Raw genomic sequence first — 55,168 nt, 5'->3', positions numbered from 1 at the left:
TTGACCACCAGCTGCTTCTTGTCCATGTACGGCTTGAGCACGCTCATCGCGCCGTTGAAGAAGTACTTGGTGTTGTTGTCGTCGTTCGAGCCCGCGAACAGCTCGATGTTGAACGGGCCCTTCTTGCCGGCGTCCAGGCCGAGCTTGTGCGCGATGTAGGTGGCCTGGAGGACGCCGACCTTCTCGTTGTCGAAGGAGGCGTAGTAGTCGACGTTCGGGGTGCCGAGGATCAACCGGTCGTAGGCGATCACCGGGATGTTCGCCTGGTGCGCCTCCTGGAGCACGTTGTTCAGCGACTTGTTGTCGATCGCCGCGACGATCAGTCCCTTGACGCCCTGTGTGATCATGTTCTCGATCTGCGAGACCTGGGTGCTCGGGTCGTCCTCGCCGTAGACCAGCTTGGTCTTGTAGCCCATCGACTGCAGGTTCTTCACGACGTTGTTGCCGTCGTTGATCCAGCGTTCGGAGGACTTCGTCGGCATGGCGATGCCGATGGTGGCGCCCTTGACGTCACCGGTCTTCTCCTTGCTGCCGCCCGAGCCGCTCTGACCGCACGCGGTCAGGGTGAGGGCGAGCGAGGCGGTCGCGGATATCGCGGCGAGTGCGGCTCTGCGGTTGCGCATGGTGATCCGTCCTTGTTCTTCTCGGCGTTGAGATGTTCTTGCGGGGTCGGTGAAGCGCCCCGTAAGGGGCGCGGGGGCTGTATCGATGTGCGGCTACCGCCGCGTGGGCGCGCCCAGCCACGTGCGGCCTGCGGTTGCAGGCGGCCCGCAGTTCCCCTCGCTCATTCCGCGGAGCGCTCGGCGGGGAACCGGTTCAAAGACCCCGGCAGCCGCGAGCCGAGCGGCGCCATGTCGCCGTCCGCGCCGTGCCGGGCGAGCAGGTCCAGGGCGAGGCGGCCGCGCCGCACCCGCTCCCGGGCGGTGTCCAGGGTCACGTCCCTGAGGTGGGTGCCCCACGGGTAGATGCCGGGTGCCTTGGACAGGCCGAACTTCAGATAGAGCGGGGCGCCGCGCCGGATCAGCTCGGCGACCTCGTACATCCGCACATAGCCGCCGAGGTCGTCGGGGGCCTCGATGTACATGTCCATGGGCGCAGCCGATACCCGGCGGATCTCGGTGAGGTGATCCAGCGTCAGATCGCTGGGCACGTTGACGGAGTCGGCGCCGAGCCGCTCGAAGACGGCGTACGAGGCCGGGTTGACGGGGCCGATGAGCGCCGAGACCTTCAGCGTGGTGTCGGCCGGGATGATCCCGGCCGCACGGGCCCGGTGCAGGGTCCACAGCACGCCCTCGTCGGCGACCAGCAGGCACTTGACGCCCAGTTCGGTGGCTCGTACGGCGTCCTCGACGCAGCCGGCGACGGCGTCGTGGCCCCGTGCGCGCAGTCCGGCCCCCCGCGAGTCGGAGCGCACCGAGCCACCGATGTCCCAGGTGCCGCGCGGGCCGGTGAACAGGCAGAGTTCGATGTCGCGTGCGGCGGTGGCCTCGACCATCTCGGTGATCTCGGCGTCGGTGAGCATCCACACGCCGCTGCCCTGGCTGATCCGGTGGATCGGGACGTCGAGGCGCGAGGCCTCCTTCAGCACGACCGCCAGCGCTTCGGGACCCTCGCACGAGGGGATCTCGGTGCGCCAGCGGCCACCGCCCGGAAAGCTGTGCGCGGAGGCGTCGGCGGGGTCGAGGGCGGGCGCGCCCAGGCCGAGGGTGGTGAGCGCCTGCTCACCGGGTCGGCGGGCCGCCGTGGCGGAAGCGTCGGTCGTCACAAGCTGTCCTTCGTGTTCGGTATTTCGGACGAGGTTCGCGGCTCGGGGCGGAGAGCGGCCCGGGTGGTGCTGCGAAAAAGGCGGCCGTGGTGGTACGCCGGTCAGGGCGCCGTCAGGTCACGCCCTGACCGGCGTACGTCATCAGGGGCGGAGCAGCACCTTGCCCACCTTTGGATCACCCGCCCCCACCAGCTCGATGGCCTGCGGGAACTCGGTCAGCGGCAGCTCGTGCGTGACCAGCGGCAGCGGGTCCAGCAGCCCGGCGCCGAAGACCCGCACGGTGTGCGCCCAGGCGTCCGGCGGCGCCCCGAAGACGGTGTGCACCTCCAGCTGCCGTACGACGAGATCGGTCGGGTCGAGCCCGTCCGCGCCCGGCGCCGGGATCCCGGTCAGCACCAGCCGTCCGCCGCGCCGGAGCAGTGCGGCGGCGGTGCGCGCGGCGGAGGCCGAGCCGGCCGTCTCGATCACGACGTCGAAGTCGGCCGGGAGCTCCTGGTCCTTCAGCCGGAAGCCGGTCGCGCCGAACTGCCGCGACAGCGCCTCCCGGTCGTTCCTGGTGCCGACGACGAGCAGCTCCGCCGGCGAGACGGCCTTCAGGAACTGCACGGCGAACATCCCGAGCGTCCCCGTGCCGACCACCGCGACCCGCTCACCCGGCAGGGCGCGGGCCTTCAGCGCGGCGGCCGCGATGCAGGCGGCCGGCTCCAGCAGGGCGGCGGCGGTGAGGTCGGCGTCGTCCGGCAGGAGGTGCAGCAGCCGGGCCGGGAGGGTGAGCGTGCCGGCCATGGCGCCGGGCTGGGTGAACCCGGTCTCCTCGTAGCCGTCGGTGCACAGCGTGGTCTCACCGGCGTGGCAGCGGTCGCAGACCTGGCAGTTGCGGAAGCCCTCACCGACGACCTTGCGCCCGACGAGTCCCGTCGGCACCCCGGCGCCCACCGCGGAGACCGTGCCCGACCACTCGTGCCCGGGGACGAGCGGGTAACGGACGTACCCCTCGGGCCGGTTGCCCTGGTACACCTCGCGGTCGCTGCCGCAGATGCCGACCGCGTGCACGGCCACCAGCGCCTCGCCGGGACCGGGCTCGCGCGGCGTGTGCGGCACGAGCCGGTGCCGGCCCGGGGCCTCGACGACGACGGCGGTGCTCACTTGGTCCCCTTCGGCTTGCGCTGCTCCCAGCCCTCGGCCCACAGGTCGAACCGGGCCTGCTGCTGCGGGAACTCGGCGGCGGCGTCCACGTCCAGCTCCACGCCCAGACCGGGCGCGTCGGAGAGGTGGAAGTACCCGTCCACGACCTGCGGGGCCCCCTTGACCACCTTCTTGATCTCCGCGTCCGCGAAGTCGTTGAAGTGTTCGAGGATCTTGAAGTTCGGGGAGGTGAAGCCGACCTGGAGGGAGGCGGCGGTGAGCACTGAGCCGCCGACGTTGTGCGGCGCGACCAGCATGTAGTGCGTCTCGGCGGTGGCGGCGAGCTTGCGGGTCTCCCAGATGCCGCCGATGTGGCCGACATCGGGCTGGATGATGTCCACCGCCTGGCTGTCGAACAGCTCGCGGAACTCGATCCGGTCGTGGATCCGCTCACCGGTGGCGACCGGGATGTCCACCTTGGCCGCGACCTTCTCCAGCGCCTTCAGGTTCTCCGGCGGCACCGGCTCCTCCAGCCAGGCCGGCTTGAAGGGCGCCAGCTCCTTCGCCAGCCGGACGGCGGTGGCGGGGGAGAAGCGGCCGTGCATCTCCAGCATCAGCTCGGCGTCCGGCCCGATGGCGTCGCGCACGGCCTCGATGAGGGAGACGGCGTACAGCGTCTGCTGGTGATCCAGCTCGAAGTGCCCGGTGCCGAACGGGTCGATCTTCAGCGCCCGGTAACCGCGCTCCATGACCTGCTGGGCGGCCTTGTGGTACGCCTCGGGCGTCCGCTCGGTCGTGTACCACCCGTTGGCGTAGGCCTTCACCTTGTCGGTGACCTTGCCGCCGAGCAGCTGCCACACCGGCACGCCCAGCGCCTTGCCCTTGATGTCCCAGCAGGCCATCTCGACGACCGCGATGCCGGACATGACGATCTCACCCGCACGGCCGTAGTCGCCGTACTTCATCCGGCGGACGAGGTCCTCGACCGCGAACGGATCCGAGCCGAGAATGTGGTTGGCCTCGGCCTCGCGCAAATAGCCGATCAGCGCGTCGGTGTGACCGAGCATCCGGGTCTCGCCGACTCCCGTGATCCCCTCGTCGGTGTGCACCTGGACGTAGGTCAGGTTGCGCCACGGCGTGCCGACCACGTGTGTGCTGATTCCGGTGATGCGCACGGCAGTTGCCCCTCAGCTCTGTTCGAGATTTCGTCACACGTTCGAAATGCTGGCGTGACAGTAAGGACGGGGCGGTAGGGGTGTCAATGGGTCGAACAGGTAACGGTTTCGACAAGCCTTTCGAGAATTCTTTCGCTTTCCACGAAACCTTCACAGTGGTGCCTAGGAACGTGACCGATGGGGAATCTAGTCTTCCGGCGTCATGGACTACTGCCACCCGTGCCAACGGCACCTCAACGGCGCCCTGGCCTGCCCCGGGTGCGGAACTCCGGTGCCCGCCGCCGCGGAAGTATCGACCGCGTACGCGCGCGCGGGCACGGGTGGGACACCGGGGTACGGCGTCCCACCGCAGTACGCGGAGCAGTACGCCCAGCAGTACGAGTCCCAGCAGTACCGCATCCCCCAGCAGTACGAGCCGGCCGGTCCGGAGCAGGTGGCGTGGACGGAGCAACCGGAGCCGCGCGAGGACTGGGACCCCGGGTCCGGCACCGAGGCCGCGGCAGACGGCGATCCCGAGCCCGATTCCCCCAGCGATCCCGATCCCGGCCCCGACACCGACCAGGAGCCCGGTGGCCGGGCCGCCCGGCGCCGGGCGCGCGGCAGCACCACCGTGAGCCCCGCCGACGCCGACGCCAGCCGCCGCGACCGCAAGGCCGCCGCGCACCGGCGCCGGCGCCGCCGTACGGTGCTGATCACCGCGGGTTTCGTGCTGGCCGCGGGCAGCCTGGGCCTGGCCGAACTCGGCAAGGACGCGCCCTTCTCGCCGTTCTCCAGCGGGCAGCCGGACACCGCCGGGGACACCGCGGCCGACGGTGGCGCGTCCTCCGCGTCCCACGGCGCCACGGCCGACCCGGCCTCCGGCACCTCCGGTACGACCCCGGGCGCGGCCGGCTCCGCCTCCCCGGACGCCTCCGCATCCACCTCCAAGTCCCCGAAGGACAAGAACTCCAAGTCGCCCGACGCCAAGGACGCCGGCAAGGCGTCGCAGACCCCCACGGCGGGCTCCGGCACCACCCCCAAGGCCCCGGCGCCCACCGCCACCTCCCGGCCTGCCCCCACCCCCTCCAGCGCCCCGACGACCTCGGCTCCGTCCCCGGCGCCCTCGCCCACCAAGACCTGCAACCGCTTCCTGTGGTGGTGCACCTGACCCCGCCCGTGCGCCCGCGCGCCCCCCGCGCCATCACCTGAGCCCTGCCGTGCGCTGCGCGCCACCCCACGCCATCCGCCATCCGGGGCAGCGGTGACACCCATGGGCGTCCGCGGCGGTTGAGTCGAACAGGTACATCCCGCCGTACCGGTCTCGGGAACGCCCCGAACGGGAACGGGCGTTGTTGCCGAGAGGGAGCAGCGAGCAGCGGCTCAGGTTGAGGAGAGCGGATGACGCAGCAGATCACCGTCCAGGGCACCGTCGCCGAGGGTTTCGAGGCGGTGCGCGAGGAGTTCGCCGCGTTCGTCGCCGGGGAATGCGCGGACTACGAGGGCCAGTTGTGCGCGTATGTGCGGGGTCGGCGGGTCGTCGACCTGTGGGCGGGCGCGGAGGCGGACTCGCTGTACGGCGTGTTCTCGTCCACCAAGGGTGCCGCCCATCTGGTGGTCGCCCTCCTGGTGCAGGACGGCACGCTGGAGCTGGACCGCAAAGTGACCTACTACTGGCCCGAGTTCGCCGCCGAGGGCAAGGGCGCGGTGACCCTCAGGGACCTGCTCGCGCACCGGGCGGGTCTGGTCGGGATCGACGCCGGGTTCTCCGCCGAGGAGCTGGCCGACGACCGCGCGATGGCCGAACGGCTCGCCGACCAGAAGCCGTTCTGGCGCCCCGGGACGGCCTTCGGCTACCACGCGCTGGTGATCGGCGCGCTCACCGGAGAGGTGGTCCGCCGGGCCACGGGCCACACGCTCCAGGAGGTCTACGAGGAGCGGGTCCGCGCGCCGTACGGCACGGACTTCTTCCTGGGCCTGCCCGAGTCCGAGGAGCCCCGGTTCCGCTCGGTGCAGCCGATGCTCCCGACGCCCGAGCAGCAGGCCCTGCTGGACGCCCAGCCGACCGGCCCGCACACGCTGGCCTCGATCGCCTTCAACGCCCACGTCCCGGAGCCGGGCACCCTGGCCGACTACGCCAACTCCCGTCTCGTACGAGCCAAGGGACCGGCGTCGGCGGGCGGCGTCGCCTCCGCGCGCGGGCTCGCCACCATGTACGCGGCGGCGATCAGCGAGCTGGACGACCGTCCGCCGCTGCTCAAGCCCGACACGGTCGCCGAGGTGGGCCAGATCCACTCCGTGGGCTACGACCTGGTGGCCCGCGCCCACAAGTCGTACGGCCTCGGCTTCCAGGCCACCGCCGACATGTGGCACCCGGTCCTGGGCGCCGGCGCCTTCGGCCACAGCGGCGCAGGCGGCAGCCAGGCCTTCGCCGACCCGCGCAGCGGCCTGGCGTACGGCTACACACGCCGCCGGATGGCGTTCCCGGGAGGGGCGGCACCGGAGAACGACAGGTTGGTGGCAGCGGTACACCGGGCGGCGCTGGCGCGCGACTGACGGCCGCTTCCGGGGCGCAGTCGCAGAGGCGGACGCAGGGCAGGGGCAGGCCAGGACGAGGCCGCCCCGCGTAAAGGAACTACCGTCAGAGGTACGACCCGGACGGTCAGGTTACGCAAGAGCATGAGACTGGGGAGATGGTGAACCGATGACTTCGTTTCAGAAGTTCCTCGAGGCCGGGCCCCGTTGCCAGGGATATTTCCTGGATCGGCTCTCGCTGGAGCGCATCGACGACGTCGATGCGCTGGAGATGGGGCTGCGCTGGGGGCCGGAGAAGCCGGATATGACGCTCTCCTTTCGCGATGTCTACTTCTGCTCGGTCGAACGGCCTCCGGGCCCTGGTGCCGCACCACTGGACCGGGTGACGGCAGAATTGGTGGAGCCGAGTGATTCGCCTTGGCCTGAGGGACTGCCCCTTGAACTGACCCGTTCGTCGTCGTTGTCGGCATTGATCTGGTTCCGGGCGGAGGGGCCGGTTCAAGTCAGTGTGCTTGCGGCGATCGCCAGCGCATCGCTCGAGGTCATGTAAATGACGAACGCGGCAGCCGCACCCCACGTCCAAGGGTGCGGCTGCCGCTGTGAGCAACGACGCCGCTCAGGCCAGCGTCACGCTGATGTTCCCCCGCGTGGCCTTCGAGTACGGGCACACCTGGTGAGCCTTCTCCACCAGCTCCCGGGCCACCTCGGCGGACACGTTGGGAATGTTCGCCGAGATCTCGACGATGATCCCGAACCCGTTGTCGTTCTTGCCGATACCGACCTTCGCGGTGACGGTCGACCCGGAGACGTCGGCCCCCTCCTGCCGGGCGACAACCCCCAGCGCGCCCTGGAAGCAGGCGGAATATCCCGCGGCGAACAGCTGCTCCGGGTTCGTGCCGGCGCCGTTGCCGCCCATCTCCTTGGGCGGGTTGACGACGACGTCGAGTCGGCCGTCATCCGTGGCGACCCGGCCGTCCCGCCCGTTCTCGGCGGTGGCGACGGCGGTGTACAGGACGTCGGACTGCGTGATGGGCATGCGGTTGTCTCCTCCTCGGTCCGCCACGACTCGCGCCCACGATCGACGGCGGATTTCGGAAAGAAGTTACCGCATGCCGAAAACGCAGCAGAAGTCCTGGCCAGTCAGAGCTTGACGATCATCTTGCCGATGTTGTCGCCGCGCAGCACCCCGAGGAACGCCTCCAGGGTGTTCTCGATGCCCTCGACGACCGTCTCGCGGTACTTCAGTTCGCCCGAGGCGACCCACGGCCCGACCTTCTGGACGAACTCCGGCTGCAGGTCGTAGTGGTCGCCGACCAGGAAGCCCGCCATGCGGCCCCGGGTCTGGATCAGCCGGGCGAGGTTGCGCGGGCCGGGCGCGGGCTCGGTGTTGTTGTAGACGGAGATCATGCCGCAGATGGCGATCCGGCCACCCTGGCGGAGCGAGTCGATGGCCGCCTCCAGATGGTCCCCGCCGACGTTGTCGAAGTAGACGTCGATGCCGTCCGGCGCGGCCGCGCGCAGCTGCTCGCTCACGGAGCCGTTCTTGTAGTTGAACGCCGCGTCGAAGCCGTACTCCTCGACCAGCAGCTTGACCTTTTCGTCGGAGCCGGCCGAGCCGATGACCCGCGAGGCGCCGAGCAGCTTGGCGAGCTGGCCGACCTGGCTGCCGACGGCGCCCGCCGCGCCGGACACGAAGACGATGTCGCCCTCCTTGAAGGAGGCGGTGCGCAGCAGTCCGGCGTAGGCGGTGAGGCCGGTCATGCCGAGGACGCCGAGGTACGTCGAGAGGGGCGCGGCCGCGGGGTCGACCTTGACGGCGTTCTTCGCGTCCACGACGGCGTACTCGCGCCAGCCGAAGAAGTGCAGGACATGGTCGCCGGTCCCGATGCCCTCGGCGTTGGAGGCGATCACCTCGCCGACCGCGCCGCCCTGCATGACCTTGCCCAGCTCGTAGGGGGCGGCGTACGACTTCGCGGCACTCATGCGGCCGCGCATGTACGGGTCCACGGAGAGGTACTTGTTCCGCACCAGCACCTGGCCCTCGCCGGGGGTCGGGACGGGGGTCTCGACGAGGGCGAAGTCCTCGGGCTTCGGCCAGCCGACGGGACGGCTGAGCAGGTGCCACTCACGGTTGGTCATGACAGAGGGCCTTTCTCAAATACTTCAGAACCTGAAACAACCATGCTCCTGAATATTTCAGGATGTCAAGTAACGCGGTATCCTGGAGAGCATGTCCACCCCATCGAAGACCCGCCGCCCCGACGCCCTGACCATGGAGGTCGTCGAACTGATCGGTGACGTCGTCGCCCGCTTCTACGCGGACTACGAGAAGGCGGCGGGCGAGCACACCCTGACCGGACCGCAGGCCCGGCTGCTCAGCCTGCTCTCGCTGGAGCCGCTGCCCATGCGCAAGCTGGCGCAGAAGCTCAAGTGCGAGCCGTCCAACGTGACCGGGATAGTGGACCGCCTGGAGTCCCGGGGACTGGTCGAGCGCCGCCCGGACCCGGCCGACCGCCGCGTGAAGCTGGCCGCCGCCACGGACGAGGGCATGCGCATGGCCCAGGACCTGCGCGAAGGCCTCCGCTTCGCCCGCGAGCCCCTGGCCGGCCTGTCGGAGGAGGAGCGCCGCTCCCTGCGCGACCTGCTGCGCCGGATGCTGGACGCCTGAGAAGACCCGTGCCGGCCGGCGGGGAATCGGTAGAGTCTCCGCCATGCGCGATCTTGGGGTGGGGTTCGGTCATCTGCTGAAGGGCCAGCGCTGGATGAGCCGGCACGGCCGGAGTTACGGCTTCGGACTGCTGCCCGGGCTGATCGCCCTGGTGCTCTACGCCGGGGCGCTGGTCGCGCTCGCGGTGTGGGGCGAGGACGCGGTCACCTGGGCGACGCCGTTCGCGGACCACTGGTCCAGCCCCTGGCAGGGCCTGTTCCGCGGCTTCCTCACGGCCGTCCTCTTCGCCCTCGGGCTGCTGCTCGCCGTGCTGACGTTCACGGCCGTCACCCTGCTGATCGGCCAGCCCTTCTACGAGAACCTGTCGGAGCAGGTAGACGCCGAAGCCTCGCCCGACGGCACCGCCTTGCGGTCGGGCCTGCCGCTGTGGCGCGAGCTGTGGATCTCGGCCCGGGACAGCCTGCGCATCCTGGTGCGGGCCGCGCTGTGGGGCGTACTGCTCTTCGCCCTCGGCTTCCTGCCGGTCGTCGGGCAGACCGCCGTCCCCGTGCTCGGCTTCTTCGTCACCGGCTTCTTCCTCACCGAGGAACTCACCGCCGTAGCCCTCCAGCGCCGGGGCGTGGAACTGCGCGCCCGGCTCGCCCTGCTCCGCTCCCGCAAGACCCTGGTCTGGGGCTTCGGCACGCCCCTCGGCCTGGCCTTCCTGATCCCGTTCGTCGCGGTGTTCCTGATGCCGGGCGCGGTCGCGGGCGCCACGCTCCTCGCCCGCGAGCTGCTGGGCGAGGAGAACGCCGACGGCCTTGCCGACGAGCCCGAAGAGGAGAACGCCACCCCGTGACCCAGATACTCGCCGTCGCCGTCATCACGGTTCTCGCCGTGATCGCCCCCGGCGCCGACTTCGCCATGATCGTCCGCAACAGCTATCTGTACGGCCGCCGTACCGGTCTGCTCGCCGCCGCCGGCGTCGCCTCGGGTGTCCTGGTCCACGTCACCTACACCCTGCTCGGCGTCGGCCTGCTGATCGCCTCCTCCACCGCCCTGTTCACGGTGATCAAGCTGATCGGCGCGGCCTACCTCGTGTACGTCGGCGTCCGCACCTACCGCACCCGTGGCGAGCTGAAGATCGACCTGGCGGACCGCCGTGCGCTGACCCCGTTCGCCGCGCTGCGCACCGGCTTCCTCACCAACGTCCTCAACCCGAAGACGACCCTCTTCGTCGTCTCCACCTTCGCTCAGGTCGTCAGTCCCGACACCTCGCTGTACCAGCAGGTCGGCTATGGCCTGTTCATGTCGCTCGCCCACCTGCTGTGGTTCGGCGTGGTCGCCACGTTCTTCTCGCAGGCCAGGATGCGGGCCCTGATGCTGCGCGGCCAGAAGATCCTCAACAAGGTCATCGGCTCGGTCCTGGCCGGCCTCGGCGTCAGCCTCGCACTCGCGCCGTCGCACTGAACCCGCCCCTCCGGCTCAGCCGGGGATCCGCTCCGCCGCCTCCCGCAGTGCCGTGACGAAGGCCCGCGCCGCCGTCGTCAGCGTGCGTCCGCGGACCGTCGCCGCGTACACCGCGCGCGGCGGGGCGTCCTCGCCGTGCACCGGCAGCAGGGCGACATCCGGCCGTACGGACGCGGCGGCCAGCGCCGGGACCAGGGTCACCCCGAGGCCGGCGGCCACGTACCCCTGCTTGGCGGTCCACTCGCCGACGACGTGCGCGACCCGCGGCCGGAAGCCCAGCCGCACGGCCGCGTCGAGGAGGGTGCCCTCGGGCCGGGAACTGCCGGCGATCCAGTCGGCGTCGGCGAGCCGGGCCAGCCGCACCGGCCCGTCGGCCCGGGCGAGCGGATGGCCGGCGGGCACGGCGACATACAGGGTCTCGTCGAGGAGATGGTGCAGCTCGTACGCCTCCAGCGGGGCGCGGCCCGTCGTCGAGACCACGGCGAGGTCGAGACGGCCCGCCGTCAGCCGGTCCAGCAGGCCGGGGGAGAGGCCCTCCTCGCGCGAGACGCGGACCCGGGGGTGACGAGCGCGGAAGGCGGCCAGCGCGTGCGGGACGAGCGCCGCGTCGGCGGTGGCGAACGCGCCGAACCGCAGCCGCCCGCCCGCCGCCGCCCGCAGCTCGGCCAGGTCGCGGGCCGCGCCGCGCAGTGACTCGGACACGGCCTCGGCATACGGCACCAGCGTCCGGCCGGCCTCGGTGAGCCGAACGCCCCGCGGCAGCCGGTCGAAGAGCGGACCGCCGCCGAGGGCCGACTCCAGTGCGGAGATCTGCCGGGACACGGCGGACTGGGTCCAGCCCAGCGTTCGCGCGGCCACCGTGAAGGAGCCGTGCCGGGCCACCTCCAGGAACACCCGCAACCAGACGGTGGAAAGGTCGGGCGGCTCGGGGTGCTCGCGGCGCCGGTCATGCGAAGTGGACATGGCAGCGATGCTAGACATTCGCTTGTCGCATCGCACGGCCCGGTCCTAGCGTCGACGGCATGGAGAAGATCGCTTTTCTGGGGCTGGGGCACATGGGCGCCCCGATGGCCCGTCGGCTGCTCACGGTCGGTCATCCGCTCACCGTCTGGAACCGCACCCCGGCCCGCGCCGAGCCGCTCGTCGCCGAGGGGGCCGGGCGCGCCGGGTCACCGGCGGAGGCGGTGCGGGACGCCGACGTCGTGATCACCATGCTCGCCGGGCCGGACGCGCTCACCGCAGTGGCCGACGCCGTCGCGCCGCAGCTGCGGCCCGGTACGACGTGGGTCGAGATGTCCACCGTCGGGCCGGACGCCGTACGGGAACTGGCCGGCCGGCTGGGGGACGGGGTCACCCTCGTCGACGCGCCGGTCATGGGCAGCACGGACCGGGCCGCCGAGGGCACGCTCGGCATCCTCGCGGGCGGGGACACGGGCGCGGTGGAGCACGTCCTGTCTCTCTTGGGCACGGTCACCCGCACCGGCCCGCTCGGCTCCGGGGCGTCCCTCAAACTCGTCGTCAACACGGCGGTGATCGGCGGCGTCGCCCTGGTCGCCGAGGCGCTGCGGCTCGCCGCCGAGCTGGGCCTGGACGGCGACACGGCCCGTGCGGCGCTGAAGGCGGGCCCGCTCGGCGGCGCGGTCGACCGTGCCTTCGCCGACGGGGCGCTCTTCGCGACCGACCTCGCCGTGAAGGACCTGCGGATCGCCACGGGTGCCGCAGAACTGCCGGTGGCCGCAGCGGTGTCGGAGCAGTTCCGGCGAGCCGCGGCGGATCCCGCGCTGGCCCGCGCCGACATCGCCCGAGCCGCCGCCCACATCATCCGTACCGTCTGAAGGACTCCCCGTGCAGATCACCCTCAACAGCCCCGCCTCCGCACCGCAGCCCCTGAGCCCCTACTACTCCCAGGTGGCCCGCGTCGAACACGCCGACGGCAGCGCCCTGTTGTTCCTCTCGGGCCAGATCGCCGAGGGCGCCACCCTGGCTGAGCAGACCCGTGGCGTCTTCGAGACGATCGACGCCCTGCTCAAGGCGCACGGCGCGAGCCTCGCGGACGTCATCAACATCCGCACCTATCTGACCGACATCAGCAAGCTCGACGAATACGGCACCGTACGGCGGAAGTTCCTCACGGGGACCCCGCCGACGAGCATGACCTTCGAAGTGCCACGACTGTTCCGCCCGGAGGCGCAGGTAGAGGTGGAGGTCGTGGCGGCCGTACAACCCTCCTGAGAAGAACCGCAGGGGGTGCGTTCGGGGGTGAGGCCGTTCGGCAGGCGGTCGCCGTACTCGGTGCGCAGCACCGCCGCCGTGGCCATCGTCGCGGGCGCCCGCCCCTGGGGCGTCATGACCACCAACAACACGATCAACGGCAGGCTGCAACGTCTCCGACTGGATGGCCGCCCGGGACACCGTCGGCGCCATTGAAGGCGGCCTCGACGTGGCCATGCCCGGGCCGCGGACCGTCCACGGCGAGGCCCTCGCGCAGGCCCTCCGGGACGGCAAGGTCGCTGAGACCACCGTCGACGCAACCGTACGGCGCGTGCTGCGCCTCGCCGCCAGCGTCGGGATCCTGTCCGGTGTCGAGCCCGTCGTCACCGAACTGGCCCGCGAGATCGCCCGCCGCTCCTTCGTCCTGGTCCGCAACGAGAACGCGGCCCTGCCCCTGCAGCCGAACGGCACCGTGGCCGGGCTACCGGGCCTGGGAGCAGGCCGGCCGCACCCCCGCCCACCCCTTCGGCCACGGCCTCGGCCACACCGACTGGACCTACGACTCCCTGGACCTCGACGGCACCACCGCGCGCATCCGCCTCCGCAACACCGGTGGGCGGCCCGGCCGCGAGGTCGTCCAGGTCTACCTCTCCCGGCCGAGCCCGACCCCGGGCGCCCGGCCCGGCGAGAGCGTCGAGGTGACCGTCGCCCTGCCGCGCCGCGCCTTCGAGATCTGGGACGAGACGGCGAACGCGTGGGCGTTTGTGAAGGGTTCGTACGAGATCAGCGCCGGACGCTCGATCCCGGACCGCAGGCGCACCGCGCCGATTAACGTCTGATCCGGGACAAGTCCCCCATGAGCAGCCCCGGCCCGGGACCTGACCCCTGGGCCGGGGCTCGTCGCCTCCGGGCCCGCGAACACCGGAAGACACCGGGCACGGCACGGGGGAGAGACATCGTATATCCAGGCCGGCAGCCGGGGCCGTACGGGCAGCCGCCGCAGTACCAGCAGCCGTATCCGCCCCAGCAGTCCCCCCAGCTCCCCGCCCAGCACGTCGGTGAGGGCCGGATGCGGCTGGATCCGAACCTCACCCCCGCCCAGCGTGATCTGGCCTCACCGAAAAGCCCCTCGAATTCGTCGCGGCGCTCGCCGGGCCGGCCCTGCTGGGCTTCGGTGCGCTGATGCCGGCCAGACCTCACCGGTGAGGGCATCAAGGGCGGCGCCGTCGGGCCGGTGGTGGCCGGTGGCTGCACGCTGTTGATCTGCGGAGCCGCGACGTCCCTGCTGGGCAGGGCGGCCAGGCGGATGAGGGGCGAGACGCGCTAGCGGACCCCGAACCCGTACACCGTCTCCGAGCGGAACACCTCGCCCGGCCTGAGCACCGTGCTCGGGAACTCCGGGCGGTTCGGGGAGTCCGGGAAGTGCTGGGTCTCCAGGGCGATGCCGTCGCCCGGGGCGAAGGGTTCGCTCAGGTGGTCGGCGGTGTAGAGCTGGAGGCCCGGCTCGGTCGTCGCCACGGTCAGGGTGCGGCCGGACGCCGGGTCGTGGAGTTCGGCGACCTCTTCCGGGGCGGAGGTCACGCCCTTGTCCAGGACGAAGTTGTGGTCGTAACCCGAGCCGACCTTGCGGGAGGTGCGGAAGTCGAACCGGGATCCGGTGACGTCCTCCAGCGTGCCCGTCGGGATCAGGCCGGCGTCGACCGGGGTGAAACGGGAGGCGGCGAGCCGCAGTTCGTGCCCGCCCGCATGACCCGCTCCGGCCAGGTTGAAGTAGCTGTGGTTGGTGATGTTGATCATGGTCGGCGCGTCCGTGACCGCCTCGTAGGCGATCCGCAGCGCACCGGACGCGTCCAGGGTGTAGGTCGCCGACAGGTCCAGGCGGCCCGGGAAGCCCTCCTCGCCGTGCGGGCTCGTCCGGCTCAGCCGTACCCCGTGCTCGACGGGCTCCGCACCCCACACCCGCTTGTCGAAGCCGAGCACGCCACCGTGCAGGCAGTTCGGGCCGTCGTTCGGCTCCAGGGCGTAGACCGAGCCGTCCAGCGGGAAGCGGGCGTGCGCGATCCGGTTGGCGTACCGGCCGATCAGGGCGCCGAGGTACGGCTCCGGGTGGGTGAGATAGCCGTCCAGGTCCGGGAAGCCGAGCACCACGTCCGCCGTCCGGCCCTCCCGGTCCGGCACCTGGAGCGACCGCACGATCCCGCCGTACGTCAGGACCTCCACGCGTGTCCCGCCACGCTCCAGCGTCCAGCGGTGGACCTCCGTGCCGTCGGACAGTGTGCCGAAAAGTTCGCTCATGTGGAAAACAGTAGGCGAGGAGTGTTCTAGGCAACCGGATTGGCGGCGGTGATCGTCCGGTACGCGATCGACGCGAGCCGTGCCTGACCGTCCCTGCTGGGGTGGAACCAGTCCCAGTGGCTGAGCTGGTCGGTGCCGAAGCTGTAGTCGTAGACCGCGTTGTTGTCGAAGCGGCAGCGGCTGTCCCTGGCGCAGACGTCCTTCAGCACCTTGTTGTACTGCACCACCCGCTGCTGCACCCGGTCCCGGCGGAGCACGGCCGCGTTGGTCAGATCGTCCGCGTCGGACAGCATCGACGGGCAGATGCCGAGCTTCCACACCTCCTTGCCCAGCGGATTGGTCCGCCCCTGCGACCACAGCCGCTTCAGGTTCGGCACGCTCGCGACGTACACCTGGGTCTTCGGCGATGCCGCGCGCAGGGTGTGCAGCGCCTCCTCGAAGTCCGCGCGGAAGTCGGCCACCGAGGTCATCGCCCGCGCCGAGGACCGGCAGGCGTCGTTCGCGCCCACCATCACCGTCACCAGCTCCGGGCCGCGCGCCGCCGCCTGTGCCATCTGCTCGGGCAGGTCCGCCATCCGGGCGCCGGTCACCGCGTAGTTCCAGCTGCGCTCCGCCGCGCCCGTGACCCCGAGCAGCCGCACCGCCAGGCTGTCCACCTGCGCGTCGCTGCCGGTCGCCCAGGACACCTCGGGGCAGTCCGACAGCACCGTGCACGCGTCGAAGCCGCGGGTGATGGAGTCGCCGACCGCGGCGATCGAGCCGGGGCTGCGGTTCCACACCGGCGCGGGTCTGGCCGCGCGCGCCTTGGTGCCCTCCGACGCGGGCGCGCTCCCGCCCCCGGCGTCGCACCCGGCGACGCCCAGCACGGCGGCCGCCACGACCGCGAGAGCGGCGTGCCCACGGCTGCTCGGCTTCCGCATCCCCTGCTGATCCCCTCGTCGTCGAACCCGGTGCCCCCGGGTGTTCGTATGTGCTCCCTCTCATAACAACGCGCGAGGGTTCCCGACCGGGCGTCCTGGAACGGAGCACCCCCGTACAAGCGTCCCCCTGGGTGAATGGCGGGGGTTTCCTGACACCGGGACCGACGGTACGTCACACTCCTTGCACCGCCGCAGGGTAGCCTCGCCATCAACGCGGCCGTCGGGCCGCTGCCGCCAGCCAGTCCGCAAGATGTCCCGCTCTGCCCGGAGGTTCCGGTGACGACACGTGGAGTTCTGTACGTGCACTCCGCGCCGCGCGCGCTGTGCCCGCACGTCGAGTGGGCCGTCGCCGGGGTGCTCGGCACGCGCGTCAACCTCGACTGGATCCGGCAGCCCGCGGCCCCCGGCACCTGGCGCTCGGAGTTCTCCTGGCAGGGCGAGGCCGGTACGGCCTCCAAGCTGGCCTCCGCGCTGCGCGGCTGGCACCTGCTCCGCTTCGAGGTCACCGCCGAGCCCTGCCCGACCGCCGAGGGTGAGCGTTACAGCTGCACCCCCGACCTCGGCATCTTCCACGCCGTCACCGGCCTCCACGGCGACATCCTCATCCCCGAGGACCGCCTGCGTGCCGCCCTGACCCGCTCCCAGCGCGACGAGACGGACCTGGAAGCAGAGATCGCCAAGCTCCTGGGCAAGCCGTGGGACGACGAGCTGGAACCGTTCAGATACGCCGGCGAGGGCGCCCCGGTCCGCTGGCTGCACCAGGTGGTGTGAGTCTTCCTACCTCGATCTTTCCGTATCCGGGCATGAGAGGGGGCCCCTGCCGATCGGCAGGGGCCCCCTCTCGCGTACTCAGATCGTCCGGAACGCCAGAACCACGTTGTGCCCACCGAACCCGAACGAGTCGTTCAGCACGGCGATACGGCCCTCGGGCAGCGCACGCACCTCGTCGCGCACGACGTCCGCGTTCACCTCGGGGTCGAGCTCGCCGATGTTGATGGTCGGCGGAGCCGTGCGGTTGACCAGCGCCAGGATCGACGCCACGGTCTCGATGCCACCGGCGCCGCCCAGCAGGTGACCGGTCATCGACTTCGTCGCGGAGATCGCCATGTGGTCGACGTCGTCGCCGAACACCTTGCGCAGCGCCTTGATCTCGGCCACGTCACCCTGCGGCGTCGATGTGGCGTGCGCGTTCACGTGCACGACCTCGGCCGGCTTCAGATCCGTGGTGTCGAGCAGGTTCTGCAGCGCGTGCGCGATGCCGTTGCCCGACGGCTCCGGCTGGGTGATGTGGTGGCTGTCGGCGGAGATGCCCTGGCCGACCGCCTCGACGTAGATCCGGGCGCCGCGGGCCTTGGCGTGCTCCTCGGACTCCAGAACGATCACGCCGGCGCCCTCACCGAGCACGAAGCCGTCACGGCCGGCGTCGTAGGGACGGGAGGCGCCCTGCGGGTCGTCGTTGTTCTTGGACATCGCCATCATGTTGCCGAACGCGGCGATCGGCAGCGGGTGGATGGCGGCCTCGGTACCACCGGCCACGACCACGTCCGCACGCCCGGTGCGGATCATCTCGATCGCGTACCCGATGGCCTCCGCGCCCGAGGCGCAGGCCGAGACGGGGGTGTGCACACCGGCGCGGGCACCCAGCTCGATGCCGACGTTGGCCGCCGGGGAGTTGGGCATCAGCATCGGCACGGTGTGCGGGGAGACGCGGCGTACGCCCTTGTCCTTGAGGATGTCGTACTGGTCCAGAAGCGTCGTCACGCCGCCGATGCCGGAGGCGATGACCGCACCGAGACGGTCGGGGTTCACGGACGCGTCCTCACCGGCCCTGGCGGTGAAACCGGCGTCCTTCCAGGCCTCCTGAGCGGCGATCAGCGCGAACTGCGCCGAGCGGTCCAGCTTGCGGGCCTGCGGCCGGGGGATGATCTCGCCGGGCTCGACGGCGATCTGCGCGGCGATGCGGACCGGCAGGTCGGCCGCCCACTCCTGCTCCAGGAGGCTGACACCGGACTTGCCGGCGAGCAGGGCCTCCCAGAACGAAGCTGCGTCGCCACCCAGCGGTGTGGTTGCGCCGATACCGGTGACGACCACGGTGCGATTGGTCGGGCTCACGGGAATTCTTTCTCCAACGGATGCGGGATTCTACGGCGCCACCGCCGGGTGGCGGGGCCTTGCAGCCTGGGGCCTAAGAGGTGACTCAGCCCTGGTGCTTGAGGATGTAGTCGGTCGCGTCACCGACGGTCTTGAGGTTCTTGACGTCCTCGTCCGGGATCTTCACGTCGAAGCGCTCCTCGGCGGCGACGACGACCTCGACCATGGACAGCGAGTCGACGTCCAGGTCGTCGGTGAAGGACTTGTCCAGCTGGACGTCCTCGGTGGGGATCCCGGCGATCTCGTTCACGATCTCGGCGAGACCGGCGACGATCTCTTCCTGAGTGGCGGCCATGTCAGGCGCTCCTTCTTCGATGTTCCAGACGGTTTGTGGCAAATTCCTGCCGTGCCCGATCCCAAGATCCGGCACGGAGTGCCTAGGGGAGGGTAACGACCGTTGCGGCGTAGACGAGACCCGCCCCGAATCCGATGACGAGCGCGGTGTCGCCGCTCTTCGCCTCCCCGGTCGCCAGGAGCCGCTCCATCGCGAGCGGAATCGAGGCGGCCGAGGTGTTGCCGGTGGTGCGGATGTCACGGGCGACCGTGACGTGCTCCGGCAGTTTGAGGGTCTTCACCATCGAGTCGATGATCCGCACGTTGGCCTGGTGCGGGATGAAGACGTCCAGCTCCTCCGGGCTGATCCCGGCCGCGTCCAGCGCCTGCTGGGCGACCTTCGCCATCTCGTACACGGCCCAGCGGAACACCGCCTGGCCCTCCTGCGTGATGGCGGGGAACTTGATGTTGCCCTCGCTGTCGAGCGGCAGCGCGGAGACGTCGCCGAGCCGGTAGCGGTCCCAGGGGACGGTCTGCTTGATCGTCTCGGCCTTGTCGCCCTCGGAGCCCCACACGGTCGGGCCGATGGCCGGCTCCTGCGAGGGACCGACGACGACCGCCCCGGCGCCGTCGCCGAACAGGAAGGCCGTGGCCCGGTCCTCCAGGTCGGTCAGGTCGCTGAGCCGCTCCACGCCGATGACGAGCACGTACTCGGCGGAACCTTCCACCACCATGCCCTTGGCGAGGGTCAGGCCGTAGCCGAAGCCAGCGCAGCCGGCCGAGATGTCGAAGGCGGCGGCCTTGCCAGTGCCCAGCTTGTCGGCGATCTCGGTGGCCACGGCCGGGGTCTGGCTGAAGTGCGAGACCGTCGAGACGACCACGGCACCGATCCGCTCGGCGCCGATGCCGGCGTCCGCGATGGCCTTGCCGGCCGCCTCGATCGACATCGCGGCCACGGTCTCCTCGGGACCGGCCCAGTGCCGGGTCTCGATGCCGGAGCGCGAGCGGATCCACTCGTCGGACGAGTCGATCTTCTCCAGGATCACCTCGTTGGGCACCACCCGGGTCGGCCGGTAGCCGCCGACACCGAGGATGCGCGCATACGGGGCGCCCTTGCTGGGCTTGATCTTCGCCATGTACGGCTCCTTAGGCGCCGGCGTGCTCGGAGATGAGCGCGCGGGCCGCGTCGAGATCGTCGGGGGTCTTCAGGGCCAGCGTCGTGACGCCGGGCAGCGCCCGCTTGGCCAGGCCGGTCAGGGTGCCGCCCGGGCACACCTCGATGAGCGCGGTGACGCCCAGCTCCTTGAAGGTCTCCATGCACAGGTCCCAGCGCACGGGGTTGGCGACCTGGCCGACCAGCCGCTCCAGCACCTCGGCACCGGTCGCGACGGCACGGCCGTCCTTGTTGGAGATGTAACGGACCCTCGGGTCGCCCGGGTTCAGCTCCGCGGCGGCCTTGGCCAGCGTCTCGACGGCGGGAGCCATGTGGTGGGTGTGGAAGGCGCCGGCGACCTTCAGCGGGACGACCTTGCGGACGCCCTCGGGCTTGTCGTCGTTCAGCGCGGCCAACTGCTCCAGCGTGCCCGCGGCGACGATCTGGCCCGCGCCGTTGATGTTCGCCGGGGTCAGGCCCAGCTTCTCCAGGTGCGCGACGGAGGTCTCGGGGTCGCCGCCGAGCAGCGCCGACATGCCGGTCTCGGTGACCGCGGCGGCGTCGGCCATCGCCAGACCCCGCTTGCGGACCAGGCCCAGCGCGGCGGTGTCGTCCAGGACGCCCGCGAAGGCGGCGGCGGTGATCTCGCCCACGCTGTGACCGGCCACCGCGTCCGGGGCAGTGTCACCCAGTGCCGCGGCGGACAGGATCCCGGCGGCGACCAGCAGCGGCTGGGCCACCGCGGTGTCACGGATGGCGTCGGCGTCGGCCTGGGTGCCGTAGTGGACCAGGTCCAGTCCGATGGCGTCCGACCAGCCGGCGACACGGTCGGCGGCGCCGGGCAGTTCGAGCCAGGGAGTCAGGAAGCCGGGCGTCTGGGCGCCTTGGCCGGGAGCGACGAGTACGAGCACTCTCACACTCTCTCTTGGGGACGGCCACGGCCGCCCGTGGGGACAGGGACGAAGAACACGAAGGGCTTTTGTGGGCCCCCGACAAAACGCTATGCGGGGGTCTCGCCGTCGGCCAGACGCCCCAGGATGAGCGCGATCCGCAGCGTGAACGCGGATCTTACATCCGAAGGCGACCAACCGGTGACGTCTGTCACACGTCGGAGCCGGTAGCGCACGGTATTCGGGTGAACGAAGAGCATCCGGGCCGCGCCTTCCAGACTGCTCGCCTGCTCCAGATAGACACTCAGGGTTTCCAGCAGCGCCGAACCGGCTTCTTCGAGAGGTCTGTAGATCTCCTCCACCAACTGCTCGCGGGCGCTCGGATCGCCCGCGATCGCGCGCTCCGGCAGGAGATCGTCCGCCAGCACCGGCCGCGGCGCGTCCTGCCAGGCCGAACACGCCTTCAGGCCCGCGGCGGCGGCCTGCGCGGACCGGGTGGCGGCCAGCAGATCGGGCACGACGGGCCCCGCGACGACCGGCCCGGCGGCATAGGGCCCGATCAGCGACTTGGCGACGGCGAGCGGATTGGCGCTGCCGCCCGCGATGACGACGAGCCGGTCCCCGAGCACCCCGGTGAGCACCTGCAGCTTGGCGTGCCGAGCGGCCCGCCGGATCGCCTCGACGGTCAGTTCGCTGTCCCCGTCGGGCGCGGTCCCGAGCACGACGCACACATGCTCCGGCGAGTTCCAGCCGAGCGCGGCGGCCCGGCTGACGGCCCCTTCGTCCGCCTCCCCGCTGAGCACGGCGTTCACGACCAGCGACTCCAGCCGCGCGTCCCAGGCACCGCGTGCCTCGGCGGCCTGCGCGTACACCTGCGCGGTGGCGAAGGCGATCTCCCGGGCGTACACGAGGAGCGCCTCCCGCAGCACGCTCTCGTCACCGGGCGCGGCCACCTCGTCGATCGCCGACTCCATGACCTCGATGGTGGTCCGCACCATCTCCACGGTCTGCCGCAGCGTGATGGCCCGGGTCAGCTCGCGCGGCGCGGTGCCGAAGACATCGGTCGAGATCGCCTGCGGGGCGTCCGGGTGCCGGAACCACTCGGTGAAGGCCGCGATGCCCGCCTGGGCCACGAGCCCGATCCAGGAACGGTTCTCCGGGGGCATGGCCCGGTACCACGGCAGGGTCTCGTCCATCCGCGCGATGGCCTGCGCGGCGAGGGACCCGGACGACTTCTCCAGCCGCCTGAGGGTCGCGGAGTGCGGGTGGACGTCGCGTGCGTGGTGTTCGGCGTGGGGCTCGCTGCTGTGGGATTCGGGTTCGGGCACGGGACAAGACTGCCTTATCGGGACGGGACCGTGTGCCGCTGGGTCGCAGGTGAGGTCTACGGTGGTGCCCGTGATGGACGTACGGCGCGCCGGTGAGCGCTACCCCGGGGGCGAGCCCGAGGCCGGGATCGAGTCGTGGCACGCCTTCTCCTTCGGGCCGCACTACGACCCCGGCAACCTCCGCTTCGGTGCGGTCATCGCCTGCAACGAGGAGCGGCTGGCACCCGGTGCCGGCTTCGACGAACACCCGCACAGCCACACCGAGATCGTCACCTGGGTCGTCGAGGGCGAGCTGACCCACCGTGACTCCACCGGCCAGGAGACGAAGGTCCGCGCCGGTGACGTCCAGCACCTCAGCGCCGCGGCGGGCGTCCGCCACGTGGAGCGCAACGACGGGTCGTCGCCGCTCACCTTCGTCCAGATGTGGCTGGCGCCGCGGGACCCCGGCGGGGAGCCGTCGTACGAGATCATCCCGGGGATAGCCGACTCCACGCCGTACGCGGTGCCGGAGGCGGGGGCGATGCTGCACATACGGCGCCTGGCGGCGGGGGAGCGGACCGCGGTGCCGGACGCCGCGTTCGTGTACGTGCATGTGGTGCGCGGTGGGGTCCGGCTGGGGGCGGAACAACTGGGCGCGGGGGACTCCGCCCGGATCGCGGGGGCGGAGGGCCTGGAGGCGGTGGGGGTGACGGCGACCGAGCTGCTGATGTGGGAGATGGGCGGGTAGGGGGCGACCTCAGCCTCGCAGCTCCGCCAGCACCGCGTCCGTGAACACCGGCCACGCCTCGATCGCCCAGGGCCCGAACGCCCTGTCCGTCAGGGCGACCCCCGCAACTCCCGCATCGGGGTCGATCCACAGGAACGTACCCGACTGCCCGAAGTGCCCGAAGGTGCGCGGAGAGGACGAACTCCCCGTCCAGTGGGGCGACTTGGAGTCGCGGATCTCGAAGCCGAGCCCCCAGTCGTTCGGGTTCTGGAGGCCGTACCCGGGCAGCACGCCCTTCGTCCCCGGGTACTGCACGCTCATCGCCTCCGCGACCGTCCGCGGATCCAGCAGCCGCGGCGCCTGCACCTCCGCCGCGAACCGCAGCAGGTCGGCCACCGTGGACACCCCGTCCTTCGCGGGGGAGCCCTCCAGTGTGGTGGACGTCATGCCCAGCGGCTCCAGCACGGCCTGCCGCAGATACTCGGCGAACGGAATGTCCGTCGCCTTGGCGATGTGGTCCCCGAGTTGTTCGAAGCCGGCGTTGGAGTAGAGGCGGCGCTCACCGGGAGGCGCCATCGCCCTGTGCTCGTCGAAGGCCAGCCCGGAGGTGTGCGCGAGGAGGTGGCGGACGGTCGAGCCGGGCGGCCCGGCCGGCTCGTCCAGCTCGATCGCGCCCTCCTCGTAGGCGACCAGCGCCGCGTACGCGGCCAGCGGCTTGGTGACCGAGGCGAGCGGAAAGCGGTGCCCGACGGGACCGTGCGTCCCGAGGACGGTCCCGTCGGCTCGTACGACACCCGCCGCCGCGGTGGGGACGGGCCACTTCTCGATCGACGCGGGGCTGGTCAGGCTGTTCAACGACATGCTCCCGAGCCTATGCGGCTCACAGCAGCAGCCGCATCGACGGGTCGGGGTCCCGCTTGAAGCCGAGCGAGGCGTACAGCGGCTCGGCCTCCGAGGAGGCGTTCAGCAGCACATGACCCGCACCACGCTCCCGGAACCAGGCCAGCAGTTCCTCCATGGCCGCGCGCGCGTACCCCCGCCGCCGGGCGTCCGGGTCGGTCGCGACGCTGAAGACGTGTCCGACCCGCCCGTGCGGATTCCCGGCCTTCCCGATGCGGTACTCCAGCGTTCCCACCACCAGCGCGGCCAGCGCCCCCGGCCGGTCCGGATGGTCCACGACGAAGGCGGCGAAGTCACCGTCCGGCTCGGCCAGCCGCTTCTGCAGCGTCGGCAGCGACTCGGCATGCCAGTCCGTCGGTGCGCCGCCTCCCCCGCTCCACAGGGAGTCGATCATCACCTGGCGCAGACGCAGCACTTCCATGGCATCCTCGGGCAGGGCCCGGCGTACGAGACTCATGTGTCGCACGCTAGCCAGAAGCCCCGGCCCGCGTCCCCGGGTTTCTTACCGAATCCGCTTGCTTGGAGTGCACTCCAACCCCATAGCGTGGGGGCCATGACGGTGATGCAGACGACGCCCGCGGACACCGCGCGAACGACCCCCGCCGACATCTGCTCCGCCCCGCCCAGACGCCATCCACGCCCCGACGGCCAGGACCACTACACGATCAGCGAGGTCGTCGCGATCGCCGGCCTGACCGCGCACACCCTGCGCTGGTACGAGCGGATCGGCCTGATGCCGCACGTCGACCGCTCGCACACCGGTCAGCGGCGCTACAGCAACCGCGACCTGGACTGGCTGGACTTCGTGACCAAGCTGCGGCTGACCGGCATGCCGGTGGCGGACATGGTCCGGTACGCGGAACTGGTCCGGGAGGGCGAGAGCACCTACGGCGAACGGCGGGACCTGCTGGAGTCGACCCGCCAGGACGTGCTGAACAGGATCGCCGAACTGCGGGACACGCTCGCCGTGCTCGACCGCAAGATCAGCTTCTACGCGATGGAGGGGACAACGCGATGACCGACGCCAGGATTCCGACGGTACGGCTCGGCGAGAACGGACCGGAGGTGGGCATCCAGGGCCTCGGCTGCATGGGCATGAGCTTCGCGTACGGCCCCACGGACGCCGGCCAGGCGCGTGCCGCGCTGGAGCGGGCGCTGGAGCTGGGCGTGACGCTGTACGACACGGCGGACGCCTACGGCGCGGGGGAGAACGAGCGCTTCCTCTCCCCCTTCTTCACGGCGCACCGGGAGGAGGTGGTCATCGCCACCAAGTTCGCCCTGTCGATCCCGCAGGACGACCCGACCAAGCGGATCATCCGCAATGACGCGCCGTACATCCGCGAGGCCGTCGAGGCCAGCCTGAAGCGGCTCGACGTCGATGTGATCGACCTGTACTACATGCACCGCCGCGATGTGAACGTCCCCATCGAGGAGACCGTCGGCACGATGGCGGAGCTGGTCCGCGAGGGCAAGGTCAAGTACCTCGGGCTGAGCGAGGTCACCGCCGACGAGCTGCGCGCCGCGCACGCCGTGCACCCGATCGCGGCCGTGCAGTCGGAGTGGTCCCTGTTCAGCCGGGACATCGAGGCGAAGGTCGTACCGGCCGCGCGGGACCTGGGCGTGGCCCTGGTGCCGTACTCGCCGCTCGGCCGCGGCTTCCTCACCGGCTCCTTCACCCACGCCGAACAGGAGCTCACGGCCGACGACTTCCGCCGTCACCAGCCCCGCTTCACCGGCGCCAACGCGACCGCCAACGCGGCTCTCCTGGAGCCGATCCGCGCGATCGCCGAGGCCCACGACGCCACCCTCGGCCAGATCGCCCTGGCCTGGGTACAGCAGCGGGCGACGATCGACGCCCTCCCGGTGGTTCCCATCCCGGGCACCCGCAAGCCGGGCCGGGTGGCGGAGAACGTAGCCGCGACGGCCGTCGTCCTGACGGACGAGGAACTGTCCCGACTGGAACACATCGCGGCCAAGGTGGCCGGTGAGCGCTACGCGGACATGGCGTTCACCTCCGCGGGCCGGGAGTAGCTCAGAGTTCCGCCAGGAGTTCGGCCTTCTTCGAGGAGAACTCCTCGTCGGTGACCAACCCGGCCTGGTGCAACTCCCCGAGATGTCGGATCCGTTCGGCGATGTCCGCCGGGTCGCGCCGTGACGGGGCCGGTACCGCGGGTACCGGCCCCCGCGTGCGTACGGCCGCCAGGACCGCCGCGGCGAACGGCAGCGACTCGTGCACCGGCCCGTACCCCAGCCCGAAGACCACGGCCGCCGGATCCTGGTCGGGCTGCGGGGACGCGTCCGAGCCGGGGGCACGGCGAACCAGCCGCAGATGCCCCTCGAACACCTCCGGCGACCGCCACTCCACCCCGCTCAGCTGCGTGACCGGAAAACTCTGGTCGCCGGCCTTCCACTTCGCCGACGACGCCCCCGTCCACGACCAGCGGAACTGCACGGCCGTACCGTCGAAGCTCGCCTTGCCGTCGTACGCCTTGAACGACAGCGGCGCCTCGGGCGCCGCCACCAGATGCCGCTCGGTGGCCCCGGACTCGGTCAACAGCCCCTTCAGTTCGTCGGCGTAGTACTCGGCGAGGGTCTCCCGCTCGGCCGGCAGCACCAGCCGGTACGGATCCGAGCCCTCCTTCAACTGCCCGTCCGCCGCCTCGATCAGCGGATCCGCGCCGACGCGCGGCAGCAGCCGCAGCACGACGGTGCCGCGCCTGCCCGGGGAGAGCGTCACGCCCTCGACCGCGGACAGCGGGACCCGCCGCTCCCCGAGTGCCTGGAACAGCTTCGGTGTCCGAATCCCCCGTTCGTAACGGATGAGCACGGAGTCGGACTCGAACTCCCAGACGGCATGAAAACCCGCCAGTACGTCACCCATGCGGCTCATCGTATGCGGCACGTGCTCCTCCGTCGCCACCCGCGCAGACCGCACTTCCTGCTGTTTCTACGCGCGTCCTGCCGTGGTGCTGCCGGACACACCGGCCCGGCACAGGTCGTTCTCGCGTGCGCACGTCACCGCGTCGTACGCCCCGACGGCCACGTCGGCGAGGTTGCGCAGGCTGTCCGTGCCCGGCTGGAAATAGCCGGCGTGGCCCTGTGCGTCCCGGGCGGACAGCACGCGCGCACCGAACGCCGAGGACACCGGATCGGCGCCGTGCCCGAGCCCGCCGAGCTCCAGGTACGGCACGTCCTGGATCCAGTCGCTGGAGTCCCGCATGGCCCACACCCGGGCCGTGGTGTCCAGGTGGGAGGCGCGGGAGACCCGCATGCCGGGGCTCGCGGCCACGGCTATGTCGGTCACCCGGCGCGGCATGCCGTGCGCGGCCACCCCGCAGACCACGGAGCCGTAGCTGTGGCAGACCGTCGCCACCGGGGCGCGGCCGGGCAGGCCGCCGAGCAGCGCGTTCAGCCGGACGGCGCCCTCCGCGGCGCGCAGCCCGGTGGCCGCGTCCACGCCGAGGCCGTCGGGGGCGGTGTAGTCGGCCCAGGCGATCACGGCCGTACGGGTCGTGGGGCTCTGCGCGCGCTCCGCCGCGTACAGCGCCTTGGCCATGCCGACCGGGGCGGTGTACTGGCGGTTGGTCTTCTGGAAGGTGAGCAGATCCGTGTCGACACCGGGGACGACGACCGAGATCCGCTGCGCCCGGTCCAGGTTCCCGAACACCTCCGCGATACGGCCCGAGCCCTCGGGGTCGAAGGCCAGGATCTGCCTGCCGGGGCTCGTCAGGGCCTCGTAGCGGTGCATTCGGCGGCCCGCGTCCTGCTGTCCGGCCGCGCTGAGCCGGCTGTCGTGCATGCGTTTCTTCTCGACCTTGCGCTGCTGCTCCAGCGCGATGTGGTTGGCGCGGTAGCGCAAGGTCACGGGGGCGCCGTTCATGTTGCCGACCGCGAGCGGGTAGCGGCGGGCGAGACGGCCCTGCTCCTCGGGGGAGAGGGACGCGAAGAAACGGCTGAGCACGGACGGTGCGGCCTTGGGATCCGGCAGCCGGAGGCCGTGGATGCTGCCGTGCTCCCACTTGGTGAGCGAGGCCTGCAGTGCGGTCGACTCCCTGTGGCTGTGCAGGGCGGTCCAGCCGGTGGTCGCGAGCATCACGAACACCACGGCCAGTGCCAGCAGTGCGCGCCAGACGTTCAGTTGCGGGGAGGTGTCGAAGGAAGTCACTGGGAGGACACACTAGGAGAACGGGAGGGTCTCGGGGTAACCGAGTGACAGGTATCACGTTTCGCGAGGCATCGAACGCGTTGTCAACGATCTCGGTTTGAGCGCCAGTTCCCGATAAGTGCCGAACCCACCTGATCGAGGTAGGACGCGGTGAGTTGACGGATCGCCACCAGACTGAAGTCCTCGCCCGTGCACCACTGCCGTTCGGTGACCCTTATCACTGCGCCGAACACGGCCACGGCCAGCCGCGGTCGAGGGTCGGCGTCGACGTCCACGCCCTCGCGCTCGGCCAGCAGGCGCGCGATGGTCTCCTCCGTGGCCGCCGAGCGACGCAGATGGGCGGCGAGCAGCGCGGGCGTCGTCTCGATCGTCCGGTACATGCGCAGATACAGCTCGACGGGTACGGCCGACTCGACGGTCTCCCGGATCCCGTCCCAGCCCTCCAGGACCGCCTGCCGCAGGGCCTCCAGCGGCGCCTCGTGCGGCGGACGCGCGCGTACGGCCTCGACGAAGCGCGCCTCCGTCATCTCCTGGACCGCGAACGCCACGTCCTCCTTGCCGGCGAAGTAACGGAAGAAGGTGCGCTGCGAGACGTCGACGGCCTCGGTGATCTCGTCGACGGTCGTGTGCTCGTACCCCTGGGTCGTGAACAGCTCCAGAGCGGCCCGCAGCAGCGCTTCCCGGGTGCGCTGCTTCTTGCGTTCGCGCAGTGTTTCCATGCGTGTCAGTTACTGACGGATGAAATCATTTGTCAATTGTCAGAGACTGTCACTAGCCTCGAACGCATGACTAGTCAGACCACCCTCGACGCGACGGGGCCGGGGGACACGGCACCGGAAGCCCCGCTCGAGTCACCTCCGGCCGCGGGGCTGCGCGGCCATCCCTGGCTCACCCTGATCACCGTCGCCGTGGGCGTCATGATGGTGGCCCTCGACGGCACGATCGTGGCGATCGCCAACCCGGCTATCCAGAAGGACCTGGGGGCCACCTTCGCCCAGGTGCAGTGGATCACCAACGGCTACTTCCTCGCCCTCGCGGTCTCCCTGATCACCGCGGGCAAGCTCGGTGACCGCTTCGGCCACCGGCAGACCTTCCTGATCGGCGTGACCGGCTTCGCCGCCGCCTCCGGCGCCATCGGCCTGTCCCACAGCATCGCCGCGGTCGTCAGCTTCCGCGTCTTCCAGGGCCTGTTCGGCGCGCTGCTGATGCCGGCCGCGCTCGGTCTGCTGCGGGCCACCTTCCCGGCCGAGAAGCTCAACATGGCCATCGGCATCTGGGGCATGGTGATCGGCGCGTCCACCGCGGGCGGTCCGATCCTCGGCGGTGTCCTCGTCGAGCACGTCAACTGGCAGTCGGTGTTCTTCATCAACGTGCCGGTCGGCGCGCTCGCCCTGATCCTGGGCGTGCTGATCCTGCGCGACCACCGTGCCGAGAACGCCCCGCGCTCCTTCGACCTCCTTGGCATCGCGCTGCTCTCCGGCGCGATGTTCTGCCTGGTCTGGGCCCTGATCAAGGCACCGACCTGGGGCTGGGGCGACGGTAGGACGTGGCTGTTCATCGGCGCGTCCGTGGCGCTCTTCGCCGCGTTCTCGTTCTGGGAGACGAGGGTCGCAGAGCCGCTGATCCCGCTGGGCCTCTTCCGCTCCGTACCGCTCTCGGCGGGCGTGGTCCTCATGGTCCTGATGGCCATCGCGTTCATGGGCGGCCTGTTCTTCGTGACGTTCTACCTCCAGAACGTGCACGGCATGAGCCCCATCGACGCCGGTCTGCACCTGTTGCCGCTCACCGGCATGATGATCGTCGGCTCGCCGCTCGCCGGTGCCGCGATCACCAAGCTCGGCCCGCGCATCCCGCTGGCCGGCGGGATGGCCGCGACCGCGATCGCCATGTACGGCATGTCGACGCTCAAGGCCGACACCGGCAGCGGTGTGATGTCGATCTGGTTCGCGCTGCTCGGCCTGGGCCTCGCGCCGGTCATGGTCGGCGCCACCGAGGTCATCGTCGGTAACGCCCCGATGGAGCTCTCCGGAGTGGCGGGCGGCCTCCAGCAGGCGGCCATGCAGATCGGCGGCAGCCTCGGTACGGCCGTGCTGGGCGCCGTGATGGCCTCCAAGGTCGACAGCGACCTGCCGGGCAACTGGACCGGCGCCGGGCTGCCGCAGCTGACTCCCGGTCAGCTCGGCAAGGCCTCCGAGGCGGTTCAGGTCGGCGTCGCCCCGGTGCCGAAGGGGGTGCCGGACCAGATCGCCGCGAAGATCGCTGAGGTCGCCCATCACACGTTCATCTCCGGGATGAGTCTCGCCTCCCTGGTCGCCGCGGGTGTGGCGGCGGTCGCCGTGCTCGTCGCGCTGCTCACCAAGCGGGGCGCGAACGCGGAGGGGGGCGCGGGCGTGGGCCACATCTGAGGCTCTCCGCCCGGGTGTCTTCCGGGCGGAGTTCCCCTATCAGGGTGACTCCGCTAAAGATCGCTCGCACCGGGCGCGCGCCGCAGGTCACAGTGGGTCAAGTCCTCCGCAGGGCATGGGAGGACGGCAGGGCTGTGGCGCGCGCTGCGGAGGGGGCTGCGCGCGCCAATGCCTGCGGCGCGTTTGCCTGCGGCGCTTTGGCCGGGGCGGCAACTGGGGTGGGGCTGCGGGGCGTTGCCGGGTGCGGGTGAGTGGGGGCTGATCGCGCAGTTCCGCGCGCCCCTTACGGGGCGCTCCCCGCCGTCGTAGCCCCATACCCCACACTGCGTCACCCAGCGTCCGGGCGCCCCAGAGGGGCGCGGGGAACTGCGCCACCAGCCACGCAGTCCCCCGCACCCGGCGACGAACAGCAGACCCTCCCCGGTTGCCGCCCCGTCAAAGCCGAGCGCAGCCGCTACGCGTCGCCGCCCGCCGTCCCCGGATGCGCCGCCGACACGTCCAGCAGCTGGTACCGGTCGATGGCCTGCTTCAGCACCGAGCGGTCCACCTTGCCCTCCCGGGCCAGCTCGGTCAGCACCGCGACGACGATCGACTGGGCGTCGATGTGGAAGAAGCGCCGCGCCGCACCCCGGGTGTCGGCGAAGCCGAAGCCGTCCGCGCCCAGCGACTGGTACGTGCCCGGCACCCACCGCGCGATCTGGTCCGGAACCGATCGCATCCAGTCGGACACGGCCACGAACGGACCCTCGGCGCCGCTGAGCTTCCGCGTCACATACGGCACCCGCTGCTCCTCCTCCGGGTGCAGCAGATTGTGCTCCTCGCACGCCACGGCCTCGCGGCGCAGCTCGTTCCAGGAGGTGGCCGACCAGACGTCCGCGCGCACGTTCCAGTCCGCGGCGAGGATCCGCTGTGCCTCCAGCGCCCAGGGGACCGCCACGCCGGACGCCATGATCTGCGCCGGGACCGAGCCGCTCGTGCCCTCACTGAGCTTGTGGACGCCCTTGAGGATGCCCTCGACGTCCACGTTCGCCGGCTCGGCCGGGTGCTGGATCGGCTCGTTGTAGACGGTCAGGTAGTAGAAGACGTCCTCGCCGTGCGGGTGCTCGGCGTCGCCGCCGTACATCCGCCGCAGGCCGTCCTGGACGATGTGCGCGATCTCGTAGGCGTACGCCGGGTCGTAGGCCACGCACGCCGGGTTGGTCGAGGCGAGCAGCTGCGAGTGGCCGTCCGCGTGCTGCAGGCCCTCACCGGTCAGGGTCGTACGGCCGGCGGTCGCACCCAGCACGAACCCGCGCGCCAGCTGGTCGGCCATCTGCCAGAACTGATCGCCGGTGCGCTGGAAACCGAACATCGAGTAGAAGACGTAGACCGGGATCAGCGGCTCGCCGTGGGTGGCGTAGGCCGAGCCCGCCGCGATCAGGGAGGCCGTGCAGCCGGCCTCGGAGATGCCGTCGTGCAGCATCTGGCCGGTCGGCGACTCCTTGTAGGCGAGCAGCAGCTCCCGGTCCACCGACTCGTACTGCTGGCCGAGCGGGTTGTAGATCTTCGCGCTCGGGAAGAAGGAGTCCATGCCGAACGTGCGGTACTCGTCCGGCGCGATGAGCACGAACCGCCGGCCGATCTCCTTGTCCCGCATGAGGTCCTTGAGGAGCCGGACGAAGGCCATCGTCGTGGCGATGGACTGCTGGCCCGTGCCCTTCTTCACCGTCGCGTACGCCTTGTCGTCCGGCAGCGCGAGCGGCTTGGAGCGCACGACGCGCGTCGGGACGTACCCGCCGCACTGGTGGCGCATGTCGTGCATGTACTGGATCTCGTCCGTGTCCCGGCCCGGGTGGTAGTACGGCGGCAGGCCGGACTCCAGCTCCTTGTCGGAGATCGGCAGGTGCAGCCGGTCCCGGAAGCGCTTGAGGTCGTCGACCGTCAGCTTCTTCATCTGGTGCGTGGCGTTGCGGCCCTCGAAGTTGGGGCCCAGCGTCCAGCCCTTGATCGTCTTGGCCAGGATGACCGTCGGCTGGCCCTTGTGCTCCTTGGCCGCCTTGAACGCCGCGTAGATCTTGCGGTGGTCGTGACCGCCGCGGCCCAGGTGCAGGATCTGGTCGTCGGTCATGTTCTCGACCATCGCCCGCAGCCGGTGGTCGTCGCCGAAGAAGTGCTTGCGGATGTACGCGCCGGACTCCGTGGCGTACGTCTGGAACTGCCCGTCCGGGGTCGTGTTCATCTTGTTGACGAGGATGCCGTCCCGGTCCTGCGCGAGCAGCGGATCCCAGGTGCGGTCCCAGATCAGCTTGATCACGTTCCAGCCGGCGCCCCGGAAGATCGACTCCAGCTCCTGGATGATCTTGCCGTTGCCGCGCACCGGGCCGTCGAGCCGCTGCAGGTTGCAGTTGACGACGAAGGTCAGGTTGTCCAGGCCCTCCCGGGCCGCGATGGACAGCTGGCCGAGCGACTCCGGTTCGTCCATCTCGCCATCGCCGAGGAACGCCCACACGTGCGACCTGGAGGTGTCGGCGATGCCGCGCGCCTCCATGTAGCGGTTCATCCGCGCCTGGTAGATCGCGCCGAGCGGGCCGAGGCCCATGGAGACCGTCGGGAACTCCCAGAAGTCCGGCATGGAACGCGGGTGCGGGTAGCTGGACAGGCCGTTCGGGTACCGCGACTTCTCCTGGCGGAAGCCGTCGAGCTGGTCCGCGGTGAGCCGGTCGAGCAGGTACGCGCGCGCGTAGATGCCAGGGGAGGCGTGGCCCTGGAAGAAGACCTGGTCGCCGCCGTCGCCCTGGTCCTTGCCGCGGAAGAAGTGGTTGAAGCCGACGTCGTAGAGCGAGGCGGAGGAGGCGAAAGTGGCGATGTGGCCGCCGACGCCGATGCCGGGGCGCTGGGCGCGGGAGACCATCACCGCGGCGTTCCAGCGGGTCGCGTTGAGGATCTTGCGCTCGATCTCCTCGTTGCCCGGGAAGAACGGCTCGCTCTTGGTCGGGATCGTGTTCACGTAGTCCGTGCTGCGCATCTCGGGCACGGCCACGCGCCGCTCGCGGGCCCGCTCGATCAGCCGGAGCATGAGGTAGCGGGCTCGCTCCCGGCCGCGCTCGTCCACGGCGGCGTCGAGGGAATCGAGCCACTCCTGCGTCTCTTCGGGATCGAAGTCAGGAACCTGACTCGGAAGGCCGCCAATGATGATCGGATTGCGATCGGATCCGGAAGCCACGCTGTTCCTTACCTGTCAGAGGGCCAGTTGTCCGCACCTGCCTACACCGCTCCCCATCGTGTACCTCGGGAGGGCGTACGTCATCTCCTCGGTGTGTGCATCGTGTCCGCACCGGTCAAAACGCAACGATACGCCCGGGGTGTGACGCGCTTGGCAAAGGTGTTCGAGGGGCGTATCACCGGATGATTCTGAGATGATTCCGAACGGCGCAAACCGGGCACATCGGTGTGATGTGGGTCACGCGGAATCGGGGTACGGTGCCAGGAGTTGCGGCGACACGGCCCGGATCGTCACCGTTTCGGCGGTCCAAACGGCCGGGTACTTGCGCGATCCGTCCCGCCCGTGTGGACTACGGCCAATGCTTCGCGCACGCGCGTGGCTGAGATACTCACCAAGACATGATCAGGAGGCAACCCGTGAGCGCGACCGCGGACCACGCGGAGGAGCGGACGAACCCTGCCGCCAGGCTGGGGTTCCAGCCCGGGCAGGTGGTCCAGGAGATCGGCTACGACGACGACGTCGATCAGGAGCTCCGCGAGGCCATCGAGGAAACCATCGAGGGCGACCTGATGGACGAGGAGTACGACGACGTGGCCGACGCCGTTGTGCTGTGGTTCCGTGACGACGACGGCGACCTGACGGATGCGCTGGTGGATGCCACCACGTACATCGAAGAGGGTGGCGCGATCCTGCTCCTGACGCCGAAGACCGGCCGTACGGGGTACGTGGAGCCGAGCGACATCCAGGACGCCGCCACGACGGCCGGCCTGACGGCGTCGAAGAGCGTCAGCGTGGGCAAGGACTGGAGCGGAAGCCGGCTTGCCACGCCGAAGGCGGCCAAGTCCAAGAGGTGATCTCCTCTTCCCACAACCGGACGGGCTGGATTTCGCCCCGGCCCGTCCGGAAGGCCCCGGTGATCGCTGCGTAGGGTGGACCCGAGCGTGTGCTGTGCGCTCACCCGAACGGCCCACCGAAGGGATGCACGACGATGGCGATCCAGGTCGGCGACAAGGCGCCCGACTTCGAGCTCAAGGACAACCACGGCCGGAGCGTGAAGCTCTCGGACTTCCGCGGCGAGAAGAACGTGGTCCTGCTCTTCTACCCCTTCGCCTTCACCGGCGTGTGCACCGGCGAACTGTGCGAGCTGCGCGACAACCTGCCGAAGTTCGAAGGCCGCGACACCCAGCTGCTCGCCGTCTCCAACGACTCCATCCACACCCTGCGCGTCTTCGCCGAGCAGGAGGGCCTGGAGTACCCGCTGCTCAGCGACTTCTGGCCGCACGGCAACGTCTCGCGCGCGTACGGCGTCTTCGACGAGGACAAGGGATGCGCCGTCCGGGGCACCTTCATCATCGACAGGGAAGGCGTCGTGCGGTGGACCGTGGTCAACGGCCTGCCGGACGCACGCGACCTGAACGACTACGTGAAGGCGCTCGACACCCTGTAGGCCGTTGTAGGCCGACCGTGGCCGACACCTGTGCTGCTCCGGGTCCAGGGTCTGCGGGGGGCGGGAACCCGTCACTAGGATCGGCTCGTTGATCCCATATCCGAAGCACGACGGGGCTCCCCGCCCCTGGACACCACATGGAGGACCCGTGGGAGTCAGCCTCAGCAAGGGCGGCAACGTATCGCTGACGAAGGAGGCCCCGGGCCTGACCGCCGTCATCGTCGGTCTGGGGTGGGACGTGCGCACCACGACCGGCTCCGACTTCGACCTCGACGCCAGCGCGCTGCTGCTGAACAACACCGGCAAGGTCGCCAGCGACCAGCACTTCGTCTTCTTCAACAACCTCAAGAGCCCCGACGGCTCGGTCGAGCACACCGGTGACAACATCACCGGTGAGGGCGAGGGCGACGACGAACAGATCAAGATCAACCTGGCCAACGTCCCGGCCGACATCGAGAAGATCGTCTTCCCGGTGTCGATCTACGACGCCGAGAACCGCCAGCAGTCCTTCGGCCAGGTCCGCAACGCCTTCATCCGCGTCGTGAACCAGGCAGGCGAGCAGGAGATCGCCCGCTACGACCTGAGCGAGGACGCCTCCACCGAGACCGCCATGGTCTTCGGCGAGCTCTACCGGCACGGGGCGGAGTGGAAGTTCCGCGCCATCGGCCAGGGCTACGCCTCGGGCCTGCGCGGCATCGCGCAGGACTTCGGCGTCAACGTCTGATCCCGGCAGGGTCACGACCCCTGCACCGTTCCGGCGCCGCACCGTTTACGGGCGGCGCCGGACGCGCAGGACAACCAGGGAAGCACCACTAGGGGAGGACCAGCAATCATGGGCGTCACGCTCGCCAAGGGAGGCAATGTCTCCCTCTCCAAAGCCGCACCGAATCTCACCAACGTCATGATCGGCCTCGGCTGGGACGCGCGTTCCACCACGGGCGCCCCCTTCGACCTGGACGCCAGCGCGCTGCTGTGCGGCGCCGGCAACCGCGTCCTCGGCGACGAGTGGTTCGTCTTCTACAACCAGCTCAAGAGCCCCGACGGCTCGGTCGAGCACACCGGTGACAACCTCACCGGTGAGGGCGAGGGCGACGACGAGTCGATCCTGGTGGACCTCGCCAAGGTGCCGGCGCACTGCGAGAAGATCGTCTTCCCGGTCTCCATCCACATGGCGGACGAGCGCGGCCAGACCTTCGGCCAGGTCTCCAACGCCTTCATCCGGGTCGTGAACCAGGCCGACGGCCAGGAACTGGCCCGCTACGACCTCAGCGAGGACGCCTCCACCGAGACCGCCATGATCTTCGGCGAGCTGTACCGCTACCAGGGAGAATGGAAGTTCCGCGCCGTCGGCCAGGGGTATGCGTCGGGCCTGCGCGGCATCGCCCTCGACTTCGGGGTGAACGTCTCGTAGCCGAGCCCTCTCCCAGGGGCCTGCGCTGTGGCTTTTCGGTGAGGGCTGCCCTGGCCGGTACCGCCGGCCGGATGCACCTCTAGACTCGGGGTCAACGTTTCGCAAAGCCGAGTACGGCGCGGGGGAGCCCCGTACTGACACGATTGGGTAGCCAGTGCTTCTGAAAACCTTCGGCTGGTCGTTCGCGGTCACCGCGCTCGGCCTGGTCGCCGCGGTCTTCTACGGGGGGTGGGAGGCCTTCGGCGTCGTCGCGATCCTGGCCATCCTCGAGATCTCGCTGTCGTTCGACAACGCGGTGGTCAACGCCGGCATCCTGAAGAAGATGAACGCCTTCTGGCAGAAGATCTTCCTCACGGTCGGCGTTCTCATCGCGGTGTTCGGCATGCGGCTGGTCTTCCCCGTCGTCATCGTCGCCCTCACCGCCAAGCTCAACCCCATCGACGCGGTCCACCTGGCCTTCACCGACAAGGACCGTTACCAGCAGCTGGTCACCGACGCCCACCCGGCGATCGCCGCGTTCGGCGGAATGTTCCTGCTGATGATCTTCCTGGACTTCATCTTCGAGGACCGGGACATCCAGTGGCTGCGCTGGATCGAGCGCCCGCTCGCCAAGCTCGGCAAGGTCGACATGCTGGCGGTTTGCATCGCCCTGATCGTGCTGCTGATCACCTCCTTCACCTTCGCCACCCAGGCCCACCAGCACGGCGGCGCCCATGTCGACAAGGCGCAGACGGTCCTGATCGCCGGAATCGCCGGCCTGATCACGTACATGATCGTCGGCGGTCTGTCCGGCTACTTCGAGGACCGGCTGGAGGAAGAGGAGGAGCGCGAGCACGAGGAGGAGGAAGAGGCCGCCCGCACCGGCAAGAAGAAGTCCGCGGTGCTGCTGGCCGGCCAGGCCGCGTTCTTCATGTTCCTGTACCTGGAGGTCCTGGACGCGTCCTTCTCCTTCGACGGCGTGATCGGCGCCTTCGCCATCACCAACGACATCGTGATGATGGCCCTCGGCCTCGGCATCGGCGCGATGTACGTCCGTTCGCTCACGGTCTACCTGGTCCGCCAGGGCACCCTCGACGACTACGTCTTCCTGGAGCACGGCGCCCACTATGCGATCGGCGCCCTGGCCGTGATCCTCATGGTCACCATCCAGTACGAGATCAACGAGGTCATCACCGGTCTCGTCGGCGTCGTCCTGATCGCCCTGTCCTTCTGGTCCTCCGTCCGCCGCAACCGCGCGCTGGCGGCCGAGGGCGAGGGCACCGACGAGAGGGCCGAGGTCTCCTCAGGGGTGTGAGCCCGGTCCCCTACGGGACAGATCCGGGCCGTGACGGGGTGTGACACCCCGCCGGGCGAGGAACGCTCTGAAGCGGGGCGGCCGACGCGGTCGGCCGCCCCGACGGCGTGGTGAACCAGTACATGAGCACCTGGGGGCGGGAATGGGTTTCTTCGACGGGCTGCGGGGCGCCAGCGTCGCCGAATTCGACGCGGGCAACGCCTCGACGAACTCCATCGAACTGACCAGGCGGCACCAGACGGTGTCCCTCACCAAGCAGGACGCGGCCACCGGCCATCTGCGCATCAACCTCACCTGGCGGATGCGCACCTCCGACTTCGACAGCAACCAGCGCACCAGCCTCTTCCGGCACCCCTTCAGGGCCCTCAGGCCACCGGAGGTCCTCGGCCACGGCCAGAGCATGGTCAACGTCGACCTCGACCTGGGCTGCCTGTACGAACTGACCGACGGCACCAAGGGCGTCGTCCAGCCGCTCGGCAACTACCTCGGCGACGTCAACGCACCGCCGTACATAAAGCTCAGCGGCGACGACCGGTTCGGCTCGGCGTCCGGCGAGACGATGTACGTCAACCTCGACCACCGCGACGCCATCAAGCGCCTGCTGGTGTTCGTCTACATCTACGACCAGACCCCGGCCTTCGACCGGACGCACGCCATCGTGACTCTCTACCCCAGCAACGGTCCTCGGATCGAGATAGGCCTGGACGAGCGGCATCCGCAGGCCCGCTCGTGCGCGGTGGTCATGATCGAGAACGTCAAGGGCGAGCTGGTCGTACGCCGAGAGGTGAAGTTCGTGTACGGCTTCCAGGGCGAGCTGGACCGGTTGTACGGGTGGGGGCTGCAGTGGGGCAGGGGTTACAAGACGAAGGTGGATCGTTGAGCCGGTAGGCCGGCTCACCGCCCGATGAACTGCGGCCCCTGCGGGGGCAGCCGGAAGTTCGGATCCACCGGCCCGACAGCCACCGGCACCGGCACCGGCTGGGGGTACCCGTACGCCGGCGGAGCCGACGTCGGCTGCGGATAGCCGTACGCGGGCGGCTGCTGCGGCACGGCGGAGGTCGGCTGCTCCGGAGGCAACGGCTGCGAAGAGCTCGGTTCCTCCGCCTCCGACTCGTCCACCGATATACCGAAGTCCGTCGCGAGCCCCTTCAGCCCGTTCGAATACCCCTCGCCCAGCGCGCGGAACTTCCAGCCCTCCCCGCGCCGGTACAGCTCACCGCAGATCAGCGCCGTCTCCGCACCGGTCTCCGGCTTGATCTCGAACCGGGCCAGCGGCTCGGCGTCGGCGACCGCGGCGTCGTACAGCAGGATGCACAGCGCCGGCACCCGGTCGAAGGTGACCCCGTCCGCGGACGCGACCAGCAGGATCCGGCCGACGTCGGGCTCGACGCCGGGCAGGTCCGCCTGGATCGTGTCGGTCAGCCCCTCGGCGACACGCTTCTTGCCCAGCCGCCACACCTTTCCGGAGGGGTGCCGGGGCTGGTTGTAGAAGACGAAGTCCTCGTCGGTGCGCACACGGCCGTCGGGGCCCAGCAGCAGCGCCGAGGCGTCCACGTCGGGAACCTCCTGTCCGGGCGCCCAGCGCAGCACGGCGCGGACCGTGGTGGCTTCCAGCGGGACGTTCGACCCCTTCAGCATCGCGTGCGTCATGCGGTCATCCTGCCTTCTCGGTCCTGGCCACGACAATGCGGGGTGGTGTGACCCAGCGCGATGCCGACACGGGCGAGTTACCGGAAATTCATGCCCGCCGGGAACCTCTGACACAGATCCCTACGTACTATTACCGGCCACCCTTTACCGAACCCTGAGACTCGGGCTCATCGCCCTGGGGGAGTTCTATGCGTCATTTCGGGCACATCGCCCCCGAGGTGCGGCAGCGCCTCTTTCACCGGGAGCCGTGCGCGTTCACCGCCGACTCTCCGGCCCGGCTGCTCGCCGCCGCCCTCGGCGCCACCCTGTACAGCCCGGCCACCAGGCCGCGGCTCGCCGACGACATCGTCAAGCAGGCCGGGAACGGCGTGGTCTCGATGGTGCTGTGCCTGGAGGACTCGATCGACGACGCGGACGTGGTGGCCGGCGAGGAGAACCTCGTCCGGCAGTTCGCCGACCTGGCCGCCCGGCCCGGCGCAGAGCCCCCGCTGCTCTTCATACGGGTGCGCGCCCCCGAGCAGATCCCCGACCTCGTACGGCGCCTCGGCGCGTCCGTGCGGCTGCTGTCGGGGTTCGTGCTGCCCAAGTTCACCGAGGAGCGCGGCATCCCCTTCCTGGAGGCCCTGACGGCCGCCGAGGCGCTCAGCGGGCGCCGGCTGTTCGCCATGCCCGTCCTGGAGTCCCCGGAGCTGCTCTACCGCGAGTCCCGCGTGGACACCCTGGAGGGCATCGCCCGCGCGGTCGACAAGTACCGCGACCGGGTGCTCGCCCTGCGCCTCGGCGTGACCGACTTCTGCTCCTCCTACGGCCTGCGCCGCGCCCCCGACATGACCGCCTACGACGTGCAGATCGTCGCCTCGGTGATCGCCGACGTCGTGAACATGCTGGGCCGGGCCGACGGCACCGGATTCACCGTGACCGGACCCGTGTGGGAGTACTTCCGGGTCTCGGAGCGCATGTTCAAGCCCCAGCTGAGGCAGAGCCCCTTCCTGGAGGTGCAGGCCGTCGAGCTGCGCGAGAGGCTGATCGAGCACGCCATGGACGGACTGCTGCGGGAGATCTCCCTCGACCAGGCCAACGGCCTGCTCGGCAAGACCTGCATCCACCCCTCCCACGTGCTGCCCGTCCACGCGCTGTCCGTGGTCAGCCACGAGGAATACAGCGACGCCCAGGACATCCTGCGGCCGGAACGCGGCGGCGGGGGTGTACTCCGGTCGGCCTACACGAACAAGATGAACGAGGTGAAGCCGCACCGCGCCTGGGCCGAGCGGACCCTGCTGCGCGCCGAGGCCTTCGGCGTGGCCCACGAGGACGTCGGCTTCGTCGAGCTGCTCGCCGCCGGAATAAGGAACGTATGAGGAACGCAGTGAAGCACGGGGCCTGGTCCGGCAGCTGGGTCGCCGAGCGGCTCGGCGTCGAACTCGTGGGGGACGACGGCCTGCGGGCCCTGCTCGGGCTCGCCCTGCGGCGCAATCCCAAGCGGGCCCATCTGCTGGTGTCGAACGTGCTCGGCAAGCACGTTCCGCAGTCGCCGGCGGTGGTGTACGGGCATGGGTTCCGGCTCGGCCGACAGGTCGCCGCGATGCTCTCCGAGGGGGAGGCGCGGAGTGCGGTGGTCCTGGGTTACGCGGAGACCGCGACCGGGCTGGGCCATGCCGTGGCCGACGGCCTGGGTGCGGCGCCGTACCTGCACTCCACGCGTCGGCCGGTGGCCGGGGTCGCCCGTGCGGGCGGCTTCGAGGAGAGCCACTCGCACGCCACCTCCCATCTGCTGCTCCCCGAGGATCCCGGCCTGCTGACCGGAGATGGTCCGCTGGTCCTGGTCGACGACGAGTTCTCCACCGGGAACACGGTCCTGAACACCATCCGTGAGCTGCACGAACGCTATCCACGCAAGCGTTACGTCGTGGTCGCCCTGGTCGACATGCGCTCGCCCGAGGACGCCGACCGGATGGCTCGGTTCGCCACCCGGATCGGAGCCCGGGTGGACCTGATCGCCGCCGCCACCGGGAGCGTACGGCTGCCGGAGGGTGTGCTGGACAAGGGGCAGCGGCTGGTCGCCGAGCATGATCAGCGGCACGGCTCGCCCGAGCCGTCGTACGGCCGTGTCACCCGGGTGGAGCTCCACTGGCCCCACCGCCTCCCCGACGGTGGCCGGCACGGCTTCACGCTCGCCCACCGGGCCCGCCTGGAGTCCGCGCTGCCCGCCATGGCCGCCCGAGTGGCCGACGCCCTGCCCGCCTCCGCCCGGCGTGTCCTCGTGCTCGGCTTCGAGGAGCTGATGTACGCCCCCCTGCGCCTGGCCCGTGAGCTGGAGCAGGTCGTACCGGCCGAGGTGCGGTTCTCCACCACCACCCGCTCGCCCGTCCTGGCGCTGGACGACCCCGGGTATGCGATCCGTACCCGGCTGGTCTTCCCCGCGCACGACGACCCGGCCGACGGCCCCGGCGAGCGGTACGCCTACAACGTCGCGGGCGGTGACTTCGACGCCGTGGTCGCCGTGGTCGACTCCGTCGGCGACACCCCCGCCCTGCACGCGCCCGACGGCCTGCTGGCCCGGCTCGCCGCACACACCCCGCACGTCCTGCTCGCGGTCGTCCCGTCGTACGTACCGCACGCTTCCGAAAGGCCGGCCATGCTGCCCGAGCCCCTCCGTGCCCCCGCATTCTCCAGCTACGCGCCCGAGGAGGTCGGCTGGCTGCTCCAGGACCTCTCCGACGTCACACTGGAGGCGCCGACCGAGGAGCGGGAGGAGGCCATCCAGAGCGGTGGCGCGCACTACGCCGAGTCGCTGCCGGTGGAGTACCAGCCCAGCGAGCAGTACCAGGAGCTGTTCCACGCGGCCCTCGACACCTCCGCCACCCGGATCGCGCAGGCCGTCGGCGTGGTCACCGAGGCCGTCATCGCCGAGCGGTCGCCGCGCCCGGTACTAGTCTCGCTCGCCCGCGCGGGCACCCCGGTCGGCATCCTCATGCGCCGCTGGGCGCAGTTCCGGCACGGCCTCGACCTCCCGCACTACGCGGTGTCGATCGTGCGCGGCCGCGGCATCGACGCCAACGCGCTGCGCTGGCTCGCCGCCCACCACGACCCGCGCGACGTCGTGTTCGTCGACGGCTGGACCGGCAAGGGCGCCATCACCCGCGAACTCGCCCAGGCCGTCGAGGAGTTCGAGACGCAGGAGGGCGTCACCGGCTTCGACCCGGAGATCGCCGTACTCGCCGACCCGGGCTCCTGCGTGCGCACCTACGGCACCCGCGAGGACTTCCTCATACCCTCCGCCTGCCTCAACTCGACCGTCTCGGGGCTGATATCGCGGACCGTCCTGCGCGCGGACCTGGTCGGCCCGAGCGACTTCCACGGCGCGAAGTTCTACCGCGAACTCGCCGGCGCCGATGTCTCCGTGGCCTTCCTCGACGCCGTCTCGGCCCGCTTCCCGGAGATCGCCGACACCGTCGACACCGCGGTCAAGGAGCTGATGGCCGAGGACCGCGACCCGACCTGGGCCGGCTGGCGGGCGGTGGAGCGGATCAGCGAGGAGTACGGCATCCACGACGTGAACCTCGTCAAGCCCGGCGTCGGCGAGACCACCCGGGTGCTGCTGCGCCGGGTGCCGTGGAAGATCCTGGCGCGCGCAGGGGCCGGCGCCGACCTCGACCACGTACGCATGCTCGCCGAGCAGCGGGGAGTCCCCGTCGAGGAGGTCGGTGAGCTGCCGTACACCTGCGTCGGGCTGATCCACCCCAAGTACACGCGCGGTGCCACGGGCGCCGACGGCAAGGCGGTGAACGTCTGATGCCGGTGCTGGTGGCGAGCGACCTCGACCGTACGCTGATCTACTCCTCGGCGGCCCTCGCGCTGACCATGCCGGACGCGCGGGCGCCCCGGCTGCTGTGCGTGGAGGTGCACGAGGCCAAGCCGCTCTCCTACATGACGGAGACGGCGGCCCAGCTACTCACCGACCTCGGCGACACGGCCGTCTTCGTGCCGACGACGACGCGCACCCGCAAGCAGTACCAGCGGATCAACCTGCCCGGGCCGCCCCCGACGTACGCGATCTGCGCCAACGGCGGCCATCTGCTGGTCGACGGTGTGACGGACACCGACTGGCACTCCGGTGTGCTCGCCCGCCTCGCCGACGAGTGCGCGCCGCTGGCCGAGGTCCACGACCATCTGCTGCGCTCGGCGGACCCGGCCTGGGTGCGCAAGCACCGCATCGCCGAGGACCTGTTCACCTACCTCGTCGTCGAGCGCGAGCTGCTGCCCGAGGACTGGGTGAAGGAACTGGCCGTGTGGGCGGAGAACCGCGGCTGGACCGTCTCGCTCCAGGGCCGCAAGATCTACGCCGTACCGAAGCCGCTCACCAAGAGCGCGGCCGTCCGCGAGATCGCCCGCCGCACCGGCGCCGAGCGCACGCTGGCCGCCGGGGACTCCCTCCTGGACGCCGACCTCCTCCTCGCCGCCGACCGCGGCTGGCGCCCGGGCCATGGCGAGCTGGCCGACACCGGGTGGACCGCTCCGGAGATCAGCGCGCTGCCCGAGCGGGGGGTGCTGGCGGGGGAGCGGATCGTACGGGAGTTCCTACGGGCTGCTCGACAACAGGACTAGCCGCAGCACCCTCCGCCACAACAGCCACCGCCGCCCCCACCGGACGCGGGGGCGGGGGCAGCGGTGGCCGTGCCGCCCACCGCCACCGTCGACAGCAATTTCACCGTGTCGTCATGCCCCGCAGGGCACGTCGCGGGGGCGGCGGACTCGGCCATGGGGCGGCTCAGTTCGAACGTGTCGCCGCAGGTACGGCAGCGGTACTCATAGCGAGGCATGGCCACAGATTACTGCCCGGCCTGCTCACGCTCGACGGCATCCGGGTGCCGGGCCCGCCAGTAGGGGTTGTCGTGCGGCAGGGTCGAGCCGACCCGGCCGTACATGCCGAAGGTCATCAGCAGCAGGCCCACGATGAAGCTGAAGAACACGTTCTGGATCTTGAACGCCAGGAAATTGTGCGTGGTGTCCAGCAGGCCGAGGCTCAGGAAGCCGCTCAGCAGGAACAGCACCCCGAACACCAGGTTCAGCGTGGACGCCACGTTCCCGCCGATCACCATACCGGCGAGCAGGATCGCGCCGACGACGATCGACAGCACGCTCAGCGTTCCGTTGGTGTTCAGCTCGGCGACCGTGGCACCGCCGGTGTCGAAGAAGCCGATGTGGTTGATCAGACCCAGGATGCCGAAGGCGACGAGGAACGCGCCGATCAGGCCCGCGCCGATCCGGTAGACCGTGTTCAGCCGGTGGTCGACGGGCAGGTGCTTGTCGAACTCGATCCGCCGTCGCGGCCCCGTGTCCCGCGTGTGCGCTGCGTGTGTGGCCATATCCGCCTCCTCGGGCGCTAGCGGAGGCCATGCGTGCATCCAATATCCGCCCGCCACACCGCGCCCTGCAACCGACGGCGGCACAGCGCACCCACGGCGGGCCCCGCTCAGTGCCCTCCGCGTTCCTCACGGATCTGCGCCACCACTCGGGCCACCGTCTGCCGCACCGCATCCGTCTCGGTCAGGAAGTGCCAGTAGTCGGGGTGTCGGCCGGTCTCCAGCGAACCGATCGCCCGCTCCAGCCGCCCCACCGCGTCGTCCAGCGGCCGGGCATGCCGGGGATCGGGGGTCGTACGGCCGGTCATGGCCAGCCGCTGGGCGTCCCGGATCGCGAAGCGGGTCCGCTCGATCTCCGCCTGCGGATCCTTCTGCACCTCGTTCAGCCGCCGCAGCCGGTCACCCGCGGCCGACACGGCCTCGTCGGTGACGTTCAGCAGGGCCCGTACCGTCGACAACAGCGACGTGGCGTCCGGCCAGCGCTGGGCGTCCCGCGCCGCCTGGGCCTCGCGGAGCTTGACCTCGGCCTGCCGTACGTTCTCCGCGGCCTGCTCGGGCACGTGCTGCAGGTCCTGCCAGCACGCGGCCGCGAACCGGCGCCGCAGCTCGCTCAGCACCGGGTCCACCTGTCCGGCCCTGGTGGTGAGCGCCTGGGCCCGGGTGCGCAGGCTGACCAGCCGGTGGTCGATCTCGGCGGCCTTCTCCGGCAGCCGCTCGGCCTCGGCCCGGATCGCCCCGGCCTCCCGCTGCACCCGCTCGGCCCGCTCCAGCGTCTGTGCCACGCCGTGCTGACCGGCGCCCTGGTTCAGCTTGGTCAGCTCGGGGGAGAGGGCCGCGAGCCGGCCGGCCAGGTCATCGGCCCGCAGCCCCCGCTCCCGTACGGCGTCCAGGGCGTTGCTCGCGCCGAGCAGCGCCTGCCGGGCCCGCTCCACGCCGGGCGCCACCCGGGCCAGCTGGGTCTCGGCCTTCCCGAGCAGCGGCCCGAGCGAGCTGCCGAAACGGTCCAGCTCCTGCCGGACCCGGAGCAGCTCGTCCTTGGCGGACGTCAGCTCCGCTCGCGCCCGCGAGGCCGCGGCGGCCTCCAGATCGTCCCGGTCCAGGTCATGCGCGTCGACGGCCTGGATATAGCGCTGGCTGGCCTCGTCGATCCGCTGCCCGAGCGCCGCGAAGTCGGTGACGGCACGGCGGGCGGCGGGCGAGTCGTCCACGGCCGTGATGGTCTCGATGGAGATCCGCAGGTCGCGCTGGGCGGTGTCGAGTTCGTAGAACGCGGCCGCCGCGGCGTCCTTCGCGGCCTGCGCCTCCGCCCGCTGGCTCTCCGCCCGGCCGCCGAACCAGCGCCGGGTGCCGCCGCCGGCGAACGCGGCGGGCAGCGCGAGCACGGCCAGGACCGGCAGGCTCAGCAGGGTGAGGGTGTCGCGCAGGGCCGTGGACCCGGACCGGGCCCGTACGGTCGACGGCGGGTACGACCGCGTCGCTGGCGTGCCCGGTGTCGCCGTCACATCCCTCTCCCGTGCTGTGGTCCGCCGTGGGTGGTGTCATTCTCCCACCCGTAGTAGACGAAACACATGGGCCGGTCAGTTCGCGTCCGGCGTCCTCACTTTCCCGTGCGGACCGTGACCTTTCCGTCCGTGGCGTGGGCCGACACCCGGTGCGGGCTGCGGTCGTCGCGGGGCACGGACACCGACACCGCGCCGTCGTCGGAACCGGCCGAAACCCGGTAGGCGCCCCTCGGCACGGCGACCGTCACCGAGCCGTCGGTGCTGGAGGCGTCCACCAGGTCGGGCACACCGGACAGCAGGACCTGCACCGAGCCGTCGGTGGAGCCGGCCTTCACCCGGCGCGACGAGACGTCCGCGCGGACCGCACCGTCGGTCGACTTCAGGTCGAGCGGCCCGCTGGAGTCGGTGACGTGTACGGAGCCGTCGGCGGTGTCGACACTGAGCGGATCCCGGAACCCGTGCGCCCGCACGCCGCCGTCCCCGTTGTCGACCTTCACGCTGATCCCGCGCGGCACCTCGATCCGGTGCCGGGCCGAGCAGTCGGCGATGAGGCCCGAGCAGTGCACCCGCAGCACCAGCCGGTCGTCCTGGAAGGACCAGCGCAGCGTCGGACTGTGGCCGACGACGACGGATCCCTGGAACCACCGGGTCACCTCGACCGTGCCGGCCTTGGCCGAGTCGGTGGCGACGACCTCCAGCGCGGAGTTGTCGGAGTCGATCGTGAGGGTGCGGCCGTGCAGCGCGAAGGACCGGTGGTCCGGGTGCGTGTCGTCGTCTGCGGAGGCACCGCAGGCACTGACCGTCGCCACCAGCACACCGGTGACGACGGCCAGGGCGGCGGCGCGGACAGGAACGGAACGGGTCATGCGGAACTCCCCCTGGGATTCGGTCTGCGAGGACCGTAAGGGAGCCGGGGCGGGCGGGACGATGAGGACGGCTCCCGGACCGGGGGTGGGGATAACCCCCGCATACGGCCGTTACGGGTTTGCCGTGCACTGGTTGCGGCAAGGTAGGCTGTCGACTCGTCCTGGGCGCGCAGCCCAGGTGTCCGGGTGCGTAGCTCAGGGGTAGAGCGCCTGCCTTACAAGCAGGATGTCGGCGGTTCGAAACCGTCCGCGCCCACAGACGGAGCCCCCAGCCATACGGCTGGGGGCTCTTCTCATTCCTCTCCTGACGGCTGCCGCCTGTGTGCGTGCTTCAGTCGGGTGCGGGCGTCCATGCGGTCCGCTGCCGCGACCTCGGCCCAGAAGCGGTGCGTGGTGACGAAAACCGCGAGTTCGTGCTCGCGGCGGCGCAGCTTCTCCACCTCGGCCTGCTCGTCCGCCGTCCAGCCCGGGGACGCGGGCCGCTCCACCTTCCGCCAGCCGGTGTCGTCGCTGAAGCCGTCCATCGGTTCGACCGACCACGGCAGGCGCTTGAGCAGGGCCGACAGCTCGGCCCGGACCTGATGCAGCTCCTCCTGACCGGCGAGGAGGTCACTGGGGAATTCATAGGTCGTAGCCACACCCCAATGCTACGCCTGTTCGATTTTGGGGGGCGAGTTCGGTTGTGAGGTTCACGCGAACGGGTGGGCCCGTGCTGATCATCGCGGGCCTGGCGCCGTTGGGTGGCCGGCGGCCCGCAGTTCGTCCACCAGGCGGGCCGTCACCGGCACCGGCACACCGTGCCGGTCCGCGGCGCGCAGCAGTGCCCCGCCGATGGCGTCGAGTTCGAGCGGGCGGCCCGCCTCGGCGTCGCGTTGCATGGACGACTTGGCGCCGGGCGGGAAGGCGTCGTACCGGGCCAGCGCCTGGGCCGGGTCGGCGGGGGCCCCGCAGGCACGGCTGACCGCGGCGGTCTCGGCGACCAGGGACTCCAGCTCCTCGCGGTGCCGGGTGCGGGCCTCGCCGAGGGGGAGGGCGTACCGCGTGGTGAGCAGGGCGAAGGGGGCGAGGAACGCCATCTTGGCCCACAGGGCCGCCGTCTCGTCCTCGACCACGCGGGCCGTCACCCCGGCGGAGCCGAGGGTGGCCGCGAGGTCGTCGAGACGGGGGCGGGGTACGGCGTCCCCGGCCAGGTCGATCTCCGTGAACGGGCTGCCGTGTTCGATCACCCCCGGGGCGACCCGGGTGGACTCCACGCGGATCACCGCCGGGGCGACCCGCTCGGGGCCGTAGCGGGCGCGGAGCAGGCCGGGGTGTTCGACGCCGTTCAGGAGCGGTACGACGAGGGCGTCGCCCAGAGCCTGTGGCGGCACCCGGGTGAGGGCGGCGTCCAGCGCGGTGTGCTTGACGGCGATCAGGCAGGCGGCCACCGGCTCGCGCAGTTCGGTGTCCGCCTCGACCGGGGCGGTGAACTCGCCGAACTGTGCGCTGCGGACCGTGAGTCCGGTACGGCGCAGGGTGTCGGCCGTACGGTCCTGGGCCAGGCAGACGACGCGGTGGCCGGAGCGGGAGAGCAGGGCGGCGAGGAGTCCGCCGGTGCCGCCGGGGCCGAGGACGGCCACGGTGTGCTCGTTGGTCATGAGGAGGTTCCTCTCGTCGGTCGGCCCCGGGAGTCGGTGGCCGCCTTCGGCGTGATCCTCGCACCTCGGCGCGGGGTGCGTGAGACTGGGGGCATGTGCCGGAGTATCAAGACGCTGCGTCCGCCCGTGCTGCCCGAGGAGGCCACGGAGGAGGACATCCACGCCGCCGCGCTGCAGTACGTGCGGAAGATTTCGGGATTCCGGGCCCCCGCCGCGCACAACCGCGAGGTCTTCGACCGCGCGGTGGCCGCGGTGGCCGAGGCCACGGCGGAGCTGCTCGGGGGGCTGGAGGTGCGGGGGCAGGCGGCGCGAAGCGCCCCGTAGGGGCACCTCCCGCAATCCGGCATGACGGTCAACTCGGGCCGGTAGGAGGGCGGTTGGGGTCAGCAGGTCATGATGAACCGCGCCGTCCGCTTCGTCCGCTAACCGGTGGCGGTTGGATATCCCCGCCCCCGTCGCCCAGCGGCCATACCCCCTGATGAACCCTCAAGGCACCGTCCACGCAAGGAGGTTCGCCTTTGGGGTGCCAATGGAAGGCGATGGCCCAAATGTTGAACTTGCAAGCATTGATTAGGTAGCCCTAACCTGAGTCCCTCGTTCGGTACCGCCGCATTCCCCCCCACGACCGGCCACTTGGACGTCCCTGGCCGGTCCGACCGCCACCGAAGAGGAGAACCCCCTCATGTCCGCACGTCTCAACTCCGCTCAGCCCTATGTCCTCGGGCTCTTCCGTATCGTCGTGGGCCTGTTGTTCGCCGTGCACGGCGCCGCGTCCCTCTTCGGCGTCCTCGGCGGTGCCGCCGGGACCCAGGGCGGCGCGATCCCGACCGGCACCTGGCCCGGCTGGTACGCGGCCGTGATCCAGCTCGTCGCCGGCGGCCTGGTGCTCCTCGGCCTCGGCACCCGCGGGGCGGCGCTGATCGCCTCGGGCTCGATGGCGTACGCCTATTTCGACGTGCACCAGCAGGCCGCGCTGTGGCCCATCCAGAACGGCGGCGAGCCGTCGGTCATGTTCTGCTGGGCCTTCTTCCTGCTGGTCTTCACCGGGTCCGGCGCCTTCGGGCTCGACCGGCTCGTCGCCCGCCGCCCCGCCGCGGACGGCCGGGCCGCCACCGAGCACACCCCGATGGCCGCCTGACCCGGGACGGCGTCCTTCCCTCTCGCAGGGGGAAGGGTGCCGTCCGGCCTCCGGCCGGCTACGACGTCGCGCCGAACGGCACGGTGACGCAGGCCACCCGACTGCCCTTGGTGCCGGGCTCGTTGTGGATCACCACCGAACCCGCCTGGCCCTTCCGGAAGGCCCAGGTGTGCTTGGCGGTGGCGTTGCCGATCCCGTTCGCGCTGGACTTGAAGTCCAGCCAGACCTCGTTGTCCTTGTTGACGTGGGCGGCGTCCGTGCCGGTGTGGTTCTGGTAGTGCTTGCCGGCGGCGGCGGGGTCGGCGCCACAGGCCTTCTGGTGGATGTGGACCCCGAAGAGGTGGTTGGGCTTGACGCCGGCCACCCGCAGCTCGACGGTCGTGGCACCGCTCGGCTGGGTGATCTGGCGGACCTGGATCAGGGCGCCCGCCGGGACGAGGTTCTGGTCGTACGCCACCGCGTTCGACTTGTTGCCCGCGGCCGGAGCGGAGAACACGCCGTAGGTCTCCAACGAGGAGGTGTGGGCGGAGCTCGCGGTCCCGGACGCGAACAGGGCTGCGGCGAGGGTGCCCGCGTATACGGCTGCTGCCACCATGATGTGCACCTTCTTCTGCGCTCATGCGCCGTTTCGTTCGGATGTGAGCCTGATATTTCGGACAGGCCTCTATCCATTGCGACGGACGCGGAGGGCCCTTGCCGCACAGCGTGCGCTGTTCGGGTGACAGAGTGTGGCGGAGGCCCCGGACCCGCCTGAGTCCTTGTTCGCCCCCCTAGCCCCTTCTGTCACACCCCCGGCGTACGCTGTCTGGCTGTCAACGGGGGAGCAACGGGAGTCGTGGTGTTCGAGAATGTGGGGGCGTTGGCCGCCGGACCGTGGATCTATGCCGCGGTTGTCATGTCCGTGCTGCTCGACGTGTTCGTGCCGGTGCTGCCGAGCGGCGTGCTCGTCATCACGGCGGGTACGGCAGCGGCGGCGGGCTCGGGCGCGGCGGCCGGCCGGGTCCCGCGCGACGTGCCGGACCTCCTGGTCCTGATCCTCTCCGCGGCGACCGCCTCGGTCCTCGGCGATCTGGTGGCGTACCGGCTGGCCTGGCGGGGCGGTGCGCGGCTGGACCGCGCGATAGCCCGCTCCCGGCGGCTGACCACCGCGCAGGAACGTCTCGGCGATGCCCTGGCCCGGGGCGGCGGCGCGCTGGTCGTGCTCGCCCGCTTCGCCCCGGCGGGCCGCTCGGTGGTGTCCTTCTGCGCCGGCGCCGCCCACCGCCGAGCCCGCGACTTCGTCCCCTGGTCCGCCCTGGCCGGCCTCTCCTGGGCCGCCTACAGCGTGGCCCTCGGCTACTACGGCGCCCAGTGGCTCGGCGCGACCTGGCTGGCCACGGCCGTCTCCTTCGCGGCCCTCTTCGCCGCGGGCGCGGCGGCGGGCTACCTCATGCGCCGCCGCACCGCGTAGACCACCGGCTGTTCGGCCCACGGGCGCACTGCGGGTGCCGGTCGCCGCAGTTTCCCAGGGGCGCGGGGCTGCACCTGATGTGCGACTCCGTCGCGTGGGCGCGACCGGCCACGACGGAGCCGCGGTCGCCGTACGGTCTCCAGTCGCATGAGGATCGGGGCGGTCGGCCGTGCCCGCGCCGCGAACCGCGCGGAGGCGGCCGTCCTCGCAGGCGTCTGGCGAGGTACGAAGCCGATTGAATTGCGGCTCCTCGTGTTCCAGCGGTTCTAGGTGCTCCCGTCGGCTGATTCTCACCCCTCCTGAGTGATGACATGGATGCGCCCGGAGGTTGACGCCCGTGGGGGCAATCGCGAATGAGACTTGAACACCGCTGCTGGCATTGGGAGTTCAGGTGGATGGGTGGGATCGAGTCGGACGGGTCGCGGCGTATGGGGCAGCGCTGGCGCTGACGCCCTACCTGCTGATCAAGGTGTCGTGGGTGGTCGGCTCGCTCTTGGGGCTACTGCCGGTCGGGACGGGGTTCGGCAAGGTGGAGTGGGTGGTGCTCAACAGCGCAACGATCGGTATGGCAGGGATCGGGATCGCGGTGGCGCTCGCGCTGGTGCGGCCGTGGGGGATGCGCATACCGGGAGCGCCGTTGGCTTTCTGCGCATGGGTCGGGACGGGGTTCCTCGTACCGGTGTTGCCGTACGCCGTCCTCAGTTCGCTGCTGGGCGGGGCGGATGGGAATCCGAAGAGAGGGAATGACGCCGGCCCGTCCATGCCGGGCTGGGAGGCCGCCCTGGTTCAGATCGGGTTCATAGGCATGGGGCTGGGTCTGGCCATCGCGCTGCCCACGTACTTGCGGCGGCGCTGGCCGGACGCGTTCGCGGGTCGGCTCGGGGACGGTGGAGAGGGCTCGCCAAGGGCGCTGCCATGGATGGCCGTGGTCGGCGCCGCAGTCGGTCTCATCTGGCTGTACTGGGCGGCGGGCGGCACCGCAGGTGTCGCCCACCGCGGCGAGCGGGACCTCGCTTGGTATGTGCTGTCCGGAGTCTTCGGGCTTTGGGCGTTCGTGGCGTCCGCCGCCACCTGGGCTGCCGTCCGAGGTCGGCCAGCGCGAGTCCCTCGGTGGGGCCCGATGGTGCTCGGCTGGCTCGGCTCGGGCTCGCTGTTCGCCTGGAGCGGCTGGAAGCTTCCGTTCACCCTGTACCTGGCGGTCGCGCAACCGGCCGATGCGGCCCTGCCGGAAAACCTCGCGCTCGCGGCACTCCTGCACCTTGCAGCGGTGGTGGCGGGCGCTGCGATGCTGCGAGCGCTCGTTCGTACGCGGCTGGTGTCATCGAACCCGTAGCAGACCCGCCCGCGTGCGGCACCCGACAGGCTTGAGCGCGAGACCCTGCGGCATGCGTGAACCCCCTTGGGAAGTGGGGGTTTTGGGCGCGAGTCAGGAAATGCTTGCGAGGCCGTGTTGCTGTGGGGTGAGCGTTCGGTAAGGACATAATCACGCGTCCATGTCACGGCAAGGCCATGACAAGATTTATGGCTCAACCTTCGCATCCCCTACGATGGGGAGCGCAGAAGGGGAGTAGCTCTTCGCCGGACCGTCGACATACTGCTCAGCCAGCCTGAGCCGGCGCCCGGAGGCGGATCTTTCGAGTCTTTCGAGGACCGCCAGCGAGACCTTCGGCAAGCAGTGCACGTCCGTGTCCCCGCGACACGGACACCGAGTGTGCTGCCCTGCCGAGGTGTCATCGCGTGACGTACCACACTCTCGGTGGGGCAGCCCCGACCGATTGAGGAACCTTGATCAGCATCACCGTGACGGCGCTCGTCTTCGGCGTCATCTTCCTCGCCGAACTGCCCGACAAGACCGCGCTCGCCGGTCTCGTCCTCGGCACCCGCTACCGCGCGAGCTACGTCTTCGCCGGTGTCGCCACCGCCTTCCTGCTGCACGTCGTGCTGGCCGTCGCAGCCGGCAGCGTGCTGACTCTGCTGCCCCAGCGGATCGTGCACGCCCTCACCGGCGTCCTCTTCCTCGTCGGTGCCGCGGTGCTGCTGCTGAAGAAGGACGAGGGCGAGGAGGAGATCAAGAAGCCCGCCGACCAGTCCTTCTGGAGGGTCGCGGGCACGGGCTTCATGCTGATTTTCGTCGCCGAGTTCGGCGATCTCACCCAGATCATGACCGCCAACCTGGCCGCCCGCTACAACGACCCGCTCTCCGTCGGCCTCGGCGCCGTGCTGGGCCTGTGGGCCGTCGCCGGACTCGGCATCGTCGGCGGAAAGGCCCTGATGAAGAAGGTTCCGCTGCGGCTGATCACACAGATCGCGGCACTGCTGATGCTCGCCCTCGGCGTGTGGAGCCTGTACGAGGCGGTGGCGGCCTGAACCTCCGGCCATGAACCGCCGGTCGTGATCCCTGGTCGTGACCGCCGGTCGTGACCCCTGGCCGTGACCGCCAGTCGCGCACTCAGGCCATGAACCGCCGGCCATGAACCGCCGGTCGTGGCCCCCGGTCGAGCTGAACGGTCGGTGAACCCTTTCCGGACGTGGTGGCGGGACCGCCCGTGATTTTGTACCGTGGAGGAACAAAGTGGCTCCCGCCCGTTTTCCCTGACCGGCGGGCGGGGCCGCCTTGTCCCTCCCCTCGGGGTCTTTTTCGTTCCTGGAGCTGCCGATGACGGCCACCGCCACGCCCACCGTCCTCACCGCCCGCGCCCTCCTGCTCGACATGGACGGCACCCTCGTCAACTCGGACGCCGTCGTCGAGCGCATCTGGCGCCGCTGGGCCGAGCGGCACGGGCTGGACGGCGACGAGGTGATGAAGGTCGTCCACGGCCGGCAGGGGCACGCCTCCATGGCCGTACTGCTGCCCGACCGGCCCATGGAGCAGAACCTCGCCGACAACGCCCGCATGCTCGCCGAGGAGACCGCCGACACCGATGGCGTCGTCGAGATCCCCGGCGCGAGCGCCTTCCTCGCCTCCCTGCGCGGCCTTCCGCACGCCCTCGTGACCTCCGCCGACGTCCCCCTGTCCACCGCCCGCATGAACGCCGCCGGGCTGCCGCTGCCGGAGGTCCGCGTCACCGCCGAGTCGGTGGGCGCGAGCAAGCCCGACCCCGAGGGGTTTCTCAAGGGCGCCGCCGAGCTGGGCGTGGATCCGGCGGACTGTGTGGTCTTCGAGGACTCCGGCGCGGGGATCGCCGCCGGGCGCTCCGCGGGGATGACGGTGGTGGGGGTCGGGCCCCGCGCCGGTCTGCACGGACCTGATGTGGTCGTCCCGGATCTGACGCGGGTGCGGGTCGAGGCGACGGGCGACGGCACGATCCGGCTGCACATCGGCTGACGCCTCGCGCCGCCCGCTCTCAGGGCTCGGACGTCTCCGCCTCCAGGCTCTTCCTGGTCGCCGGCCCGTACACCCCCAGGGCGTCGCCACGGATACCGCGAGCCAGCTGGTAGGTGCGTACGGCGTCCTCCACGGGCGGGGTGAAGACGCCGTTGACCTCGTCGCCGTAGAGGTTCAACTGCCTTAGCCGGTACTGGAGTTCGGTCACCTCGGGGCCATGGTCGCCGCGTTGCAGCACCGGAGCGAGGGCCGGGGTGGCCCGAGCGGTGGCGGAGGCGGTGGGGGCGGCCGGGCGGGTCGTGGCGGTGGAGGGAGCCGGCGTCGGTGACGTGGTCCGTGTCGCCGGCGGGCTCGGAAGGCTCGCCGAAGCGGCGGGCGGCGGCACCGGCGAGCGGGGTGCGGCGGGGGAGGCGGATCGTGCCGTCGGTGACGCCGGGCCCGGTGTGCTCACCTCCGGGACGCTCGCCCTGACCTCCTGGGCCGCCCGGTCCCGGGACGGCGTGTGATACGAGAGCAGCCCGCCCGCGAACCCGGCCGCCGTGACCGCCCCCGCGACGGACAGCAGGACGGTACGGCGAGCACTGCGCCGGCTCGGCCGCGGTGGGCCGTCGTCCGGCTGCCGCGCCGTCGCGGAATCGATCGCGGCGGAGTCGCGGGCCGAGGCACGGTCCCGCGCCTCTTCGGGGCGCTGTATCCGCGGTGGGCCGTCGTCCGGCTGCCGCGCCGTCGCGGAATCGATCGCGGCGGAGTCGCGGGCCGAGGCACGGTCCCGCGCCTCTTCGGGGCGCTGGTA

General features: G+C 70.8%; 57 protein-coding genes, 1 tRNA gene and 1 pseudogene (1 of these 59 running past the window's edge). 30 read left to right on the top strand and 29 right to left on the bottom strand.

Annotated features, from left to right (window positions below; translation table 11 throughout):
* From chvE to ACFYOH_RS07040, 4 genes are all read right to left on the bottom strand, one after another.
* Positions 1-623: the 5' portion of a multiple monosaccharide ABC transporter substrate-binding protein gene (gene chvE, locus ACFYOH_RS07055; RefSeq protein ID WP_388621984.1), read on the bottom strand. The gene continues 487 nt to the left of window position 1, outside the view; the window shows 623 of its 1,110 coding nt (coding positions 1-623); it begins with the start codon at positions 621-623; its stop codon lies off the left edge, out of view.
* A gap of 161 nt (positions 624-784) precedes the next feature.
* Complete coding sequence (locus ACFYOH_RS07050; protein ID WP_388621982.1) at positions 785-1,765, bottom strand: hypothetical protein; 981 nt, start codon at positions 1,763-1,765, stop codon at positions 785-787.
* A 141-nt stretch (positions 1,766-1,906) separates the two neighbouring features.
* Positions 1,907-2,911 carry a zinc-binding dehydrogenase gene (locus tag ACFYOH_RS07045; RefSeq protein ID WP_388621981.1) on the bottom strand — a complete coding sequence of 335 codons (1,005 nt, stop codon included), beginning with the start codon at positions 2,909-2,911 and terminating at the stop codon, positions 1,907-1,909.
* Positions 2,908-4,065 carry a mandelate racemase/muconate lactonizing enzyme family protein gene (locus tag ACFYOH_RS07040; RefSeq protein ID WP_388621979.1) on the bottom strand — a complete coding sequence of 386 codons (1,158 nt, stop codon included), beginning with the start codon at positions 4,063-4,065 and terminating at the stop codon, positions 2,908-2,910. Before ACFYOH_RS07040 ends, ACFYOH_RS07045 begins: the two co-directional genes overlap by 4 nt.
* A gap of 271 nt (positions 4,066-4,336) precedes the next feature.
* On the opposite strand from ACFYOH_RS07040, the gene ACFYOH_RS07035 reads away from it, so the two are divergent.
* The 3 genes from ACFYOH_RS07035 (at position 4,337) to ACFYOH_RS07025 (ending at position 7,126) form a co-directional block, all read left to right on the top strand.
* Entirely contained in the window at positions 4,337-5,212 is an 876-nt protein-coding gene (locus ACFYOH_RS07035) for a hypothetical protein (protein WP_388621977.1), read from the top strand.
* 230 nt (positions 5,213-5,442) lie between these two features.
* A complete protein-coding gene (locus ACFYOH_RS07030; protein WP_388621976.1) occupies positions 5,443-6,597 on the top strand; it encodes a serine hydrolase domain-containing protein in 1,155 nt (384 codons plus the stop codon).
* A 148-nt stretch (positions 6,598-6,745) separates the two neighbouring features.
* A complete protein-coding gene (locus ACFYOH_RS07025; protein ID WP_388621974.1) occupies positions 6,746-7,126 on the top strand; it encodes a hypothetical protein in 381 nt (126 codons plus the stop codon).
* A gap of 66 nt (positions 7,127-7,192) precedes the next feature.
* On the opposite strand, the gene ACFYOH_RS07020 is transcribed toward ACFYOH_RS07025, so the two are convergent.
* Together ACFYOH_RS07020 and ACFYOH_RS07015 are read right to left on the bottom strand one after the other, a co-directional pair.
* Positions 7,193-7,612 (bottom strand): organic hydroperoxide resistance protein, encoded by a 420-nt coding sequence (locus tag ACFYOH_RS07020; protein WP_388621972.1) that lies wholly within the window; start codon positions 7,610-7,612, stop codon positions 7,193-7,195.
* Between the two features lie 104 nt (positions 7,613-7,716).
* Positions 7,717-8,715 carry an NADP-dependent oxidoreductase gene (locus ACFYOH_RS07015; RefSeq protein WP_388621971.1) on the bottom strand — a complete coding sequence of 333 codons (999 nt, stop codon included), beginning with the start codon at positions 8,713-8,715 and terminating at the stop codon, positions 7,717-7,719.
* A 91-nt stretch (positions 8,716-8,806) separates the two neighbouring features.
* Between ACFYOH_RS07015 and ACFYOH_RS07010 the strand changes: the two genes are divergently transcribed.
* From ACFYOH_RS07010 to ACFYOH_RS07000, 3 genes are read left to right on the top strand one after another with little or no spacing between them, the layout of a single operon-like run.
* A complete protein-coding gene (locus ACFYOH_RS07010; protein ID WP_388621969.1) occupies positions 8,807-9,244 on the top strand; it encodes a MarR family winged helix-turn-helix transcriptional regulator in 438 nt (145 codons plus the stop codon).
* Positions 9,245-9,287: 43 nt separating this feature from the next.
* Positions 9,288-10,082, top strand: coding sequence for an EI24 domain-containing protein (locus ACFYOH_RS07005; RefSeq protein ID WP_388621967.1), 795 nt, complete (start codon positions 9,288-9,290; stop codon positions 10,080-10,082).
* Positions 10,079-10,693, top strand: a complete 615-nt coding sequence (locus ACFYOH_RS07000; protein WP_388621966.1) for a LysE family translocator — start codon at positions 10,079-10,081, stop codon at positions 10,691-10,693. The genes ACFYOH_RS07005 and ACFYOH_RS07000 overlap by 4 nt, the downstream gene beginning before the upstream one ends.
* Before the next feature lie 15 nt (positions 10,694-10,708).
* Here the strand turns inward: ACFYOH_RS07000 and ACFYOH_RS06995 are convergent, their stop codons facing one another.
* Positions 10,709-11,656: a LysR family transcriptional regulator gene (locus tag ACFYOH_RS06995; RefSeq protein ID WP_388621964.1), complete on the bottom strand. Its 948-nt coding sequence runs from the start codon at positions 11,654-11,656 to the stop codon at positions 10,709-10,711.
* 59 nt (positions 11,657-11,715) lie between these two features.
* Here ACFYOH_RS06995 and ACFYOH_RS06990 point away from each other — a divergent pair, with 59 nt between their 5' ends.
* The 3 genes and pseudogenes from ACFYOH_RS06990 to ACFYOH_RS06980 all read left to right on the top strand — a co-directional run.
* Positions 11,716-12,528: an NAD(P)-dependent oxidoreductase gene (locus ACFYOH_RS06990; RefSeq protein ID WP_388621962.1), complete on the top strand. Its 813-nt coding sequence runs from the start codon at positions 11,716-11,718 to the stop codon at positions 12,526-12,528.
* Positions 12,529-12,538: 10 nt separating this feature from the next.
* The gene (locus tag ACFYOH_RS06985; protein WP_388621960.1) at positions 12,539-12,925 is read left to right on the top strand and encodes a RidA family protein; all 387 of its coding nucleotides are present in this window, start codon (positions 12,539-12,541) and stop codon (positions 12,923-12,925) included.
* Positions 12,926-13,006: 81 nt separating this feature from the next.
* A pseudogene (locus tag ACFYOH_RS06980) lies at positions 13,007-13,743 on the top strand (fibronectin type III-like domain-contianing protein); the annotation flags it as partial.
* 484 nt (positions 13,744-14,227) lie between these two features.
* On the opposite strand, the gene ACFYOH_RS06975 reads toward ACFYOH_RS06980, so the two are convergent.
* On the bottom strand, positions 14,228-15,199 hold the full coding sequence (locus ACFYOH_RS06975; RefSeq protein WP_388621958.1) for an aldose epimerase family protein: 972 nt from the start codon (positions 15,197-15,199) through the stop codon (positions 14,228-14,230).
* 26 nt (positions 15,200-15,225) lie between these two features.
* Positions 15,226-16,119 (bottom strand): SGNH/GDSL hydrolase family protein, encoded by an 894-nt coding sequence (locus tag ACFYOH_RS06970; protein ID WP_388621957.1) that lies wholly within the window; start codon positions 16,117-16,119, stop codon positions 15,226-15,228.
* 276 nt (positions 16,120-16,395) lie between these two features.
* Here ACFYOH_RS06970 and ACFYOH_RS06965 point away from each other — a divergent pair, with 276 nt between their 5' ends.
* A complete protein-coding gene (locus ACFYOH_RS06965) occupies positions 16,396-16,890 on the top strand; it encodes a DUF3145 domain-containing protein (RefSeq protein ID WP_388621955.1) in 495 nt (164 codons plus the stop codon).
* A 78-nt stretch (positions 16,891-16,968) separates the two neighbouring features.
* On the opposite strand, the gene fabF is transcribed toward ACFYOH_RS06965, so the two are convergent.
* From fabF to ACFYOH_RS06940, 5 genes are all read right to left on the bottom strand, one after another.
* A complete protein-coding gene (fabF, locus tag ACFYOH_RS06960) occupies positions 16,969-18,231 on the bottom strand; it encodes a beta-ketoacyl-ACP synthase II (protein ID WP_388621953.1) in 1,263 nt (420 codons plus the stop codon).
* Positions 18,232-18,316: 85 nt separating this feature from the next.
* Positions 18,317-18,565, bottom strand: a complete 249-nt coding sequence (locus tag ACFYOH_RS06955; RefSeq protein ID WP_135785772.1) for an acyl carrier protein — start codon at positions 18,563-18,565, stop codon at positions 18,317-18,319.
* A gap of 82 nt (positions 18,566-18,647) precedes the next feature.
* Positions 18,648-19,679 (bottom strand): ketoacyl-ACP synthase III, encoded by a 1,032-nt coding sequence (locus tag ACFYOH_RS06950; RefSeq protein ID WP_388621951.1) that lies wholly within the window; start codon positions 19,677-19,679, stop codon positions 18,648-18,650.
* Between the two features lie 10 nt (positions 19,680-19,689).
* The gene (locus tag ACFYOH_RS06945) at positions 19,690-20,607 is read right to left on the bottom strand and encodes an ACP S-malonyltransferase (RefSeq protein ID WP_388621949.1); all 918 of its coding nucleotides are present in this window, start codon (positions 20,605-20,607) and stop codon (positions 19,690-19,692) included.
* An 89-nt stretch (positions 20,608-20,696) separates the two neighbouring features.
* Positions 20,697-21,914 carry a PucR family transcriptional regulator gene (locus tag ACFYOH_RS06940; RefSeq protein ID WP_388621947.1) on the bottom strand — a complete coding sequence of 406 codons (1,218 nt, stop codon included), beginning with the start codon at positions 21,912-21,914 and terminating at the stop codon, positions 20,697-20,699.
* A gap of 73 nt (positions 21,915-21,987) precedes the next feature.
* Between ACFYOH_RS06940 and ACFYOH_RS06935 the strand changes: the two genes are divergently transcribed.
* Entirely contained in the window at positions 21,988-22,641 is a 654-nt protein-coding gene (locus ACFYOH_RS06935; RefSeq protein WP_388622337.1) for a pirin family protein, read from the top strand.
* Positions 22,642-22,650: 9 nt separating this feature from the next.
* Here ACFYOH_RS06935 and ACFYOH_RS06930 read toward each other — a convergent pair whose 3' ends face one another.
* Together ACFYOH_RS06930 and ACFYOH_RS06925 are read right to left on the bottom strand one after the other, a co-directional pair.
* Positions 22,651-23,481 carry a serine hydrolase domain-containing protein gene (locus ACFYOH_RS06930; RefSeq protein ID WP_388621945.1) on the bottom strand — a complete coding sequence of 277 codons (831 nt, stop codon included), beginning with the start codon at positions 23,479-23,481 and terminating at the stop codon, positions 22,651-22,653.
* Between the two features lie 19 nt (positions 23,482-23,500).
* Positions 23,501-23,977: a GNAT family N-acetyltransferase gene (locus tag ACFYOH_RS06925; RefSeq protein WP_388621944.1), complete on the bottom strand. Its 477-nt coding sequence runs from the start codon at positions 23,975-23,977 to the stop codon at positions 23,501-23,503.
* A 96-nt stretch (positions 23,978-24,073) separates the two neighbouring features.
* Here ACFYOH_RS06925 and ACFYOH_RS06920 point away from each other — a divergent pair, with 96 nt between their 5' ends.
* Together ACFYOH_RS06920 and ACFYOH_RS06915 are read left to right on the top strand one after the other, a co-directional pair.
* Positions 24,074-24,538: a MerR family transcriptional regulator gene (locus ACFYOH_RS06920; RefSeq protein WP_388621942.1), complete on the top strand. Its 465-nt coding sequence runs from the start codon at positions 24,074-24,076 to the stop codon at positions 24,536-24,538.
* The gene (locus ACFYOH_RS06915; RefSeq protein WP_388621940.1) at positions 24,535-25,551 is read left to right on the top strand and encodes an aldo/keto reductase; all 1,017 of its coding nucleotides are present in this window, start codon (positions 24,535-24,537) and stop codon (positions 25,549-25,551) included. Before ACFYOH_RS06920 ends, ACFYOH_RS06915 begins: the two co-directional genes overlap by 4 nt.
* A gap of 1 nt (position 25,552) precedes the next feature.
* Here ACFYOH_RS06915 and ACFYOH_RS06910 read toward each other — a convergent pair whose 3' ends face one another.
* The 3 genes from ACFYOH_RS06910 to ACFYOH_RS06900 form a co-directional block, all read right to left on the bottom strand.
* Positions 25,553-26,401 carry a DUF4429 domain-containing protein gene (locus ACFYOH_RS06910; RefSeq protein WP_388621939.1) on the bottom strand — a complete coding sequence of 283 codons (849 nt, stop codon included), beginning with the start codon at positions 26,399-26,401 and terminating at the stop codon, positions 25,553-25,555.
* 66 nt (positions 26,402-26,467) lie between these two features.
* Positions 26,468-27,685, bottom strand: coding sequence for an alpha/beta hydrolase (locus ACFYOH_RS06905; protein WP_388621938.1), 1,218 nt, complete (start codon positions 27,683-27,685; stop codon positions 26,468-26,470).
* An 83-nt stretch (positions 27,686-27,768) separates the two neighbouring features.
* Positions 27,769-28,404 carry a TetR family transcriptional regulator gene (locus ACFYOH_RS06900; RefSeq protein WP_388621936.1) on the bottom strand — a complete coding sequence of 212 codons (636 nt, stop codon included), beginning with the start codon at positions 28,402-28,404 and terminating at the stop codon, positions 27,769-27,771.
* 66 nt (positions 28,405-28,470) lie between these two features.
* On the opposite strand from ACFYOH_RS06900, the gene ACFYOH_RS06895 reads away from it, so the two are divergent.
* A complete protein-coding gene (locus ACFYOH_RS06895; protein WP_388621934.1) occupies positions 28,471-30,090 on the top strand; it encodes an MFS transporter in 1,620 nt (539 codons plus the stop codon).
* 454 nt (positions 30,091-30,544) lie between these two features.
* On the opposite strand, the gene aceE is transcribed toward ACFYOH_RS06895, so the two are convergent.
* On the bottom strand, positions 30,545-33,292 hold the full coding sequence (gene aceE / locus ACFYOH_RS06890; protein WP_388621932.1) for a pyruvate dehydrogenase (acetyl-transferring), homodimeric type: 2,748 nt from the start codon (positions 33,290-33,292) through the stop codon (positions 30,545-30,547).
* 416 nt (positions 33,293-33,708) lie between these two features.
* Here aceE and ACFYOH_RS06885 point away from each other — a divergent pair, with 416 nt between their 5' ends.
* From ACFYOH_RS06885 to ACFYOH_RS06860, 6 genes are all read left to right on the top strand, one after another.
* A complete protein-coding gene (locus ACFYOH_RS06885; protein ID WP_361244565.1) occupies positions 33,709-34,146 on the top strand; it encodes a DUF3052 domain-containing protein in 438 nt (145 codons plus the stop codon).
* A 134-nt stretch (positions 34,147-34,280) separates the two neighbouring features.
* Positions 34,281-34,739, top strand: coding sequence for a peroxiredoxin (locus ACFYOH_RS06880; RefSeq protein ID WP_388621930.1), 459 nt, complete (start codon positions 34,281-34,283; stop codon positions 34,737-34,739).
* 148 nt (positions 34,740-34,887) lie between these two features.
* A complete protein-coding gene (locus ACFYOH_RS06875; protein ID WP_388621928.1) occupies positions 34,888-35,463 on the top strand; it encodes a calcium homeostasis/redox stress adaptation protein in 576 nt (191 codons plus the stop codon).
* 108 nt (positions 35,464-35,571) lie between these two features.
* The gene (locus ACFYOH_RS06870) at positions 35,572-36,150 is read left to right on the top strand and encodes a TerD family protein (protein ID WP_351798132.1); all 579 of its coding nucleotides are present in this window, start codon (positions 35,572-35,574) and stop codon (positions 36,148-36,150) included.
* A 154-nt stretch (positions 36,151-36,304) separates the two neighbouring features.
* Positions 36,305-37,444, top strand: a complete 1,140-nt coding sequence (locus ACFYOH_RS06865) for a DUF475 domain-containing protein (RefSeq protein ID WP_388621926.1) — start codon at positions 36,305-36,307, stop codon at positions 37,442-37,444.
* 142 nt (positions 37,445-37,586) lie between these two features.
* Positions 37,587-38,324, top strand: coding sequence for a Tellurium resistance (locus tag ACFYOH_RS06860; RefSeq protein ID WP_388621925.1), 738 nt, complete (start codon positions 37,587-37,589; stop codon positions 38,322-38,324).
* Between the two features lie 14 nt (positions 38,325-38,338).
* On the opposite strand, the gene ACFYOH_RS06855 is transcribed toward ACFYOH_RS06860, so the two are convergent.
* Positions 38,339-39,094 (bottom strand): TerD family protein, encoded by a 756-nt coding sequence (locus ACFYOH_RS06855; protein WP_388621923.1) that lies wholly within the window; start codon positions 39,092-39,094, stop codon positions 38,339-38,341.
* Between the two features lie 188 nt (positions 39,095-39,282).
* Here ACFYOH_RS06855 and ACFYOH_RS06850 point away from each other — a divergent pair, with 188 nt between their 5' ends.
* The 3 genes from ACFYOH_RS06850 to ACFYOH_RS06840 are packed head-to-tail and all read left to right on the top strand — an operon-like array spanning position 39,283 to position 43,699.
* Positions 39,283-40,452 carry an HpcH/HpaI aldolase/citrate lyase family protein gene (locus ACFYOH_RS06850; protein ID WP_388621921.1) on the top strand — a complete coding sequence of 390 codons (1,170 nt, stop codon included), beginning with the start codon at positions 39,283-39,285 and terminating at the stop codon, positions 40,450-40,452.
* Complete coding sequence (locus tag ACFYOH_RS06845; RefSeq protein WP_388621919.1) at positions 40,449-42,887, top strand: phosphoribosyltransferase; 2,439 nt, start codon at positions 40,449-40,451, stop codon at positions 42,885-42,887. The genes ACFYOH_RS06850 and ACFYOH_RS06845 overlap by 4 nt, the downstream gene beginning before the upstream one ends.
* A complete protein-coding gene (locus tag ACFYOH_RS06840; protein WP_388621917.1) occupies positions 42,887-43,699 on the top strand; it encodes an HAD family hydrolase in 813 nt (270 codons plus the stop codon). Before ACFYOH_RS06845 ends, ACFYOH_RS06840 begins: the two co-directional genes overlap by 1 nt.
* On the opposite strand, the gene ACFYOH_RS06835 is transcribed toward ACFYOH_RS06840, so the two are convergent.
* From ACFYOH_RS06835 to ACFYOH_RS06820, 4 genes are all read right to left on the bottom strand, one after another.
* Positions 43,696-43,914 (bottom strand): zinc ribbon domain-containing protein, encoded by a 219-nt coding sequence (locus tag ACFYOH_RS06835; RefSeq protein WP_388621916.1) that lies wholly within the window; start codon positions 43,912-43,914, stop codon positions 43,696-43,698. The two genes, ACFYOH_RS06840 and ACFYOH_RS06835, sit on opposite strands and share 4 nt — an antisense overlap.
* A gap of 9 nt (positions 43,915-43,923) precedes the next feature.
* Positions 43,924-44,460, bottom strand: coding sequence for a DUF4383 domain-containing protein (locus ACFYOH_RS06830; RefSeq protein WP_388621915.1), 537 nt, complete (start codon positions 44,458-44,460; stop codon positions 43,924-43,926).
* Between the two features lie 107 nt (positions 44,461-44,567).
* Positions 44,568-45,959: a hypothetical protein gene (locus ACFYOH_RS06825; protein ID WP_388621913.1), complete on the bottom strand. Its 1,392-nt coding sequence runs from the start codon at positions 45,957-45,959 to the stop codon at positions 44,568-44,570.
* A gap of 95 nt (positions 45,960-46,054) precedes the next feature.
* Positions 46,055-46,825 carry a DUF4097 family beta strand repeat-containing protein gene (locus tag ACFYOH_RS06820; RefSeq protein ID WP_388621911.1) on the bottom strand — a complete coding sequence of 257 codons (771 nt, stop codon included), beginning with the start codon at positions 46,823-46,825 and terminating at the stop codon, positions 46,055-46,057.
* Positions 46,826-47,009: 184 nt separating this feature from the next.
* Between ACFYOH_RS06820 and ACFYOH_RS06815 the strand changes: the two genes are divergently transcribed.
* Positions 47,010-47,081, top strand: a tRNA-Val gene (locus ACFYOH_RS06815).
* Between the two features lie 37 nt (positions 47,082-47,118).
* On the opposite strand, the gene ACFYOH_RS06810 is transcribed toward ACFYOH_RS06815, so the two are convergent.
* Positions 47,119-47,463 carry a hypothetical protein gene (locus ACFYOH_RS06810; protein ID WP_388621909.1) on the bottom strand — a complete coding sequence of 115 codons (345 nt, stop codon included), beginning with the start codon at positions 47,461-47,463 and terminating at the stop codon, positions 47,119-47,121.
* Positions 47,464-47,541: 78 nt separating this feature from the next.
* Positions 47,542-48,462 (bottom strand): ketopantoate reductase family protein, encoded by a 921-nt coding sequence (locus ACFYOH_RS06805; RefSeq protein ID WP_388621907.1) that lies wholly within the window; start codon positions 48,460-48,462, stop codon positions 47,542-47,544.
* 93 nt (positions 48,463-48,555) lie between these two features.
* Here ACFYOH_RS06805 and ACFYOH_RS06800 point away from each other — a divergent pair, with 93 nt between their 5' ends.
* The gene (locus tag ACFYOH_RS06800; RefSeq protein ID WP_388621905.1) at positions 48,556-48,786 is read left to right on the top strand and encodes a DUF2277 domain-containing protein; all 231 of its coding nucleotides are present in this window, start codon (positions 48,556-48,558) and stop codon (positions 48,784-48,786) included.
* Positions 48,787-49,144: 358 nt separating this feature from the next.
* Complete coding sequence (locus ACFYOH_RS06795) at positions 49,145-49,600, top strand: DoxX family protein (protein WP_388621904.1); 456 nt, start codon at positions 49,145-49,147, stop codon at positions 49,598-49,600.
* Between the two features lie 58 nt (positions 49,601-49,658).
* On the opposite strand, the gene ACFYOH_RS06790 is transcribed toward ACFYOH_RS06795, so the two are convergent.
* Complete coding sequence (locus ACFYOH_RS06790) at positions 49,659-50,195, bottom strand: superoxide dismutase family protein (protein WP_388621902.1); 537 nt, start codon at positions 50,193-50,195, stop codon at positions 49,659-49,661.
* A gap of 300 nt (positions 50,196-50,495) precedes the next feature.
* On the opposite strand from ACFYOH_RS06790, the gene ACFYOH_RS06785 reads away from it, so the two are divergent.
* From ACFYOH_RS06785 to ACFYOH_RS06770, 4 genes are all read left to right on the top strand, one after another.
* Positions 50,496-51,050: a DedA family protein gene (locus tag ACFYOH_RS06785; protein WP_388622336.1), complete on the top strand. Its 555-nt coding sequence runs from the start codon at positions 50,496-50,498 to the stop codon at positions 51,048-51,050.
* Between the two features lie 391 nt (positions 51,051-51,441).
* Positions 51,442-52,383: a hypothetical protein gene (locus ACFYOH_RS06780; RefSeq protein ID WP_388621900.1), complete on the top strand. Its 942-nt coding sequence runs from the start codon at positions 51,442-51,444 to the stop codon at positions 52,381-52,383.
* Positions 52,384-52,835: 452 nt separating this feature from the next.
* On the top strand, positions 52,836-53,417 hold the full coding sequence (locus ACFYOH_RS06775) for a TMEM165/GDT1 family protein (protein ID WP_388621898.1): 582 nt from the start codon (positions 52,836-52,838) through the stop codon (positions 53,415-53,417).
* Between the two features lie 289 nt (positions 53,418-53,706).
* Complete coding sequence (locus ACFYOH_RS06770; protein ID WP_388621896.1) at positions 53,707-54,375, top strand: HAD family hydrolase; 669 nt, start codon at positions 53,707-53,709, stop codon at positions 54,373-54,375.
* A gap of 19 nt (positions 54,376-54,394) precedes the next feature.
* Here ACFYOH_RS06770 and ACFYOH_RS06765 read toward each other — a convergent pair.
* The coding region (locus tag ACFYOH_RS06765; protein ID WP_388621894.1) for a peptidoglycan-binding protein at positions 54,395-55,168 on the bottom strand (774 nt) is incomplete at its 5' end.

It is taken from the genome of Streptomyces sp. NPDC007856, assembly GCF_042868225.1.
In the GTDB taxonomy this organism is placed as follows: domain Bacteria; phylum Actinomycetota; class Actinomycetes; order Streptomycetales; family Streptomycetaceae; genus Streptomyces.
Note: the sequence above shows the minus strand (reverse complement) of the source record. Positions and strands in the feature narration are given on the sequence as shown.

Coding starts and splice junctions, on each gene's coding strand:
- ACFYOH_RS06915 (WP_388621940.1), top strand. CDS start 24,535: ATGACCGACGCCAGGATTCCGACGGTACGGCTCGGCGAGAACGGACCG.
- ACFYOH_RS06975 (WP_388621958.1), bottom strand. CDS start 15,199: ATGAGCGAACTTTTCGGCACACTGTCCGACGGCACGGAGGTCCACCGC.
- ACFYOH_RS06935 (WP_388622337.1), top strand. CDS start 21,988: ATGGACGTACGGCGCGCCGGTGAGCGCTACCCCGGGGGCGAGCCCGAG.
- ACFYOH_RS06770 (WP_388621896.1), top strand. CDS start 53,707: ATGACGGCCACCGCCACGCCCACCGTCCTCACCGCCCGCGCCCTCCTG.
- ACFYOH_RS06870 (WP_351798132.1), top strand. CDS start 35,572: ATGGGCGTCACGCTCGCCAAGGGAGGCAATGTCTCCCTCTCCAAAGCC.
- ACFYOH_RS06860 (WP_388621925.1), top strand. CDS start 37,587: ATGGGTTTCTTCGACGGGCTGCGGGGCGCCAGCGTCGCCGAATTCGAC.
- ACFYOH_RS06925 (WP_388621944.1), bottom strand. CDS start 23,977: ATGAGTCTCGTACGCCGGGCCCTGCCCGAGGATGCCATGGAAGTGCTG.
- ACFYOH_RS06805 (WP_388621907.1), bottom strand. CDS start 48,462: ATGACCAACGAGCACACCGTGGCCGTCCTCGGCCCCGGCGGCACCGGC.
- ACFYOH_RS06855 (WP_388621923.1), bottom strand. CDS start 39,094: ATGACGCACGCGATGCTGAAGGGGTCGAACGTCCCGCTGGAAGCCACC.
- ACFYOH_RS06820 (WP_388621911.1), bottom strand. CDS start 46,825: ATGACCCGTTCCGTTCCTGTCCGCGCCGCCGCCCTGGCCGTCGTCACC.
- ACFYOH_RS07020 (WP_388621972.1), bottom strand. CDS start 7,612: ATGCCCATCACGCAGTCCGACGTCCTGTACACCGCCGTCGCCACCGCC.
- ACFYOH_RS06990 (WP_388621962.1), top strand. CDS start 11,716: ATGGAGAAGATCGCTTTTCTGGGGCTGGGGCACATGGGCGCCCCGATG.
- ACFYOH_RS07025 (WP_388621974.1), top strand. CDS start 6,746: ATGACTTCGTTTCAGAAGTTCCTCGAGGCCGGGCCCCGTTGCCAGGGA.
- ACFYOH_RS06970 (WP_388621957.1), bottom strand. CDS start 16,119: ATGCGGAAGCCGAGCAGCCGTGGGCACGCCGCTCTCGCGGTCGTGGCG.
- ACFYOH_RS06840 (WP_388621917.1), top strand. CDS start 42,887: ATGCCGGTGCTGGTGGCGAGCGACCTCGACCGTACGCTGATCTACTCC.
- ACFYOH_RS06790 (WP_388621902.1), bottom strand. CDS start 50,195: ATGGTGGCAGCAGCCGTATACGCGGGCACCCTCGCCGCAGCCCTGTTC.
- ACFYOH_RS06830 (WP_388621915.1), bottom strand. CDS start 44,460: ATGGCCACACACGCAGCGCACACGCGGGACACGGGGCCGCGACGGCGG.
- ACFYOH_RS06930 (WP_388621945.1), bottom strand. CDS start 23,481: ATGTCGTTGAACAGCCTGACCAGCCCCGCGTCGATCGAGAAGTGGCCC.
- ACFYOH_RS06950 (WP_388621951.1), bottom strand. CDS start 19,679: ATGGCGAAGATCAAGCCCAGCAAGGGCGCCCCGTATGCGCGCATCCTC.
- ACFYOH_RS06850 (WP_388621921.1), top strand. CDS start 39,283: ATGCGTCATTTCGGGCACATCGCCCCCGAGGTGCGGCAGCGCCTCTTT.
- ACFYOH_RS06785 (WP_388622336.1), top strand. CDS start 50,496: ATGTCCGTGCTGCTCGACGTGTTCGTGCCGGTGCTGCCGAGCGGCGTG.
- ACFYOH_RS06800 (WP_388621905.1), top strand. CDS start 48,556: ATGTGCCGGAGTATCAAGACGCTGCGTCCGCCCGTGCTGCCCGAGGAG.
- ACFYOH_RS07015 (WP_388621971.1), bottom strand. CDS start 8,715: ATGACCAACCGTGAGTGGCACCTGCTCAGCCGTCCCGTCGGCTGGCCG.
- ACFYOH_RS06910 (WP_388621939.1), bottom strand. CDS start 26,401: ATGGGTGACGTACTGGCGGGTTTTCATGCCGTCTGGGAGTTCGAGTCC.
- ACFYOH_RS07030 (WP_388621976.1), top strand. CDS start 5,443: ATGACGCAGCAGATCACCGTCCAGGGCACCGTCGCCGAGGGTTTCGAG.
- ACFYOH_RS06900 (WP_388621936.1), bottom strand. CDS start 28,404: ATGGAAACACTGCGCGAACGCAAGAAGCAGCGCACCCGGGAAGCGCTG.
- ACFYOH_RS06845 (WP_388621919.1), top strand. CDS start 40,449: ATGAGGAACGCAGTGAAGCACGGGGCCTGGTCCGGCAGCTGGGTCGCC.
- ACFYOH_RS07010 (WP_388621969.1), top strand. CDS start 8,807: ATGTCCACCCCATCGAAGACCCGCCGCCCCGACGCCCTGACCATGGAG.
- ACFYOH_RS06795 (WP_388621904.1), top strand. CDS start 49,145: ATGTCCGCACGTCTCAACTCCGCTCAGCCCTATGTCCTCGGGCTCTTC.
- ACFYOH_RS06880 (WP_388621930.1), top strand. CDS start 34,281: ATGGCGATCCAGGTCGGCGACAAGGCGCCCGACTTCGAGCTCAAGGAC.
- ACFYOH_RS06955 (WP_135785772.1), bottom strand. CDS start 18,565: ATGGCCGCCACTCAGGAAGAGATCGTCGCCGGTCTCGCCGAGATCGTG.
- ACFYOH_RS06920 (WP_388621942.1), top strand. CDS start 24,074: ATGACGGTGATGCAGACGACGCCCGCGGACACCGCGCGAACGACCCCC.
- ACFYOH_RS07005 (WP_388621967.1), top strand. CDS start 9,288: ATGCGCGATCTTGGGGTGGGGTTCGGTCATCTGCTGAAGGGCCAGCGC.
- ACFYOH_RS06895 (WP_388621934.1), top strand. CDS start 28,471: ATGACTAGTCAGACCACCCTCGACGCGACGGGGCCGGGGGACACGGCA.
- ACFYOH_RS06835 (WP_388621916.1), bottom strand. CDS start 43,914: ATGCCTCGCTATGAGTACCGCTGCCGTACCTGCGGCGACACGTTCGAA.
- ACFYOH_RS06995 (WP_388621964.1), bottom strand. CDS start 11,656: ATGTCCACTTCGCATGACCGGCGCCGCGAGCACCCCGAGCCGCCCGAC.